Origin of the sequence: Bariatricus sp. HCP28S3_F11 (assembly GCF_052065395.1) — a bacterium.
GTDB lineage: Bacteria > Bacillota > Clostridia > Lachnospirales > Lachnospiraceae > Allocoprococcus.
Window position 1 is genome coordinate 1 of sequence record NZ_JBQHUC010000009.1, and the last position, 57,671, is coordinate 57,671.

At 44.1% G+C, this 57,671-nt stretch carries 51 protein-coding genes and 1 CRISPR repeat array (1 of these 52 running past the window's edge); of the genes, 40 read left to right on the forward strand and 11 right to left on the reverse strand.

From position 1 onward, the window contains the following. Positions 1 to 462: 462 nt before the first annotated feature. From cas3 to ACTNBR_RS06170, 10 genes are all read left to right on the forward strand, one after another. Positions 463 to 2,601: a CRISPR-associated helicase Cas3' gene (gene cas3 / locus ACTNBR_RS06125; protein ID WP_441017278.1), complete on the forward strand. Its 2,139-nt coding sequence runs from the start codon at positions 463 to 465 to the stop codon at positions 2,599 to 2,601. A gap of 236 nt (positions 2,602 to 2,837) precedes the next feature. Next, the gene (locus ACTNBR_RS06130; RefSeq protein WP_427820657.1) at positions 2,838 to 3,305 is read left to right on the forward strand and encodes a DUF3990 domain-containing protein; all 468 of its coding nucleotides are present in this window, start codon (positions 2,838 to 2,840) and stop codon (positions 3,303 to 3,305) included. Further along, positions 3,289 to 3,729, forward strand: coding sequence for a hypothetical protein (locus tag ACTNBR_RS06135; protein ID WP_427820658.1), 441 nt, complete (start codon positions 3,289 to 3,291; stop codon positions 3,727 to 3,729). Before ACTNBR_RS06130 ends, ACTNBR_RS06135 begins: the two co-directional genes overlap by 17 nt. Before the next feature lie 19 nt (positions 3,730 to 3,748). Continuing rightward, on the forward strand, positions 3,749 to 4,411 hold the full coding sequence (gene cas5c, locus ACTNBR_RS06140) for a type I-C CRISPR-associated protein Cas5c (RefSeq protein ID WP_427820659.1): 663 nt from the start codon (positions 3,749 to 3,751) through the stop codon (positions 4,409 to 4,411). After that, positions 4,408 to 6,138 carry a type I-C CRISPR-associated protein Cas8c/Csd1 gene (gene cas8c / locus ACTNBR_RS06145; protein ID WP_427820660.1) on the forward strand — a complete coding sequence of 577 codons (1,731 nt, stop codon included), beginning with the start codon at positions 4,408 to 4,410 and terminating at the stop codon, positions 6,136 to 6,138. The genes cas5c and cas8c overlap by 4 nt, the downstream gene beginning before the upstream one ends. Further along, entirely contained in the window at positions 6,139 to 7,029 is an 891-nt protein-coding gene (gene cas7c / locus ACTNBR_RS06150; protein WP_427820661.1) for a type I-C CRISPR-associated protein Cas7/Csd2, read from the forward strand. Further along, the gene (gene cas4, locus ACTNBR_RS06155; RefSeq protein ID WP_427820662.1) at positions 7,029 to 7,691 is read left to right on the forward strand and encodes a CRISPR-associated protein Cas4; all 663 of its coding nucleotides are present in this window, start codon (positions 7,029 to 7,031) and stop codon (positions 7,689 to 7,691) included. Before cas7c ends, cas4 begins: the two co-directional genes overlap by 1 nt. After that, positions 7,688 to 8,719 (forward strand): type I-C CRISPR-associated endonuclease Cas1c, encoded by a 1,032-nt coding sequence (gene cas1c / locus ACTNBR_RS06160; RefSeq protein WP_427820663.1) that lies wholly within the window; start codon positions 7,688 to 7,690, stop codon positions 8,717 to 8,719. Before cas4 ends, cas1c begins: the two co-directional genes overlap by 4 nt. Before the next feature lie 11 nt (positions 8,720 to 8,730). After that, on the forward strand, positions 8,731 to 9,021 hold the full coding sequence (cas2, locus tag ACTNBR_RS06165; RefSeq protein WP_427820664.1) for a CRISPR-associated endonuclease Cas2: 291 nt from the start codon (positions 8,731 to 8,733) through the stop codon (positions 9,019 to 9,021). A gap of 179 nt (positions 9,022 to 9,200) precedes the next feature. Beyond that, a CRISPR array of direct repeats spans positions 9,201 to 11,350; the repeat unit is 32 nt; unit sequence GTCGCTCCCCTCGCGGGAGCGTGGATTGAAAT. A 277-nt stretch (positions 11,351 to 11,627) separates the two neighbouring features. Beyond that, entirely contained in the window at positions 11,628 to 13,331 is a 1,704-nt protein-coding gene (locus tag ACTNBR_RS06170; RefSeq protein ID WP_441017275.1) for a M3 family oligoendopeptidase, read from the forward strand. 23 nt (positions 13,332 to 13,354) lie between these two features. Here ACTNBR_RS06170 and ACTNBR_RS06175 read toward each other — a convergent pair whose 3' ends face one another. Next, positions 13,355 to 14,215: an AraC family transcriptional regulator gene (locus tag ACTNBR_RS06175; RefSeq protein WP_441042682.1), complete on the reverse strand. Its 861-nt coding sequence runs from the start codon at positions 14,213 to 14,215 to the stop codon at positions 13,355 to 13,357. A gap of 202 nt (positions 14,216 to 14,417) precedes the next feature. On the opposite strand from ACTNBR_RS06175, the gene ACTNBR_RS06180 reads away from it, so the two are divergent. The 3 genes from ACTNBR_RS06180 to ACTNBR_RS06190 all read left to right on the forward strand — a co-directional run bounded on the left by ACTNBR_RS06180 (position 14,418) and on the right by ACTNBR_RS06190 (position 17,822). Further along, positions 14,418 to 15,629 (forward strand): Gfo/Idh/MocA family protein, encoded by a 1,212-nt coding sequence (locus ACTNBR_RS06180; RefSeq protein WP_441017269.1) that lies wholly within the window; start codon positions 14,418 to 14,420, stop codon positions 15,627 to 15,629. Positions 15,630 to 15,833: 204 nt separating this feature from the next. Then, a complete protein-coding gene (locus tag ACTNBR_RS06185) occupies positions 15,834 to 17,192 on the forward strand; it encodes an MATE family efflux transporter (protein WP_441017266.1) in 1,359 nt (452 codons plus the stop codon). A 105-nt stretch (positions 17,193 to 17,297) separates the two neighbouring features. Continuing rightward, positions 17,298 to 17,822 carry a spore maturation protein gene (locus ACTNBR_RS06190; RefSeq protein ID WP_441017263.1) on the forward strand — a complete coding sequence of 175 codons (525 nt, stop codon included), beginning with the start codon at positions 17,298 to 17,300 and terminating at the stop codon, positions 17,820 to 17,822. Positions 17,823 to 18,077: 255 nt separating this feature from the next. On the opposite strand, the gene ACTNBR_RS06195 is transcribed toward ACTNBR_RS06190, so the two are convergent. Then, the gene (locus ACTNBR_RS06195; RefSeq protein ID WP_441017260.1) at positions 18,078 to 19,814 is read right to left on the reverse strand and encodes a DUF885 domain-containing protein; all 1,737 of its coding nucleotides are present in this window, start codon (positions 19,812 to 19,814) and stop codon (positions 18,078 to 18,080) included. A 171-nt stretch (positions 19,815 to 19,985) separates the two neighbouring features. On the opposite strand from ACTNBR_RS06195, the gene ACTNBR_RS06200 reads away from it, so the two are divergent. Continuing rightward, positions 19,986 to 21,038 carry a PTS transporter subunit IIC gene (locus ACTNBR_RS06200; protein ID WP_441017293.1) on the forward strand — a complete coding sequence of 351 codons (1,053 nt, stop codon included), beginning with the start codon at positions 19,986 to 19,988 and terminating at the stop codon, positions 21,036 to 21,038. A gap of 77 nt (positions 21,039 to 21,115) precedes the next feature. On the opposite strand, the gene ACTNBR_RS06205 is transcribed toward ACTNBR_RS06200, so the two are convergent. Continuing rightward, the gene (locus ACTNBR_RS06205; protein WP_441017258.1) at positions 21,116 to 21,979 is read right to left on the reverse strand and encodes a LysR family transcriptional regulator; all 864 of its coding nucleotides are present in this window, start codon (positions 21,977 to 21,979) and stop codon (positions 21,116 to 21,118) included. Positions 21,980 to 22,150: 171 nt separating this feature from the next. Here ACTNBR_RS06205 and ilvD point away from each other — a divergent pair, with 171 nt between their 5' ends. The 15 genes from ilvD to ACTNBR_RS06280 all read left to right on the forward strand — a co-directional run bounded on the left by ilvD (position 22,151) and on the right by ACTNBR_RS06280 (position 41,388). Further along, complete coding sequence (ilvD, locus tag ACTNBR_RS06210; RefSeq protein WP_427805929.1) at positions 22,151 to 23,818, forward strand: dihydroxy-acid dehydratase; 1,668 nt, start codon at positions 22,151 to 22,153, stop codon at positions 23,816 to 23,818. A 23-nt stretch (positions 23,819 to 23,841) separates the two neighbouring features. Then, the gene (locus tag ACTNBR_RS06215; RefSeq protein ID WP_441017255.1) at positions 23,842 to 24,828 is read left to right on the forward strand and encodes an ornithine cyclodeaminase family protein; all 987 of its coding nucleotides are present in this window, start codon (positions 23,842 to 23,844) and stop codon (positions 24,826 to 24,828) included. 74 nt (positions 24,829 to 24,902) lie between these two features. Beyond that, entirely contained in the window at positions 24,903 to 26,021 is a 1,119-nt protein-coding gene (locus ACTNBR_RS06220; protein WP_441042683.1) for a TrkA C-terminal domain-containing protein, read from the forward strand. Positions 26,022 to 26,167: 146 nt separating this feature from the next. Continuing rightward, positions 26,168 to 27,196 (forward strand): nucleotidyltransferase domain-containing protein, encoded by a 1,029-nt coding sequence (locus tag ACTNBR_RS06225; RefSeq protein ID WP_441017249.1) that lies wholly within the window; start codon positions 26,168 to 26,170, stop codon positions 27,194 to 27,196. A 61-nt stretch (positions 27,197 to 27,257) separates the two neighbouring features. Then, positions 27,258 to 27,545, forward strand: coding sequence for a PqqD family protein (locus tag ACTNBR_RS06230; RefSeq protein WP_427805905.1), 288 nt, complete (start codon positions 27,258 to 27,260; stop codon positions 27,543 to 27,545). Next, positions 27,532 to 29,940, forward strand: coding sequence for a response regulator transcription factor (locus tag ACTNBR_RS06235; RefSeq protein WP_441017246.1), 2,409 nt, complete (start codon positions 27,532 to 27,534; stop codon positions 29,938 to 29,940). Before ACTNBR_RS06230 ends, ACTNBR_RS06235 begins: the two co-directional genes overlap by 14 nt. A gap of 279 nt (positions 29,941 to 30,219) precedes the next feature. Further along, positions 30,220 to 30,789 carry a hypothetical protein gene (locus ACTNBR_RS06240; protein WP_441017243.1) on the forward strand — a complete coding sequence of 190 codons (570 nt, stop codon included), beginning with the start codon at positions 30,220 to 30,222 and terminating at the stop codon, positions 30,787 to 30,789. 1 nt (position 30,790) lies between these two features. Beyond that, a complete protein-coding gene (locus ACTNBR_RS06245; protein WP_441017240.1) occupies positions 30,791 to 32,242 on the forward strand; it encodes a polysaccharide biosynthesis tyrosine autokinase in 1,452 nt (483 codons plus the stop codon). Between the two features lie 5 nt (positions 32,243 to 32,247). Further along, the gene (locus ACTNBR_RS06250; RefSeq protein ID WP_441017237.1) at positions 32,248 to 33,744 is read left to right on the forward strand and encodes a polysaccharide biosynthesis tyrosine autokinase; all 1,497 of its coding nucleotides are present in this window, start codon (positions 32,248 to 32,250) and stop codon (positions 33,742 to 33,744) included. A 10-nt stretch (positions 33,745 to 33,754) separates the two neighbouring features. Beyond that, positions 33,755 to 34,693 (forward strand): LCP family protein, encoded by a 939-nt coding sequence (locus ACTNBR_RS06255; RefSeq protein WP_441017234.1) that lies wholly within the window; start codon positions 33,755 to 33,757, stop codon positions 34,691 to 34,693. A 204-nt stretch (positions 34,694 to 34,897) separates the two neighbouring features. Then, positions 34,898 to 36,286: an MATE family efflux transporter gene (locus ACTNBR_RS06260; RefSeq protein ID WP_441017290.1), complete on the forward strand. Its 1,389-nt coding sequence runs from the start codon at positions 34,898 to 34,900 to the stop codon at positions 36,284 to 36,286. A 17-nt stretch (positions 36,287 to 36,303) separates the two neighbouring features. Continuing rightward, positions 36,304 to 37,509, forward strand: coding sequence for a cation:proton antiporter (locus tag ACTNBR_RS06265; protein WP_441017232.1), 1,206 nt, complete (start codon positions 36,304 to 36,306; stop codon positions 37,507 to 37,509). Positions 37,510 to 37,516: 7 nt separating this feature from the next. After that, positions 37,517 to 38,398 carry an AraC family transcriptional regulator gene (locus ACTNBR_RS06270; RefSeq protein ID WP_441017229.1) on the forward strand — a complete coding sequence of 294 codons (882 nt, stop codon included), beginning with the start codon at positions 37,517 to 37,519 and terminating at the stop codon, positions 38,396 to 38,398. A 90-nt stretch (positions 38,399 to 38,488) separates the two neighbouring features. Next, positions 38,489 to 40,717: an alpha-galactosidase gene (locus ACTNBR_RS06275; RefSeq protein ID WP_441017226.1), complete on the forward strand. Its 2,229-nt coding sequence runs from the start codon at positions 38,489 to 38,491 to the stop codon at positions 40,715 to 40,717. A 5-nt stretch (positions 40,718 to 40,722) separates the two neighbouring features. After that, on the forward strand, positions 40,723 to 41,388 hold the full coding sequence (locus ACTNBR_RS06280; RefSeq protein ID WP_441017223.1) for a YczE/YyaS/YitT family protein: 666 nt from the start codon (positions 40,723 to 40,725) through the stop codon (positions 41,386 to 41,388). A gap of 83 nt (positions 41,389 to 41,471) precedes the next feature. Here ACTNBR_RS06280 and ACTNBR_RS06285 read toward each other — a convergent pair whose 3' ends face one another. Continuing rightward, positions 41,472 to 41,828 carry a hypothetical protein gene (locus ACTNBR_RS06285; RefSeq protein WP_441042684.1) on the reverse strand — a complete coding sequence of 119 codons (357 nt, stop codon included), beginning with the start codon at positions 41,826 to 41,828 and terminating at the stop codon, positions 41,472 to 41,474. Positions 41,829 to 41,988: 160 nt separating this feature from the next. Here ACTNBR_RS06285 and ACTNBR_RS06290 point away from each other — a divergent pair, with 160 nt between their 5' ends. Further along, a complete protein-coding gene (locus ACTNBR_RS06290) occupies positions 41,989 to 42,387 on the forward strand; it encodes a DUF6483 family protein (RefSeq protein WP_441017217.1) in 399 nt (132 codons plus the stop codon). Positions 42,388 to 42,413: 26 nt separating this feature from the next. Beyond that, positions 42,414 to 42,977 carry a DUF3267 domain-containing protein gene (locus tag ACTNBR_RS06295; protein ID WP_441017214.1) on the forward strand — a complete coding sequence of 188 codons (564 nt, stop codon included), beginning with the start codon at positions 42,414 to 42,416 and terminating at the stop codon, positions 42,975 to 42,977. A gap of 55 nt (positions 42,978 to 43,032) precedes the next feature. On the opposite strand, the gene ACTNBR_RS06300 is transcribed toward ACTNBR_RS06295, so the two are convergent. The 4 genes from ACTNBR_RS06300 to ACTNBR_RS06315 form a co-directional block, all read right to left on the reverse strand. Next, positions 43,033 to 43,290, reverse strand: coding sequence for a spore coat protein (locus ACTNBR_RS06300; RefSeq protein ID WP_441017211.1), 258 nt, complete (start codon positions 43,288 to 43,290; stop codon positions 43,033 to 43,035). Between the two features lie 13 nt (positions 43,291 to 43,303). Further along, the gene (locus ACTNBR_RS06305) at positions 43,304 to 43,486 is read right to left on the reverse strand and encodes a hypothetical protein (RefSeq protein ID WP_291817183.1); all 183 of its coding nucleotides are present in this window, start codon (positions 43,484 to 43,486) and stop codon (positions 43,304 to 43,306) included. Between the two features lie 62 nt (positions 43,487 to 43,548). Beyond that, positions 43,549 to 46,095, reverse strand: a complete 2,547-nt coding sequence (locus ACTNBR_RS06310; RefSeq protein ID WP_441017208.1) for a M56 family metallopeptidase — start codon at positions 46,093 to 46,095, stop codon at positions 43,549 to 43,551. A 2-nt stretch (positions 46,096 to 46,097) separates the two neighbouring features. Beyond that, a complete protein-coding gene (locus ACTNBR_RS06315) occupies positions 46,098 to 46,457 on the reverse strand; it encodes a BlaI/MecI/CopY family transcriptional regulator (protein WP_441017205.1) in 360 nt (119 codons plus the stop codon). A 184-nt stretch (positions 46,458 to 46,641) separates the two neighbouring features. On the opposite strand from ACTNBR_RS06315, the gene ACTNBR_RS06320 reads away from it, so the two are divergent. From ACTNBR_RS06320 to metG, 5 genes are all read left to right on the forward strand, one after another. Further along, positions 46,642 to 47,124, forward strand: a complete 483-nt coding sequence (locus tag ACTNBR_RS06320; protein WP_441017202.1) for a GNAT family N-acetyltransferase — start codon at positions 46,642 to 46,644, stop codon at positions 47,122 to 47,124. 176 nt (positions 47,125 to 47,300) lie between these two features. After that, positions 47,301 to 47,726: a hypothetical protein gene (locus tag ACTNBR_RS06325; protein WP_441017199.1), complete on the forward strand. Its 426-nt coding sequence runs from the start codon at positions 47,301 to 47,303 to the stop codon at positions 47,724 to 47,726. Then, complete coding sequence (locus ACTNBR_RS06330; RefSeq protein WP_441017196.1) at positions 47,705 to 47,923, forward strand: type II toxin-antitoxin system HicA family toxin; 219 nt, start codon at positions 47,705 to 47,707, stop codon at positions 47,921 to 47,923. The genes ACTNBR_RS06325 and ACTNBR_RS06330 overlap by 22 nt, the downstream gene beginning before the upstream one ends. Positions 47,924 to 48,016: 93 nt before the next feature. Continuing rightward, complete coding sequence (locus tag ACTNBR_RS06335; RefSeq protein ID WP_441017193.1) at positions 48,017 to 48,265, forward strand: hypothetical protein; 249 nt, start codon at positions 48,017 to 48,019, stop codon at positions 48,263 to 48,265. A 58-nt stretch (positions 48,266 to 48,323) separates the two neighbouring features. Then, complete coding sequence (gene metG / locus ACTNBR_RS06340; RefSeq protein WP_427820133.1) at positions 48,324 to 50,228, forward strand: methionine--tRNA ligase; 1,905 nt, start codon at positions 48,324 to 48,326, stop codon at positions 50,226 to 50,228. 392 nt (positions 50,229 to 50,620) lie between these two features. Here the strand turns inward: metG and ACTNBR_RS06345 are convergent, their stop codons facing one another. The 3 genes from ACTNBR_RS06345 to ACTNBR_RS06355 form a co-directional block, all read right to left on the reverse strand. Then, a complete protein-coding gene (locus tag ACTNBR_RS06345) occupies positions 50,621 to 52,294 on the reverse strand; it encodes an ABC transporter permease (RefSeq protein WP_441017190.1) in 1,674 nt (557 codons plus the stop codon). A gap of 5 nt (positions 52,295 to 52,299) precedes the next feature. Next, a complete protein-coding gene (locus ACTNBR_RS06350) occupies positions 52,300 to 53,295 on the reverse strand; it encodes an ABC transporter ATP-binding protein (RefSeq protein WP_441017187.1) in 996 nt (331 codons plus the stop codon). A gap of 92 nt (positions 53,296 to 53,387) precedes the next feature. After that, entirely contained in the window at positions 53,388 to 54,473 is a 1,086-nt protein-coding gene (locus ACTNBR_RS06355) for an extracellular solute-binding protein (protein WP_441017184.1), read from the reverse strand. 271 nt (positions 54,474 to 54,744) lie between these two features. Between ACTNBR_RS06355 and ACTNBR_RS06360 the strand changes: the two genes are divergently transcribed. The 4 genes in view from ACTNBR_RS06360 to ACTNBR_RS06375 are tightly spaced (at most 28 nt apart) and all read left to right on the forward strand, a layout consistent with a single transcriptional unit that may run on beyond the window. Continuing rightward, positions 54,745 to 55,029, forward strand: a complete 285-nt coding sequence (locus tag ACTNBR_RS06360) for a hypothetical protein (protein ID WP_441017181.1) — start codon at positions 54,745 to 54,747, stop codon at positions 55,027 to 55,029. An 11-nt stretch (positions 55,030 to 55,040) separates the two neighbouring features. After that, positions 55,041 to 55,520, forward strand: a complete 480-nt coding sequence (locus ACTNBR_RS06365) for a hypothetical protein (RefSeq protein WP_441017180.1) — start codon at positions 55,041 to 55,043, stop codon at positions 55,518 to 55,520. A 28-nt stretch (positions 55,521 to 55,548) separates the two neighbouring features. Further along, complete coding sequence (locus tag ACTNBR_RS06370) at positions 55,549 to 55,836, forward strand: 4Fe-4S dicluster domain-containing protein (RefSeq protein ID WP_441042685.1); 288 nt, start codon at positions 55,549 to 55,551, stop codon at positions 55,834 to 55,836. A gap of 15 nt (positions 55,837 to 55,851) precedes the next feature. Next, a protein-coding gene (locus ACTNBR_RS06375) for a molybdopterin-containing oxidoreductase family protein (protein WP_441017174.1) crosses the window boundary here: on the forward strand, positions 55,852 to 57,671 show its 5' portion. 274 nt of this gene lie beyond the right edge of the window; the window shows 1,820 of its 2,094 coding nt (coding positions 1-1,820); it begins with the start codon at positions 55,852 to 55,854; its stop codon lies off the right edge, out of view.

The window sequence follows — 57,671 nt, forward strand, 5'->3', positions numbered from 1 at the left end:
GCGTAGCTTTTGTAACTCCGAGAATCAGATATGAAGTGAATTACTCCAAGTATCTGAAGTATCTCACAAAAATTAGAGTTTGACTATCCGGTTGATTATAAAGCGCTTACCTTGTAAAAGTGCTTCTCGCGTGTGTAAAAATGGGAATAGAGTGTGCAAATTATTTGACATAGGCAAATCCTCCTTGGTAAAAAATAATATTGTTTGTTTCATCATTAGCGGGTTATTGCCTCGAAAGGGAAGCACCGAAAATGAGATGCCTTACGGCGAGAAAAATAGCAGGTAGAATCCTGCTGTGTTTTGATAAAGTTAGAATAGCATGAGTAGATGGAAAGTGCAAGATATACAGAAAAGTAACAGCTGGAAAAATACAGCTCTCCGCATTGAGTGCTTGTGATTCTTTTTCAAGTATGTTACCATTATTTATGGAAAAATCATGAAACACTGGGGCAAGTTTAGAATATGAAATATTTAGCACATATAAATGCCAAACATGATGAGCAATTGTTAAAAGAACATTTAAAGAACACAGCAGAGCTTGCTGGGAAATTTGCAGATAATTTTGGTGCATATGAATGGGGATATTGCTGTGGACTTTTGCATGACATAGGAAAATATTCCCTAAAATTCCAGGAAAGACTTCATGGTAATGAAGAAAAGGTAGACCATTCTACGGCCGGAGCAAAAGTGTGTTGGGATAAAAAAGGAGCACATCAGTTTTTGAGTTATTGTATTGCGGGACATCACGCAGGTTTGCCTGACACGGGTGGCATTAGTGATATGAGTACACAAGGAACAATGCTGGGGAGACTTAAAAAGAGTCTGGAAGATTACCAGAGATTTACGGAAGAAATTGAAATCCCCGAATTAAAGAATTTGCCTTTTCAACCAGTTGAAGGAGAAAATCTGGATTTCTTTGCAAGTATGTTGATAAGAATGATTTATTCCTGTCTTGTTGATGCGGATTATCTTGATACAGAACGATTTATGGATGGGGAAAGTATCAGAAATAATGGGGAGCCTATAGAAAAGTTATTTGAAAAGCTGGAATCACATATTTCCGGATGGCTTGATAACGATGATTTAAACACAATAAACGGGAGAAGAACAGAAATTCTAAAGCATTGTTTAGAGATGGGGAAAGAACAAAAAGGGATTTTTCGGCTTACTGTTCCGACCGGAGGCGGGAAAACGGTTTCTTCGCTTGCGTTTGCTTTAAAGCATGCAAAAGAACATCATATGGAGCGAATCATATATGTGATTCCATATACCAGTATTATTGAGCAAAATGCAAAGATATTTGCCGATATACTGGGACAAGATAATGTATTAGAATGTCATTGTGCCGTTGATTATGAATTGAACGAGGAATTGAAACCGATGCAGCTTGCGACGGAAAATTGGGATAAGCCAGTCATAGTAACTACGAGTGTACAGTTTTTTGAGTCCTTATTTTCAAATAAGCCATCTAAGTGCAGAAAATTACATAACATGACTAACAGTGTTATTATTTTTGATGAAGCGCAAATGATTCCAAATGATTATCTGAAACCATGTATAAGTGTACTGGAACAATTATTGCGTTATTATGGCAGCAGCATTGTATTATGCACAGCAACACAGCCTGCGTTAAAAGAATTATTATCACCGGAAATAAAGATTAGGGAATTGTGTGCGCGAATGGATGAACAATTTTCTTTTTTTAAACGTGTTTCTGTGAAAAATCTCGACAAGATAACGCAAAGCGAATTGATTCAAAGACTGGAACAGGAAAATCAAGCACTCTGTATTCTAAATACAAAAAAACGTGCCCAAAATATTTATCAGCGTATAAAGAGAGAAGGCGTTTATCATCTGTCAACAGCTATGTATCCTGTTCATAGAAAGAAAGTGCTGAATGAAATCAGAGAACGGCTGCAGAAACAGGAAAAATGTATTGTGGTATCTACAAGTCTTGTGGAAGCTGGGGTGGATCTGGATTTTCAGACGGTATACAGACAGCTGGCTGGAGCAGATTCTATTATACAGGCAGCAGGCAGATGTAACCGAGAAGGTAAAAGAACGGAAACAGAATGTTTTACGTATATTTTTAAACTGGATCAACAGGAATATGTGCAAGGGCAGAGACAGCAAATGGAAGTAACAGAAGGTCTGCTTGAAGAAAACAAAAATCTGGAAGAGTTGAATACGATAGAACAGTATTTCGAAATGTTGTATCACTTCCGCGGAGATAGTCTGGATAAAAAAGGAATATTGAAAAAGTTTAGAAAAGGAAATTTTCAGTTTGCTAGTGCCGCCAGAGAATTCAAGTTGATTGAGGAAAAAACAAAATCTATTCTTGTCCCAAAAGAAGAGGCAGCGCAGATACTATTATCACAAATAAGAATCAAAGGCTTCACGAAAGAACTTGTGCGGAAAATGGGACATTATTGTGTCAATGTTTATGAAAATGATTTTAATAAGATGTACGCGTTAGGAATGCTGGGTGAAATAACAGAGGATTCCAAGACGGATTGCTATGTTTTGAATTCTCTGGGAAAATATACAGATGACATGGGGCTTACATTGGATAGTGAATATGGTGAGGCAATATTAATATGATGGAAAGGGAAGTGCAATATGCACTTCCCTTTCCATTAACAGTTAATGATAAATAAAGATATTTCAATCCACAATTGGGAAAAACCAAAAGACTCTTTCACTATATCATATGATATTAAAAAATGAAAGAACAAATAACTTGTCAAATGGTAAAATAGATATTGACAATATTTAGAATTGTATTGTAGTATTATGTTAAATTAAGATGAAAAATCGTATTAAGGAAAGGAGATATTATGATTTTATATCATGGAAGCAAAGAGGTAGTAGAATATCCAGAAATAAGGAAAGCTGTATTTAACAAGGATTTCTATTTTGGCTTTTATTGTACTGAATATAAAATGCAGGCGGAACGGTGGGCAACTAGATATGGAAACAAAGGGTACGTAAATAAGTATGATTATGTACCAAATGCGGAATTGAAATATTTAAAATTTGATACGATGACGGAAGAGTGGTTGGATTTTATTGTTGCATGTAGATTGGGAAAATCACATACCTTTGACATTGTAGAGGGACCAATGGCGGATGATGCAATTTTTAATTATGTTCAAAATTTTATTGATAAAAAAATTTCGCGAGCGGCTTTTTGGGAATTGGCAAGATTTAATCATCCGACCCACCAAATAAGTTTTCATACGATTTCAGCTTTAGATACATTAACGTTTCTTGGAAGTGAGGAAGTATATGGGCGCAAAAAATAATAATAAATTGTTTTATACATGCAGTCTGATTGAATATATAGGAAGAATTCAGAAGAAAAGGAGAGAGGAAATCCTTGACGAACTGGGGCAAAAAACTTTAGAAAGAATTTACGAATATTCAGATATATTACACTGTGAGCCAATAGAAAAGGTCGCATACGAATTTATGAATGAATGTCAGATGACATCAGGAACCTTTGATAATGTCGGAGAATGTAGGTTTCGGATACCGGATTATTGGGCGATAGGAGAAGTCTATGAAAGACTGATTGAGGACAGCTATTCAGATGAGGATATAGTTGAGGGGATCTGGGAAGTATATCATTCGTGGATTGATGAGAAAATTTCTGATTACAACACAGACTTTTATTTTCAGCCACGAGATTATATTGCGGCATGTTATAGAAAAGGGGAGATTTTATAGTAAAAGGAGATGAATGTCCATGGCAAAAGGTGTTAGAGTAAAAGTATGGGGCGACTATGCATTATTCAGTAGACCGGAGATGAAAGTGGAAAGATGTTCTTATGATGTCATGACACCTTCGGCAGCCAGAGGAATTCTGGAAGCAGTCTATTGGCATCCTGGGATGAGATGGATTATTGATAAGATTTATGTAAATAAACCAATACAATTCACAAGTGTCAGAAGGAATGAAGTAAAGAGCAAGGTATCGGCTAATAATGTATTACCAGTGTATAATGGGAGTCCTAAAAGGCTTTATCTTAGCAGTAAAGCAGAAATTGTACAAAGATCTTCCATATTGCTTCGAAATGTGGAATATGTTATTGAAGCACATTTTGAAATGACGGATAAGGCAAATATCAGTGATAATTCTGGGAAATTTAAGGACATTATTATGCGGAGATTAAGGAAAGGGGAGTGTTTTCATACGCCGTATTTTGGATGCAGAGAATTCCCGGTAAGATTTTGCTTGTGCGAAGAAGAGGAAATTCATACAGCTTATTCGGATGAGGATGAACGGGATTTGGGATTTATGCTCTATGATATGGATTATTCGAATCCAGAGAATATCCAGCCTATGTTTTTCAGGGCAATTATGAAAAAAGGAGTGATCGATTTGAAAGACTGTGAGGTGATTCGATGATTCTGCAGGCATTGGTGAATTATTATGAAGCGTTATTGGATAATAACAAAGTCGCAGCACAAGGATGGTGTCAAGCGAAAGTGTCCTATGCTTTGAATCTGGATGTAAATGGAAGAATAAAAGGAGTGATAACTCTAAAACAGGAGATGGAAAGAGGAAAAATAAAGGTACTGGTACCTGTATACAGAACGGTTCCACAGACAGTTTCCCGTTCTTCAGGGGTACTGGCTAATTTCCTTTGTGATAACTCGAAATACATTTTGGGAGTTGACACATCGGGAAATGGGAAAAGAGTGCAGGAATGTTTTGAAGCTTCTAAAGAAAAGCATTTAAAAATATTGAAATCAGTGAGCGGAGAGATGGCAGAAGCCATAAGAAATTTTTTTTGTACATGGAATCCGGAGAATGCAAAAGAGCATGACAAGCTAAAAGAAATATGGGAAGACATTACGGATGGAGGTAATTTGATTTTCGTAATGAATGAAAACGAAGCACAGGATGATGGGGCGATACATACGGCATGGGAAGATTTTCTGAATCAGGAAGAAGGAAAAATGTCGGGGACATGCCTTGTTACAGGAAAAAAAGATGAAATTGCAAGAATCCATTCGACGATAAAAGGTGTACAAGGAGCACAATCCAGTGGAGCGGCGCTGGTATCTTTTAATGCCCCTGCATTTGAATCTTATGGAAAAGAGCAGAGTTACAATGCACCGGTAGGAAGATATGCAGCATTTGCTTATACGACAGCGTTAAATTATCTTTTGGCACAAAGAGATTATGTTTTTCAATTTGGAGATACAACGGTTGTGTTTTGGGCAGAAGATGGAGAAGAGGTATATCAAGATCTGTTATGTGGATTCTTAGAACCACGAGATGATAATCAGGAAATAATAAAAAGTATTTTCAAGAATTTAAAAGAACGACGGGCAATTGATGTAAATGGAATCAAATTGAATATCAATCAAAAATTTTATGTTTTGGGATTGGCGCCTAATGCAGCCAGATTGGCAGTCCGCTTTTTTTATGAGGACAGTTTTGGAAAGATACTGGATCATCTTCAAAAGCATTACAATAGAATGAAATTGGTAAAACCGTCCTGGGAAAAACGGGAATATTTAGGTGTTGGAAGCATGTTAAATGAGACTGTTAATCAAAAAGCTAAAGAGAAAAAGCCGATACCGAATCTTCCGGGAGCGGTTTTAAGAGCAATCCTGGAAAATGGAAGGTATCCTGAAAGTCTATATAACGATATATTGATAAGGGTTAGAGCAGAGCAAGGGAGGATTACATGGGGACGAGCTTCGATTATAAAAGCATATTTAATTCAAAATAAGGCATTAGAAAAGGAGGAGGATTTTGTGGTATTGAATCAGGAGGCAAATGATACGGCATATGTGTTGGGGAGAATTTTTGCAATACTCGAATACATACAGAAGGATGCCAGCCCGGAGATTAATTCAACGATAAAAGATAGATATTTCAATTCAGCTTGTTCAAATCCGGCTTCAGTCTTTCCGATTTTGATGAAACTAAAGAACAGCCATCTTCGAAAAATAGGAAGACAAAAAGAATGGAGAAAGGCATATTTTGAAGGTGTACTGGCAGAACTGCTGGGGAAAATAACAGAATTTCCTAAAAGTCTTACACTAGAAGAACAGGGGCATTTTATTTTAGGATATTATCATCAAGTACAGAAATTATATGAAAAAAAGGAGGAAGAATAAATGAGTGAGGTAATTAAAAACAGACACGAATTTGTAATTTTATTTGATATTGAAAATGGAAATCCAAATGGAGATCCTGATGCGGGCAATATGCCGAGAATAGATCCTGAGACAGGATATGGACTGATTACGGATGTGTGCTTGAAACGTAAAATAAGAAATTATGTTGAGACAGTAAAAGAGGATGAACCAGGTTATAGTATATATATTAAAGAAGATGTTCCCCTTAACAGAAGTGATAATAAAGCTTTTGAATATCTTGGGGTAAATGAAAAGACAGTGAAAGAACTGAAGAAGAAAGATCCCGATGCCGATTTAAAAATCAGGGATTTCATGTGTCGAAATTTTTATGACATTCGAACATTTGGAGCAGTCATGACTACATTTGTAAAGGCTTCATTAAATTGTGGGCAGGTAAGGGGGCCGGTGCAACTTGGATTTGCAAGGAGTATTGATCCGATTGTAAGTCAGGAAGTTACGATAACCAGAGTGGCAATTACTACCGAAAAAGATGCTGAGAATAAAAGTACAGAAATGGGACGTAAAAATATTGTTCCGTATGCTCTGTACAGAGTAGAAGGATATATTTCGGCAAATCTTGCAAGAAAAGTGACAGGATTCTCAGAGGATGATTTAGAACTTTTGTGGGAAGCGATTATTAATATGTTTGAGAACGACCATTCCGCAGCACGGGGAAAGATGGCTGTTCGCGAATTAATTGTGTTTAAGCATAGTAAGGAACTGGGAGATTGCCCGGCATATAAATTGTTCGACTCTGTGGAAGTGAAAAGGAAGGAAGAGGTTGTATATCCGAGAAAATATCAGGATTATACGATCAATATATGCGAAGATATGATACCGGATACAGTGGAATTGATAAGGAAAATATAATGGAATACAGAGAAGATGAATATTTGATGATTTCTGGGATTCAACATTTTAGCTTCTGTAGAAGACAATGGGCCTTGATCCATATTGAACAACAATGGGCAGAAAATGAACATACAGTGATTGGAGAATTAATGCATAAAAAAGCGCATGATCCATACTTGACAGAGAAGAGAAAGGATGTGCTTATTACAAGAGCACTTCCGATTTCTTCACGTTTACTCGGAATAAGTGGAGAATGCGATGTAGTAGAATTTCACAAAAAAGAGCAGGGAGTAAAGTTGTATGGGCATAGAGGATTTTTTGAAATATATCCGATAGAATATAAAAAAGGAAAACCTAAGGAGTCCGAAGAAGATATTTTGCAATTGACGGCACAGACATTGTGTTTGGAGGAAATGTTCTCTACGGATATTTCAGAAGGCGCACTTTTTTATGGAGAAACAAGAAGAAGAGAAATTATTCAATTTACCGGCGAATTAAGGAAACATGTAAAAGATATGGTAAAAGAAATGCATCAATATTATGCAGATAAGTATACACCAAAAGTGAAATATAGTAAAAGGTGTAATTCTTGTTCATTAAAGGATATATGTATGCCCAAAATGGAGAAAGCATCTACAGTAAGTGAGTATATTGAGCAGGCATTGGGGGATTTGCAGTGAAAAAATTGTTGAATACATTGTATATTACATCAGAAGACAGTTATGTGTCTCTTGATGGGGAAAATGTAGTTGTTTCAGAGAACGGGTGTGAGAAAGGAAGAGTTCCACTGCATAACTTAGAAGGAATCGTTTCGTTTGGATATAAAGGGACAAGTCCGGCGCTGATGGGAGCATGTGCAGACAGAAATATTTCTTTATGTTATTTGTCACCTCAGGGGAAATTTTTGGCAAGAGTAAGTGGAAAAGTCAAAGGGAATGTGATTTTACGTGAACAGCAATATAGGAGTTTTCTGAATGATGAAACCAGCTTGAATGTTGCAAAGAATTGTATTATTGGGAAAATATATAATGCCAGATGGGTGTTAGAGAGAGCAACGCGGGATCATGGTTTACAGGTGGATGTTGAGAAAATGAAAAAGGCATCAGAAAATCTGAAGAATTCATTAAATGATGTACGCGATTGTGGGGCAAAGGAACAGTTACGTGGATTTGAAGGGCAGGCGGCTCAAATATATTTTGGCGTTTTTGATGAATTGATTCTTCAACAGAAAAAAGACTTTTTCTTTCAAGGAAGGACAAAGCGGCCTCCTACAGATAACGTAAATGCATTACTTTCATTTGTGTATACGTTATTGACCAATACTATTACTTCTGCATTGGAAACGGTTGGTCTTGATCCATATGTGGGATGTCTTCACACTGAACGCCCCGGACGAGTCTCGTTATCTCTGGATTTGATCGAAGAATTGCGTCCGGTTCTTGCAGACCGGTTTGTAGTATCTTTGATAAATAAAAAAATGATCTCGGGAAAAGGATTCAAGAAAAAGGAGAATGGTGCAGTTTTGATGGATGATGAAACCAGAAAAATTGTATTAGTGGAATGGCAGAATAAAAAGCGTGAGACTCTCACACATCCTTTTCTAAAGGAAAAGGTTGAGTGGGGAATGGTACCTTATGTTCAAGCTATGTTGCTGGCAAGATATTTGAGAGGAGATTTAGATGCGTATCCACCTTTTTTATGGAAGTGAGGGATTAGTTTATGCTGGTATTAATTACGTATGATGTAAACACAGAAACATCTGCGGGTAAAACTAGATTAAGAAAAGTTGCAAAGCAATGTGTGAATTATGGTAGACGTGTACAGAATTCAGTATTTGAATGTGTGCTTGATAATGCCCAATGCATCCAGTTAAAATCAGTGTTGTCGGATATTATTGATCCAGAAGTAGATAGTTTAAGGTTTTACTATTTAGGAAATAAATATAAAGCAAAAGTTGAAAGTATAGGTGTAGAACGCGGAATTGCAATAGACGATGTACTGGTTCTGTAGTTATTAGTTGGTGCGAATTATCAGTGAACAAGAAAATACTAGTTGATTCGCACTTGAAAATGATTGCAAAAAACATATAATTAAGTAGAAAAAGCTATAATTTGTAAGCGTTATTTGCAGATTTTGACAAGATTCACATAATTCCCTGAAAAAATATTGCGAATGTGTGCAATTTTGCTGTCGCTCCCCTCGCGGGAGCGTGGATTGAAATATCGAAAATATCACATATCGCAACATTTGTGCTACAGTCGCTCCCCTCGCGGGAGCGTGGATTGAAATGTGAAATGCGTGGCGATACATACCGGATTGGGATTGTCGCTCCCCTCGCGGGAGCGTGGATTGAAATAATAGTCTGATCGTATTTCGCGTCAGTAAGCGTTGGTCGCTCCCCTCGCGGGAGCGTGGATTGAAATTGGAAGAAAGCTGCAGAGAAAAGAAAGACTCCTGCGTCGCTCCCCTCGCGGGAGCGTGGATTGAAATTCATCCGCGAATTCCTCCGCTAATATTTTTGCTGTCGCTCCCCTCGCGGGAGCGTGGATTGAAATCGTGTTTGCTCTTATCTGGCTTGTGCGGGCACTCTGTCGCTCCCCTCGCGGGAGCGTGGATTGAAATATCCGTGATTCCGAGCAGGTATTTCTGAGGGCTTGTCGCTCCCCTCGCGGGAGCGTGGATTGAAATCTTTAAACCATTTGCTACTGCTCCCGGATCGCTGTCGCTCCCCTCGCGGGAGCGTGGATTGAAATAACCTCAAGGATTCGGTTAATCGCTCCGCCTTGGTCGCTCCCCTCGCGGGAGCGTGGATTGAAATTGACATGATCTTATCATACAGGTTATCCGCGGATGTCGCTCCCCTCGCGGGAGCGTGGATTGAAATTCCGTTATCTATCCGCTTTGCACGGAATAAATATCGTCGCTCCCCTCGCGGGAGCGTGGATTGAAATAACTCCACCGAACTACTAACCATGTTTTGGTATGTCGCTCCCCTCGCGGGAGCGTGGATTGAAATGAATAATCCTTATTGAATGTCTGTATTCCATTATGTCGCTCCCCTCGCGGGAGCGTGGATTGAAATAACTTTTGCAATCACGCCATCTTCTGACATGATCGTCGCTCCCCTCGCGGGAGCGTGGATTGAAATGAAATATCATCTAGTTAGAGGCGCAAAGCTTGATGTCGCTCCCCTCGCGGGAGCGTGGATTGAAATATGGTCCTGGCAGACATTCGAACAGAGCTCAGAGAGTCGCTCCCCTCGCGGGAGCGTGGATTGAAATATCACGCCGGACGCTCATGATATTCAGATAGTATGTCGCTCCCCTCGCGGGAGCGTGGATTGAAATGCTGAATGTATTAAAGATATCAACAAGCGAGGTGGTCGCTCCCCTCGCGGGAGCGTGGATTGAAATGCCCATCATAGAGACATTAGTATTCGCGTTCGAGTCGCTCCCCTCGCGGGAGCGTGGATTGAAATATAATATGATGCTGAGGATGTATGGACAAGCTGAGTCGCTCCCCTCGCGGGAGCGTGGATTGAAATTTGTTTCACGGAGGATCTGCGTTAAGTCTGCTGCGTCGCTCCCCTCGCGGGAGCGTGGATTGAAATTCTCAGAAAGATATTGATGAGTTTATCGAATTTGGTCGCTCCCCTCGCGGGAGCGTGGATTGAAATTAAAAGCGTCTGCATTTGATGTTGCGGCGATTCCGTCGCTCCCCTCGCGGGAGCGTGGATTGAAATAGCAGGTAGTGATGCAAGTTTTAGTGGTGGTGCTAGTCGCTCCCCTCGCGGGAGCGTGGATTGAAATGTTGTGTATTCTGGGAAAAAGGATGGATTGTAGATGTCGCTCCCCTCGCGGGAGCGTGGATTGAAATATTCGGTATTCGAGAATGCTCATAGCCCCCATCGGTCGCTCCCCTCGCGGGAGCGTGGATTGAAATCAGTTAAGTCAGTGTTGCTGTGACATCATGCAGAACGTCGCTCCCCTCGCGGGAGCGTGGATTGAAATTGTTTTGGATGTGAAGCAAAGGGAAATGCCCTAGTCGCTCCCCTCGCGGGAGCGTGGATTGAAATTATAAAACGATTCGTCTACAGTATCAATTCCGATGTCGCTCCCCTCGCGGGAGCGTGGATTGAAATGGAAAACCAATGGAACTTGCAAAACGAGCAAAAGGTCGCTCCCCTCGCGGGAGCGTGGATTGAAATTTATTATGGGTTGCGTAGTGTGGATTGGAACAACGTCGCTCCCCTCGCGGGAGCGTGGATTGAAATTGGAATACTTGCATCCATTTCGTCAAGGAAGAAGGTCGCTCCCCTCGCGGGAGCGTGGATTGATACAATGAAAGCGAGTACCGCTGTGGTAAGTGTGTATTGTATAATTTAACAAAGAGACATTCATTTTGTTACGATGCTTGGGTTAAAAGCCTTGTATTAAAAAAATGTATTAATTGTTTATAAACATAGCTTTTGACACCAACCCCTGCCACGACCAGCGCCCCTCGGCTTCAGAGCCGTAACTATGTACCCGTCCCCCAGTCATCCTATTGTGATTCTTATTCAAATATGTTACCATGATTTATGGAAAAATCATGAAACACTAAAGGAGATCAAAGAAATGAAGTTTTCACAAATGCCTTATGAGCGCCCGGATCTTGAGGCGGTTAAGGTGCAATTAAATGAGTTTAATGAGCGTCTGGCAAAGGCGGAAAGCTATGAAAGTGCGAAGGCTGTTTTCCTTGAGAGGGAAACGTATGAGAAGCATGTGGATACCATGGAGTCACTGGTATCCATCCGCCATTCTATTGATACCAGGGATGAATTCTATGATGACGAGATGAAGTTCTGGAATACATCGGGACCGGTTCTGGAAGAATACCGTCAGGAATGGAATAAAGCAATGCTGGAAAGCCCGTTCCGTCCACAGTTCGAAGAAGAATACGGTAATGTAATGTTTATAAAAGCAGAAATGGCTAAGAAGACATTTGCACCGGAGATCATCCCGGATCTGCAGAAGGAAAATGAGCTGGCGACGACGTATGAGAAGTTGCTTGCATCAGCGCAGATTCCGTTTGAGGGGGATGTTTATACTCTTTCGCAGATGGCACCGTTTAAAAATGATGCGGACGATGACAGACGTCTTGCAGCATGGAAAGCGGAGGGGCAGTGGTACAAGGATAATCAGAAGGAACTGGATGATCTGTATGATCAGCTTGTTCATGTGCGTGACCAGATTGGAAGGAAGTTGGGATATGACGGATATACCGAACTTGGTTATTATAGAATGCAGAGAAATTGTTATGGGAAAGAAGAGGTTGGTCGATTCCGTGAGGCGGTTGTGAAATATCTTGTGCCGGTAGCGGATGCGGTATGCAGAGAGCAGGCGAAACGTATTGGAAGGGAATATCCACTGAGTTTTGCGGATGCGGCGCTGAAGTTCCGTTCCGGTAATCCAAAGCCGTGCGGAGAGCCGGAAGATATTCTTGCACAAGGCAAGAAATTCTATGATGAACTGTCTCCGGAGACCAGCAAATTTTTCAACACCATGTTGGATCAGGAACTTCTTGATGTATTATCAACGCCTGGAAAAGAAGCCGGAGCTTACTGCTCAAGCATTGCTGACTATGGAGTGCCGTTTATTTTCGCGAACTTTAATGGTACCCAGGGAGATGTGGAAGTCGTGACACATGAGGCGGGACATGCATTTGCGGCCTGGCTGAATCGCGACCGGGTACCGTACAGCCAGATCTGGCCGGGAATGGAAGCTTGTGAAGTACATTCTATGTCTATGGAATTCTTCGCATGGCCGTGGGCTGACGGGTTTTTTGGTGAAGACACCCGTAAGTTCAAGTACAGCCATCTCGCCGGTGCACTGACATTCATTCCGTATGGAACGATGGTGGATCATTTCCAGCACATTGTGTTTGAAAAACCGGATATGACACCGAAGGAAAGGCACGGAGTATGGAAAGAACTGCTGGGAATTTACATGCCATGGATGAAACTGGACGGCGAGATTCCATTTTACAGTGAAGGAGAAGGATGGCAGAGACAGCACCATATTTATTCGCTTCCATTCTATTATATCGATTATTGTATTGCACAGACGGTGGCTCTGGAGTTCTGGGCAATGATTCAGGAAGACCAGAAGAATGCGTGGGAACACTACATGGCATATACCAGACAGGGAGGAAGCCGTGTGTTTACGGAACTTCTGGAGCATGCGGGAATGGTAAGCCCGTTTGACGAAAACTGCCTGAAGACAGTAGCGGAAGCTGCAAAGAAATGGCTGAGCGAGTTCGATTTGGGAGGGATTCAATAAAAACGGGCATTGCTTTAGCGTGTTTATTTTTGTTTTTCATTGGAGGGTATTCTGCCGGTTTCCCTTTTATAAGCGCGGGAAAAATAACTCTGGCTGTTAAAACCAAGCTTTATTGCGACAGAAGACACACTTTCTCCATCCTGAAGGAGTTCGGAAGCGGTCTTCATTTTGAGTTTGATCAAATACTTATGGACGCCGATTCCCGCAAACTTCTCAAAAATGCGTTTAATTCCTGCTTCGCTGATGTTGCAGAACCTGGCTATTTCTGATATGGACGGCTGGCGATGGATATTGCTGTTCAGGTAACTGATTGCTCTGCTGAAGCATACCGCATCCGGTGCGGAGGAAGTGGAGGATACGACTCCATTTTCGGACAAATGAAGAATCAGTTGCTGAATGTAGGTACTCACTGTCTGAAAGTAAGCGGGGGAGTGAACGAAAGACTCCAGGTAGTCAATGCCTTTAGAATTCGAAGAAGAGAGATTATCTGCCTCGGATCTCATATAAGAGAGCATCCGGCAAATAATCTCTTTTTCGGATTCGGACAGAGCAAATACTTTGTTTTTGAGAAATGAAGTAAGTGATCCTTCGGCAGAAAATGAGAAAATCAGCAGATCGGCACCGACTTCCCCATGAATAAGAAATTTATGAAATTCCATCGGTTTATGAAATACGATATTACCGCGTGTAAGGTTGTAAACACGCTCATCTCCGGAGACGCAGACTTTACCGTCTATGACGTAAAGGCATTCCCAGAAATTGTGGGTTTCCCCTTGAAAAGCATACCCATCGTTATAATGCATTTCAAATAATGAATAAAGACTATTTATTATAATTTGCTCTTCAATATGATAGGCCATCCAGACTATGTTTTCTTTTTGCATACCGATATTCTCCCGTATCTGTGTCAGATTCTGCATTTGCATGCTGCGATTTAGTGGTCCCATATTCTTTGTCTATAAAATGAGCTAAAAATACATATATATGAGCTAATGAGCCATAGATATATCTTTTTGATGGTGATATTATAGCATTGTCCAGAGAAATTGAAAAGTGATTCTTATGGAGATAAAGGAGGAGAATGATATGACGGATATCAAGATCGGATTTATTGGACTCGGAAGCAGAGGCGCGAATTTGTTGGAAGACATTGTGCTTGGACAGGGGGAACACGTGACGGCGGTTTGTGATTCTTATGCTGACCGGGCGGAAAATGGAGCGGAACTGGTGAACAAAGCGGGTCAGGACAGACCTCATGTATATACAGATGCGGAGGACGTGATCCGGGATGAAGAAGTGAATACGGTGATCATAGCATCGGCGTGGGAAAGCCATGTGGAGATCGCAATCGCTGCTATGTATGCGGGGAAAGCAGTTGCGATGGAAGTAGGGGGAGCCTATACATTGAATCAGTGCTGGGATCTGGTAAAAGCCTATGAAGAGACAAAGACACCGTTTATGTTTTTGGAAAACTGCTGTTTTGGAAGACGCGAAATGATGGTACTCAATATGGTACAGCAGGGCGTATTTGGCGAGATCGTGCACTGCGCCGGTGGATACCAGCATGATCTCAGGAAGGAAGTTACATTTGGAAAAGAGAACAGGCATTATCGCCTCAGAAATTACCTGTCAAGAAACTGTGACAACTATCCGACACATGATCTGGGACCGATTGCCAAAATATTGAATATCAATCATGGAAATCGTATGCTGACACTGACATCAACGGCTTCAAAGGCGTCCGGCCTTCGTGATTATATTTTAAAGAATAAACCTGAAGATGAATTTCTGAAGAAACAGATTTTTACACAGGGAGATATCGTGACTACTGTCATCAAATGTGCGAAGGGTGAAACGATCGTGCTGACGCTGGATACAACCTTGCCTCGATATTATACCCGCAATTTTACAGTCCGGGGAACCGCGGGAATGTATGAGGAAGTGACAGATTCTGTATTTCTGGACCGAGAAGAGGATATTGCCCATGATTTTGACTGGGGAAAGACAAATATAAACAATGCTCACCTTTATGAAGAACAGTATGAGCATCCGGTCTGGAAGGAGTATCTTGCCGAAGGAGTTCAGGGAACACATGATGGAATGGACTGGTTGGAATTTAGGACTTTCTTCCGTGCACTTCGAGAAAATGCACCTATGCCAATCGATGTTTACGATGCCGCTTCGTGGATGGCAATTACTGTACTTTCGGAAATGTCTATTGCCAGAGGCGGAGCAGTGGTGGATATTCCGGATTTCACAAATGGAAAGTGGGATAGTGAGATCCTTCCAAGGGAGTAATTGTTACCGGTTTATCATTCTTACGAAAAACAGATTGTATTTTCCTATATTTTTTGTAAAAACGTCAATTGTGCTTTGCTATTATTTTTCTTATAATTGCATTTGTGAATTTTGAAAGAAAGCGGCCGCTCTCCGATAGCACTTGAAAAGCAGGAGGGCGGTCGCTTGAACGATAGCAATATATGAGAAGGGGAGCAAAAGAGCATGGCATTACAGAAAGATATGACAACAGGAAGCCCCGGGAAGATTATTTTTGAATTTACACTCCCGGTTTTTATTGGAAATGTATTTCAACAGTTTTATAATATGGCGGATACGGTGATCGTCGGGAAGTTTGTGGGAACAGGTGCTCTGGCGGCAGTGGGAAGCACCGGAACGATCATGTTTCTGATCCTTGGTTTTGTGATGGGGATGACGGCCGGATTTACGGTGCTTACTGCACAGAAATTCGGAGCCGGTGATATGAAAGCAATGCGCCAGACAGTAGCGAGTGCGACGATACTTTCTACGTTGATGTCTGTACTTCTTACCGTGGTCAGTATGGCATTTATGAAGCCGCTCCTACGGTTTATGAAGACACCGGAGGATATATTTCAGGATGCTTATGTCTATATCATGATTATCTGTGCGGGAATTTTTGCACAGATGCTGTATAATCTGCTGTCGAGCATCTTAAGAGCGCTGGGGAACAGTAAGGTTCCGTTGTATTTCCTGATACTGGCGGCACTCCTGAATATCGTGTTGGATCTTGTGTTTATTATTGTATGTAAAATGGGAACGGCAGGGGCCGCATGGGCAACCGTGACAGCGCAGGGTATCTCGGGGGTTTTATGCCTGGTTTATATTGTGAAAAAGGTATCTGTTTTACATTTGAAACGAGATGACTTCCGGTTCAAATCATATTTGATATGGAATCAACTCAGAGTGGGTTTCCCGATGGCACTTCAGTATTCCATCACAGCGATCGGAAGTATGATGGTACAAACGTCATTGAATTTGCTGGGATCCGTGCAAGTGGCAGCATTTACCGCAGCAGGGAAAGTGGAACAAATTGCAAATCAGGCATACGTGGCGATGGGAACAACGATGGCGACCTATTCGGCGCAGAACATCGGTGCCGGAAAAGTAAAAAGAATCCATCAGGGATTTCGCTCAGTCACAATGATGGGATGCGTTTATTCGGCAGTGATTGGATTGCTCATAGCGTTCTTTGGAAAATATATGACATATGTTTTCGTTTCTGATAACGTCAATACGATTATGCAGTCGGTGGATATTTATCTGAAATGTGTGGTGATGTTTTTTGTCCCGCTTATGATCGTGAATGTATACCGAAACGGAATCCAGGGAATGGGATATGGACTCATGCCGATGATGGCAGGGGTGGCGGAACTGATCGGAAGAGGAGTAGTCGCCGTGGTCGCTGCCGGAAGAAAAAGCTATGTGGGTGTGTGCCTTGCAAGTCCTGCCGCGTGGGTATTGGCAGGAAGTCTGCTTTTGGTGATGTATTTCTACATTATGAAGCATGACATGAAGAAATTCGAACAACCTGTGTCGGAATAAATTTATCTTGAAAGAAGATAAAGACTCGGCGTACTTGAATTTTGGAAGAATGGGGAAAAACTCCGCTGAATAGACTTGTAATAAGGAATTCAAGCGGAGTTTTTTATGCAGTTTTTTCTCTATATGAGCGATTTTATTGTACCGTTTCTGATTTTGGGGATTGTGATCTATGGGATCAGTATGAATGTGGATGTTTATGATACCTTCATCAAGGGAGCCAGGAGCGGATTCCTCACGGTGATCAAGATCATGCCGACGCTCATCGGGCTCATGGTGGCGGTCGGGATTCTCAGAGCGTCCGGATTCCTGGAATACATATCCGGACTTCTGGGACGAGTGACACAGTATGTCGGATTTCCGGGAGAACTGGTGCCGCTTACGGTTGTGAAAATGTTCTCTTCTTCGGCGGCAACCGGCCTTTTGCTGGATATTTTCCGGGAATATGGAACGGATTCAAGAGTGGGTCTGATCGCTTCCATCTCGATGTCATGTACAGAAACGATTTTCTATACCATGTCCGTGTATTTCATGACGGCGAAGGTGACGAAGACCAGATACACATTTGCCGGGGCGCTCGCGGCTACGTTTGCGGGGCTGGCGGCAAGTGTGGTGTTGGCTGGGATGATGTGAGAAACGATGTCTTGCTGAAAACAGTTTTTTGAAGGAGGAATCCTGCAACCGGTACTAGTATAGCGTCCCGAAAATAACTGGACCACTCACTTGCCTCCTTCTCCGATTGCGCAGGTCAAAAAGCCTCAGCGTAGCCCGCTACGCCTACGTTTTTTGACCTGCACACTCGAAGAAGTATTCTGCGTGATTGGTCCAGTTATTTATCGGACGCTATACTAGCCTGCCGGAGGATCCTCCTTTTTTAGTTGTCTTTGTTCAATTTGAAAGTGCCTTTCTGACAGATTCATACACAATATCAAACGGTGCAGGCCCCACATCCAGTACGGCCTTATGAAATTCTTTCTGCGAGAAATCGTCGCCTTGTGTTCCCGCGATTTCTTTCTTCAGATTCAGAAATTCCAGATAACCAAGATAATATTTCAAATAGTTCGCCGGATCACCGACGATGAGTTCATAGAGATTCTGGATCGCTGCGAGGTCTGTGATCCCATAGTCTTTGAAAAACACAGCGGTATCGATCAGCGTCCACCCGTCGTAATGGATTCCGATGTCGGCAAGTGTATAGAGCCCAAGAAGAACAGAAGTATTCTTCTGGTACAGGCTGGCTTCCGGTTTGGAAATCGGTGCCATGTAGTAGGACATCATTTCTGCGTAGGTTGCCCAGCCTTCTACATAGCCGCCAAAATCGAGGAGACTGCGGATCGGATCGGCGTTCTGTGAAGAAAAATATACAGTCTGATACAGGTGACCGGGATAGCCCTCATGAGCCAGTGTGGTGTAGAGGGAAAGTCCGCCGGAAGTCTGCCCCTGATTGATGTAAATCACGTTTTCGGAAATATTATCGATTGCAGGAATCATGTAAAATGCAGGACTTAAGTAATCCTCCAGAGCGGTCGGGACATATTTGACAGAGGTCTCTACGTCCGGAATCTCTGGAAACGCACCGTTGATCTTCTGCCTCAGGTCATTTAACATCGAAGAAGGCGCCATGGAATCCAGAACCGACAGAAGCTGATCGGAATAAAGAACCTCTTCCATGGCAGTCAGGTCTTCTATGATCTGTTTTTGAGTCATTTTCTTCAGATCTTCGATGGAATCGGAGATGCCGGTTTTACTGCGGACCAGGATCTCATAATAGGTTTTCCCATCGGGTAAATAGCAAAGCCCTTTCTCATTCGTTCCGTTTCCTTTTAATGCATTTAAAGAATCGGCAAGTTCCAGATATGCAGGGAAAATCACATTCTGAAGCGCTGCGTCGTTCTGTGAAATAAGGCTGCTCCGTTCCTCATCGGAAAGCTCCAGAGAATCCAGCCGTTCTTCAAATGTTTCGTACAGATAATTATCTTCTCCCATTTCTACAAAGGAAATGCATTGGCTCGTAACAGAATCCACCTGATAATCCGGCATAAACATGCCGACGTCGATACGGGCATTTTCAAATGCAATCAAAGAATCAAAATAGTCATCGGTATCTTCCAGAAGTTCCAGATATGTTTCGGCATCTTCGACACTGTAAAACTGAAATTCCGAGAGCAGGACAGGAAGCTGGGCGTGAATGCCGGTGATTGGCGATAGAGGATCCTGGTAAAGGAGATATTCCGCCATTTGTGAGGAAGTATCCAGATAAGAGTCCAGAATTTCGTATGTCAGCCGATTCTCCTCAGAAAGAGAGGCGGGATGAAACTGATGAAGCGATGCCTGGCAGTTCTCAATCGAAGCCAGAGCAGCATCCGGATCGCTGGGAAAGCTCCCGTATGTAACGGGGCAGTCCGAAATACCGTAATCGGCTGGATTGCGAAGGGTGTAGTGAAGGCTGATCGTGTTGGAAGAAACTTCACGGCAAAAAAGATCGTGGGTGAATTTACGAAATGCTTTATCTTCATTGGTTGAAAAGCTGATCTGACTGCAGCCGTTCAGCATAGTAAGAATTATGAAAAAGGGAAGAATGAGAGAAATTCGTTTCTTCTGGGAGTGAAGAAGGTGATAGGACATAGAGACTCCATAAGATTTTTTATTAATATATGAAGAAATAGGGAAAAAAAGAAATAAAAGATATTGACGAAATGCGAAAAATGTGGATAATATTCATAGAAACGACAAGTGACAAGACAGATGACAAGTGACAAGATGACATGCCGGATGGCAATGGAAAATGGAGGGTTTATGAAAGAGTTTCTAAAGAAAAAGAACATTATTTTCTCTGCAAAGAGATATGGGATCGATGCACTCAGTGCAATGGCCCAGGGGCTGTTTGCGTCTCTTCTGATCGGTACGATCATCAGTACGATTGGAGAACAGACCGGAATTGAGATCCTTGTGATGGTGGGAGCTTATGCAAAGGGAGCAACCGGTGCTGCGATGGCGGTATCCATCGGATATGCGCTGCAGTGTCCTCCGCTGGTATTATTTTCACTGGCGGCGGTAGGTATGGCGGCAAACGAGCTGGGAGGAGCAGGCGGACCGCTTGCGGTTCTGGTCGTGACGATTTTCGCTGCTGAATTTGGAAAACTGGTTTCCAAAGAAACCAAAATTGATATTATTGTAACACCGATGGTGACGATCGGAGTCGGCGTTCTGCTCAGCCTCGGATGTGCGCCTGCAATCGGCAAGGCGGCGAGCACCGTAGGAACTGCAATCATGTGGGCGACAGAACTGCAGCCATTCTTTATGGGAATTCTGGTATCTGTGATCGTAGGAATTGCACTGACACTTCCGATCAGCAGTGCGGCAATCTGTGCGGCTCTTTCTCTGACAGGGCTTGCCGGAGGGGCGGCAGTGGCCGGATGCTGTGCCCAGATGGTCGGATTTGCGGTGATGAGTTTCAAGGAAAATAAATGGGGCGGACTCTTTGCCCAGGGAATCGGAACTTCCATGCTTCAGATGGGAAATATCGTTAAGAATCCGAAGATCTGGCTCCCGCCAATTCTGGCTTCAGCAATCACAGGCCCGATTGCCACCTGTATCTTCCGCCTTCAGATGAACGGAGCGGCGGTTGCGTCCGGAATGGGAACCTGCGGCCTTGTGGGACAGATTGGTGTGTACACCGGATGGGTGAGTGATATCGCAAACGGAGCGAAAGCCGCGATCACAGCAATGGACTGGATCGGCCTGCTCCTGATCTGCTTTATCCTGCCGGGACTTCTGTCATGGCTGATCGCGATTCCGATGCGCAAGAAAGGCTGGATCGGAGAAAACGATCTGAAACTGGATCTGTAAAAGAAGATTTAGACGAATACATATAAGAAAAACGAGTAACCAAACCGGATCGAAGAGGTTACTCGTTTTTTTACTTGTTATGAATTGCTGTGGCTTTTGACAAAATCAAGAAACCGAAGCGTTGCCGGGGCTGCGGCTGCATTTTCAGAATAAGCGACACCCAGAACACGCGTATAGTGGCTGGAAAAAGAACGGACACAGACGTCAAAAGGCGCATTGGTCAGCAAAAGACGCGGAAGTACGGTAATACCGAAACCTGCTTCCACCATTTTCAAAGTGGCAAAATCCTCGTTCAGCCGGTAGCGGATCTTAGGGGTAATGTTGTTCATGGCGAAAATATTTCCCATCTCGTAATCCAGACCATCAGAGGAAAGAATAAAGTTCTCATTATCGATATCGGCAAGAGATACTTCGGCCTGAAATGCAAGCGGGTGACCGGCGGGGGTGACCAGCATCAGCTCATCCGTTCCCACCGGAATAAAGGAAGATTCCGGGACAGAATAGCGGGAGACGAAGATACAGTCCAGTTCGCCGCTGTGGAGACGTTCTTTCAATCCGCTGAAACCATCGACCGTAAGTTCAAAGTTGATATTCGGATAGACGGAAGAGAATTCCTTCAGAATATCCGGGAGCCAGTGATAGGCGATGCTCTGGATTGTACCGATCCGGATATATCCGGTATCCAGTCCGTTCAGTCTCGCCGCAAGCCGGTTGATCTGCTGCTCTTCCCGGCAGATGATCCGAAGTGATTCAATGATCTCCTCGGTGCCAAGCAGAAGATCCATGCCGGATTTGGAACGCTTGAACAGGGGAAAACCAAGCTCTTTCTCATAACTTCGGATCGCCTGGCTGATGGCAGACTGCGTATAATTCAGTTTTTCGGCCGTTTTAGAAATACTGTGTGTCTCGCAGACATCCAGAATGATTTCATATTTATTCATGCGAACTCCTTCTATTAAAAAAAGTGATACTACCTATTAAAATAATTTGCTTTTCGAATTGCTTTTTATCTTTTATTATAAACATGGATGAATGTTTTTTGTCAAGAGGGGGACGGGTACATAGTCACCCAGTCACTGCCTCAAATGCATACTAAATAGGAGGAGAAATTTATGGGAACAGAATTCTGGAATGGAGCAGAAGCGGCACATAGACGAGTGATGATGAAAGCGGCCGGATATTCAGATAGTGATATCCGCAAGAAACCGCATATTGGTGTACCGAATTCATATATGGAGGGATCACCGGGATCCGCACATCTGCGCCAGATCGCGGCAGCAGTCAAAGAAGGAATCTGGGCAGCAGGAGGCGTGCCGGTTGAATTCGGAATTCCGGCAACATGCGGAAACATTGCAAATGGAGCGGAAGAACTGAAATACGAACAGGTAGGACGCGACATCGTGGCCATGTCGGTAGAATTTGTCAGCCGTGTCCACAATTTTGACGGACTGGTTATGGTAGCATCCTGTGATAATATTATTGCCGGCTGCTATCTGGCGGCAATGCGCCTGGATATCCCTGCCATGGTGGTGACAGGGGGATCTATGCAGCCGGGACAGTATTGCGGCAAAACAGTCGTAGAAGCGGATCTGGATGCAGCACGTTTCTCAGGCGCCGATGAGAGTGAACTGATGGAAATGGAAGACAATGTCTGCCCGTCATTTGGTGCATGTCCGTCCATGGGAACAGCGAATACGATGCAGATGCTGGGGGAAGTATTGAATCTGGTACTTCCGGGAACGTCAACGATCCCTGCAACCGATAATGCAAAACTTCGCAAAGCCCGTGAAGCAGGAAAATATGCGGTTCTGATGGCAAAAGCAGGAAGAAAACCTTCCGATCTGATCACGAAGGAAGTTCTGGAAAATGCAATCATGTTTGACATGGCGGTAGCCGGATCAACCAATGCGGTACTGCATCTGCTGTCTTATGCATACGAACTGGGAATCAAATTGACACTGGAAGACTTTGAACATTATGCCAAGGAAATCCCGTGCATCAATGCAGTCGTACCGAGCGGCCCGTATACGGTAGTAGATTTTCACTATGCCGGAGGCGTACCGAATGTCATGAAAATGCTGGAGAGCAAACTGCATACAGACGCACCGAGCATGTACGGATGTCCATGGAGCGAAGTGCTGTCCAAAGTAACCGCACAGGAAAATAAAGTAATCCATTCTCTGGACCGTCCGCTGTTCCATGAACCGGGACTTAAGATCCTTCGCGGAAATCTTTCCCCGAACGGAGCAATCGTACGTCCGACAGCGGTTTATGACGAAGTGAAGTACATGAAAGGCAAAGCAAAAGTATTTGAAAATGACCGTTCCGCATTTGAAGCAATTCAGGGTGGACAGATCGTGCCTGGCGATATCATTGTAATCCGCTATGAAGGATGCAAAGGCGCACCGGGAATGAAAGAACTGATGCTGAGTATTGATGCTCTGATCGGACTTGGATTACATAAGAGTGTAGGACTGATTACCGATGCCAGATTCTCCGGATTTAACTTCGGTGCTATTATCGGGCACGTTTCACCGGAAGCATATGACGGAGGTACGATCGCACTGGTGGAAAATGGAGATGAGATTGTGATCGATATTCCGAACGGTGAAGTATCGCTTCTGGTATCCGATGAGGAACTGGCAAAAAGACGTGAAAACTGGGTATGCCCACCGCTTAAGGAAGAGAAGGGATGCCTGAACATTTACGCAAAGATGTGCCGCCCGGCAGAAGAAGGCGGAGCGATGCAGCCGTGGGGACTGGACGCAAAATTCAAATAATAAGATTTTAGGAGAGTGAAAAGATGCTGTTATTATCAAGAGAAGATATTAAAAAAGTATTTACTATGAGGGATGCAATCGAGGCGGATAAGGAGGCGTTCCGTCTGGTTGTTGAGGGAAAATGCGATTCCCCGCTCAGAACAAATATCCAGGCGCCGAAATATGACGGATGTTTTTTGTTTATGCCGGCCTATGTAGAAGAAATGGATACCGCTGCGGTGAAGATCGTCAACATTTTTCCGCACAATATTGACCAGGGAAAGCCGTCCTCTCCGGCACAGGTTCTTCTGATTGACGGAAAGACCGGAATCGTTACGGCTGTGCTTGACGGAACCTATGTGACCCAGATCCGTACAGGTGCGGCTTCCGGCGCGGCATTCGACGTATTGGCGAAGAAAGACTGCCGGATCGGTGCACTGATCGGGACCGGAGGACAGGCAGCGACTCAGCTGGAAGCAATGCTGGAAGCAAGAAAACTGGAGGAAGTCCGGGTTTATGACCTGAATTATGAGCGTACTGCCGCATTTGCAGAAAGAATGCAGGAAGAACTGAAGGCATACGGAGCAAAGATTATTCCGGTTCATTCTTCCGATGAAGCAATCGATGACGCGGATCTTCTGATCACCGTGACACCATCTTCCAAACCGGTGTTTGACGGAACAAAGGTGAAAGCCGGAGCGACCATTAGCTGTGTCGGAGCATACCAGCACCACATGCAGGAGATGGATCCGGCAATCCTGCCGAGAGCATCCAAGATTTATTTCGATTCGAAAGAGGCGGTGCTGTCTGAATCCGGAGATATTCTGATTCCATTAGAAGAAGGAATCATCACCGAAGAAGACTTTACAGGAGATCTTGGAATGGTACTGAAAGGGGAACTCGTAGGCAGAGAAAATGATGAGGAAATCATTGTTTTCGAGACCGTAGGAGTTGCGGTTCAGGATCTGGTGGCTGCCAAGAAGATCTATGAAAAAGCGGTGGAAGCAAATGTAGGAACTGAGTGGAAATAGAATAAAATAGATTCAAAAAAACTTTCAGAAATTGTGTTCTCATTGATAAAATGCATGTATATTTTGTGGCCTTTGTGTCAGGATGGGCAGCGTTTGGAGCGTTTATCACGATCATTCCATGGGAAGCAATCTATGTCGTTGATATTCTCGGGATTCTGTTTCCACAGCTGAAAGCAGGAAAGCCGTTGTACTCGTTGGCGGGAGCGGATATCTATATCGGGCATATTGTTGTCGGGACGATTATATCCATTATCTTGTATCTGATTAACCGGAGAGGTGTGGCGACATCCGCTACACTTCAGAGGATCCTTTGCTTCGCACTGGTTGGAGCGAGAATCCTTGCCGGATTTGAGACGATTCCGCAGGGGATTGAGAGTGCAGGAGGAAATACGAAGAGTGTCGGGAAAACGGTTGTTATTACGGTAGTACTGTCCTGCGTATTTTATGCACTTTTGCTGATTCTTCTGTTTATTCCGAATCAGCCAGTATTTATGGGCGGAACGGCTGTTGGACTCTTCTTTGCGTGGATGATGACCGGCGTGTTATTATATGTCCTCGACTACAGACAGAGACAGAAATATTCCAAACTGAAAAGGGCGTCATTCCTGTTTGCAAGTATGTCCGTTTCCGATATCAGCAATCCGGCATTTATGGATCTGTTTGAAGAGGATTACAGAATCATGTCGTTTGTTGTCCCGAAAGATGCAACTTATGTCGGGCAAAATCTGATGGATCTGGGATGGGGCAAGAATCAGAGCATATTCATCGTAAAAATCGAGCATGGTACAGAGATGCTGATGCTGCCGTCCGGGAAAACAGTAGTATATGGCGGAGACCGTGTATTTGCAGTCGGACTTTCCAAATCGATACAGAAATTCATCGATTATCAGGATGTCGGAGCGAAGTATACGATCAGTACACTGAAAGATTTCATGGGATTCGGTGAGACAGAGAGACAGTCGCCACTTGTCTGCGTAGAAGTGAAAGTGACCGGAAAAGAACCGTATTGCGGGAAAGAGCTGAAAGATACCGGAATTCAGTCGGAGGAGCACTGTATGATCGTGGGTATCAAGCGTGAAGATGATACGATTATGATGCCGCATGCCACAACCGTGATCCGGCAGGGAGATGTTCTATGGGTAATGGGAGCGGAAATGAATGTTGAGCATCTGGAAGCGTTAAGTAAAGAATAAAAAATAAGCAACGAATGGTAAAGCGCCGTTTCAAGAGATAAAATACTTGAAACGGCGCTTTTTTTCATTGTTTTACAAAAGAAATGAATAAATTCGTTACAATGAAGACAGAGGGGAACAAAATCAATTAATTGGAGGGTGTAAAAATGGGAGAAAGAATCATAACGGAGGAAATCATACAATCTTTTCATCAATATTTAGTTCAGGAAGAAAAAAGTACGGCAACAATCGAGAAATATCTTCGCGATGTCCGGACCTTTTCAACGTATATCGGTTACCGGATGTCCAGTGACGAAGACATTCTGATACCTGAAGACCAATTTGACCTCTGCCACCAGGCCATGCTGGATTACGGAATGCAGCCCGCAGGCCAGGGACAAGATATTCATACAGAACACGAAGTCCCATATGGAAAGCCGGGAAGTCCACTTTACATCGAATTACATAAGTGCCTCTTTCCGCCTAAGTCCGATGCGTATGGAGATTTGAATCGCTTTTTCAAAAAAGTTCAGGATAGGGCAGTCAAGGTATCCATTGATGGAGAAGAGATAGTCACCATGGACCATACAGACCATTTATTCTATCTGATCTGCCATGCGTTTAAGCATTTCCTGCATAGTGGCTTTGGAATCCGGCAAGTCTGCGATATTGTCCTCTTTGCCAATCATTATGGAAAAGAGATTGACTGGATTCGGATCTTGCGGCAATGTCGGGAGATTCATGCGGATGTATTTACGGCAGCACTGTTCCGGATTGGGCAGAAGTATTTGACGTTTGATCCGGTATTGGCCGGTTACCCGAAGGAATGGCAGGAGATTCAGGTGGACGAGCAGCTGATGCTGGATGACCTGTTGGATGCCGGTATTTATGGAGATGGTACGATGAGTAGGAAGCATAGCAGCAACATTACCTTGAATGCGGTTTCTGCGCAAAAACAGGGAAAAAAGGCGGAGCATTCTGTTCTGAAGACGCTGTTCCCACCGGCGAAAAGTATGGAAAGACGGTACCCATACCTGAAAAAGTATCCGATGCTGTTGCCGGTTGCGTGGGTCAGCCGAATTTTAAAATATCGTAAGGAAATCAGCAAAAGCCAGAACAATGATGCGGCTCAGGCTGTGGCCATCGGGAACAGGCGTGTGGAGCTGCTGAAGCAGTATAAGATTCTTGATAAATGATAATTGCTGCAATTTTACAGAGGATTATGGATGAGTTTCGATTTACGGAGGGAGAAGCAATATGAAGTTGGAGAAAGAATTTGTTTTACGGGAAATTGCGGGTGACTATGTTATTATTCCGGTCGGGAAGACGGTGATAGAGTTTAATGGACTTATTACGGTAAATGAAGTAGGGGTATCCATTTGGAACATGCTTCAGAATGAGGTTACATTTGACCAGATCGTTCAGGGCATATTAAATGAGTATGAGGTAGAAGAAAGTGTCGCCAGAGAAGATATTCGGGAGTTTTTAGATCAATTGATTGATGGAGGAATTCTTACAGAGGATAAGGAAAATGGAGAAGAGTAGCCCATATGTAACGCTTACGGCAGAACAATTTTACATAGATAAGACGGCGATACTTGAGAGGGGAATGGAAGAATTCCCTTCTATTTATATAGAAGGAGCAGCGGCGTCGGGGAAGACAACTGCTGTCAGACTTTTGCTGAGGAAAAATCCGGATATGAAAGCGTATATTCTGGAAATGAAAGAAGAAGCAGAAGCCATCAAAAAGCTGGATGAAATAGTAAAGAGCCGGGAAGAATGGAATAGACCAGGCTGGATCATTTTTGAAGATATGCATTCGGCGCTTAGCGAGGTTACGATAAAGAAGATAGCAGACTGCATTTGGAACCTTCCGGCAGGATGGCATGCGATTCTGATCGGGCGGGATCGGCCGCATGAGGGATTTCTGGATCTTATATGGAAAAGAAAGATGCAGATCATTTCACAGGAACATCTGCATTTTACAGAAAAAGACATTCGAAAGCTGACGGATTACTTCGAGAGTGATCTTGATCCCGGGGAAATCTATGAACAGACCGGGGGATGGGCCGGATGTGTGGATATGATGCTTCGATTATCGCAAGCGGATCCACCCGCTGCCAGAAGAAATGCCCGGGAGATAAAAGCATCGTATGAGATAACGGCGTATATTAAGAAATACATTTTGGACACGCTCTCAGCAGAAGAAAATGAAATCATGCGCCGGGCTGTGATTTGCCCATGGATAAATGAAACAATGTGCAGGGAGATTTGGCAGCTTCCGTGGGCGTCAGATAGTCTGCAAGATTTATGCCGCAAAGGGCTTTTGGAATATGACAAAGAGAAAGAACGATGGAAAATAGCCCCCATGTTTCGGGATATGCATTTTCCGGAGACGAATCCGATTTTCTGGAAACATCTTGCAAACTGGTATCATCAGAACGGAAATGTAGCAGAGGCGCTTTTTTGCCTGAAAAAGTCTCATGATGAGGAAGCCTATCGCGCGTGTATGCTTCAGAATTATGCAAAAATTCCATTTCTGGAAATCCCTTATTCAGAGGTCATGGGATGGAAAGGAACCGACCCCAGACTGTGCTATCTGAGAGGCGTTTATTGTTACACAAGACAAAAACCGGACGGCATAAATCTGGAAATACAGAATCTGAACATTTCTGAGAAAGATGCACACGAGAAAAGGGAAATTTACTTAAATCTGATCTTCCTGAAACCGGATCTTGATCTGGACTTCTGGCTTGGGCTGCTGGAGCAATATAGCCGGGAGAAAGAACATTTCCATTTATATAATATCCTGGGAAATTCCCATACATATCTCTGCGGAGTGCGGGACCTGTCCAGACTTTTTGCCTGTACAAAGCGTGAAGAGAACCGGAAGGCAAAGATATGGAAGGAGCATTTGGGGAAAGAAGAGTGGAAATGTTATCAACTGGCGCGAATCGACTATTATCTTGAGACGGAACGCAAAGACACCATTCCTATGGAAGAATGGGAATTGCTTTTCGCACAGGAAGATGCAGAGAATTCCAGAAGGAGCCCGTGGCAGCAGCGCCTGGCAAAGCTGTATCTTCTATATAAATTGCAGCGTCTGGCACCGAAAGAAGACCACAAAGAACAGATTTCCAGCCTGGAAAATTCTTTGATGAAGGAAGAAAATCAGGTTTGCCTAAAAAATACAGAAGCAGTCAGCAGTTTGTTTGCTCCCGTCAGAAATGAACAGGAACGCCTTACAAGATGGCTGCTCAAGTCCGATAAAAACATGGGAATCTCTGTAAAAGAAGATAATTACGATCAGCTGTTTTGCCAGGTAAAAGGATATTTGCACTTGAACCAGTATAAACGTTCCGAAAAAATACTTCGCCATTTAATTCCGTATCTCCAGTTTTACCGGCGCAATAAATATCTGGCGGAATTACTGTTCCAACAGGCTGTTATTTTCTGGGATGAAGGCCTGCACGGTCAGGCACTTCGTAAAACGATCGAATCCTTTATGGTTTCCGGTGAAGCCCGCTATGTCGGATTTTACACGGTGTATGAAAAAAAGGGCGAAGAAGTACTGGAGGAATACATTGACTGGCTGAGCAAAAACTCCCCGGGCGGCTGGCACAGGAAGAAAAAATACAATTACGGAAATGTACTTCGCATGCCCAAAGAAGACTACATGGAAGTTGTACTCCGGTGCGCCAGACGGGAAGCGAGAATCAGTCGTTCCGCTGAAGAAGCGACAGAAGAGCATTTGACGATGATGGAAACCATTATACTCCAAGATATTAACCGCGGCCTTACCAACGCGGAGATCTGCGAAGAACTGAACCTGAAGCTCCCGACGGTAAAGAGCCATATTTATAATCTGTATAAGAAGCTGGGGGTTAACAGCAGAGTTCAGGCGATACTGAAGGGGAAAGAACAGGGGATATTGGATTAGAGGGGATTGAACCTGGTTAGCTTAAACTATAATAGGTTGGGAAAAACTATCGGAGATGTTTGGAAACATTTCCGGTAGTTTTGCATATTTAGAGGCTGTGCAAAGAGAAAACTCTGTGCTATACTAATCACACATCAAAATCTCAGACGGAGTCCGATCCGGACAAATAAAATCTATTCGTCTGAACAACCGTTATCCAAAGCGGTTCAAAATTCAAAGGCAGTTTCGCCGGATATTTCAACTTTGATGAACAAAAGAACAGAATACGGAGGTAGTAGTATGGGCCAGAGCAATGCTGCAGTGCGGCAGTGGATGGGGAATCCAAAACGATTTGCAGATTTATTTAACGCAACAGTATTTAACGGGGAGCAGGTGATCCGGGAAGGCATGTCGGCGGAGGATTGTCTGGATGGTGACTTGAGCAGTCAGATCCGGACGATTTGGGATGACAGTTATTATAGTTCCCTGACCGGAGATTATCCGGTGACTCTGCAGGTCAGCAATAGTGCCGGAGATGTGTGCCAAGTGGAAATCGAGATGACTGTTACGGAAGCAAATGACCGTGAGGAAAACGGAAAAGAGTATCCGCTTCTTTCGGATTATATTGTATACACGAAAGTAAATCAGATAATCGATCCGGAATCTTTGATTATAGGAATCGAGAAAAATGGGACAGAATATCTGTATGAAGAGGATGAAGAGTTCCTGGCCGGGACGAGGGAGGCCATTCGGATCGATTCGAAAGTGGACTATGCGAATCCCGGGGTATACACGGTAGAATACAGTTACACCGGTGAAAATGCATCGACAGCGGTTACGAAGCTATTTGTAGTTGTGGAGGAAGAGTAGAATGAGCAGAGAGGAAAGACAACGGGAAGAAATCGCGGAGGCTGTCGATACGGGAATCGACCTTTTTACTCTGGTGCAGGATCTTCTTCGTAACTGGTGGGCAATCATTCTGGGAGCGCTTGCAGGGGCGATGCTGTTTTATGTTGCGGCAAATTTAAAGTATGTTCCGGAATATACGTCGACAGCTACCTTTGTGGTCGGTTCGAAAGAAAGCAATTATTCTTACAGCAATTTAAGCGCGACTTATAATATGGCACAGGTTTTGGAGAAAACACTGAAAAGCAATGTGATGAAAAAGATCATCTGTGAAAATCTGGGGATAGAAGAGGTAGATGCGAAGATCCAGACAGACGTTATGGAAGGAACCAATCTGCTTACCTTGAGTGTGACGGCAAATAACGCAAGAGAATCCATTGATATTATCCGCACGATCATGGATCATTATACTGAAGTATCTATTTACACGGTTGGAAATGCAGTATTAAACGTTCTGGAGGAACCGAAGATGCCGTACGCGTCCGCGAACCCGCTGGATGCGCGTGCCCAGGCAAAGAAAGGGTTTCTTGCAGGTGCGGCAATCTGTACGCTGCTATTCGGGCTGTTGTCGGTGATGCACAATACGGTAAAGCAGGAAAATGAGATCGAGAAGAAACTGGATGCAAGAAGTCTTGGATCGATCAGTTTCGAATATAAATATAAGACTGTAAGAGATGTGTTAAGCCGAAAAAAAGCGGCGGCTCTGATTGATAACCCGCTTGCCGGATTTCCCTTTGTAGAAAGTTATAAAAAGGTGACTGCAAAGGTAGAATATCAAATGGCGAAAGAGGGGAGAAAAGCCCTGGTCGTGACCAGTGTGTCTGAGAATGAAGGAAAATCTACGGTGGCGGCGAATCTTGCCATCAGTCTCGCGGACCAGGGGAAGAAAGTGATCCTGATAGATGGCGATATTCGCAGACCTTCCCAGTTTCTTATTTTCAATCAGAAGGAAACAGAACAGAAAGAGCTTGGTGAGTTCTTAAAAGGTTCCAGCCATTTGTCGGATATTCTGATAACGGGAGACAGACCGCGTTTGTTTTTTCTGGGCGGAAGAAATTGCTACTCTTCTTCCACAGAACTGCTATATTCGGAGCGCTTGCCCATCCTGCTGGAAGCATGCCGCAAGAGTGCGGATTATGTGATCATTGACACTCCTCCGGCAGGACTTCTGGGAGATGCACAGGTGTGGGCGCAGTATGCGGATGCCGTGCTCATGGTGGTGAGGCAGAATTATATGCTGGCTGAAGATGTAAATGACATTTTGGATGATTTTCGTGACGGTCACGCGAAAATTCTGGGAGTTGTTCTAAACGGTGTGAAATCATTTGCCGGTGCGGCAGATAATACGATCGGGCGCTATTATGGGAAATATGGTGAGTATGGATATTACGGACACTATAATCATAGAAGGAAATAAGGTACATGGAAGAGTATAAAGAAGTATTTGAAAATGAATCAAGAAGAGAGTTGGAAAAAATTGATATTACTTCGCTTTTTGTGGATTTTTGCCAGGGGCTGCGTAAACTATGGTGGTTGATCCTTGTATTGACCGTCGTGTTTGCGATAAGAGGGTATTTTTCAACAAGTACCAGTTATGTCTCGCAATATGTGGCAGAGGCTACGGTATCGGTTACATCTTCTACAGGCAGCTCGGCAGAAGATATGGCACAGATTTTCCCATATATTCTAAGCAGTGGAGTTCTCGCGGATGTTGTGGCGGAGGATATGGGGCTTACGCAGATCCCCGGAACGGTCAGCGCGGTGGCGGATGAGGGGACGAATCTATTGACCATTTCCGTGACGTCGAGTGATCCGCAGGCGGCATATAACACCCTTCAGTCTGTCCTAAAGAACTATCCGGAGGTAGCAGAATTTGTCGTAGGAAAGACGAAACTGACCGTATTGGACGAAACGGGAATCCCGTCTGACACAAGAAGAGAAGAAGTAATCCGCGGCTCGTATAAGCGAGGGGCACTTAAGGGTGCCGGCTTCGGATTTGCGATACTGGCGTTTTATGTTCTTACAAGAAGGACTGTGAAATCAAAGAAAGAATTGAAAAATCAAATCAATCTGATGGATTGCGGAAGTATTCCGTATATTCAGGTTAAGAAGAGAAAAAAGAAGACTTTCAATAATTCTCTTTGTCTGTTAAATGAAAGAATTTCGCAGGGATATGTGGAAGCAATCCGTAAGCTTCGGATCAAGGTCATGAAAGATATGGAGGAGAATCAATTCAAATCAATCATGATTACCAGTTCCATACCGGGGGAAGGCAAAACAACACTTGCAGTCAATCTGGCAATTTCGATTGCAAATCAGGGAAAGAAAGTAGTATTGATTGATTGCGACATGAGAAATCCGTCTGTCGCCGGAGTGCTGAAAGATCAGGAAACTCATCCGGGACTGGGTGCTGTTTTGAAAAAAGAAACCGCTCTGAATGACGCATTGACCCGTGTAGAAACAGGTAAGGGAAGTCTTGAAATTCTGTACGGTGGGAATAATGATGAAAAGAACACAAAGCTGCTGGGAACAAAACGAATGGAAGCACTGATTCATACGTTGAAAAAACAGGCGGATCTTATTATACTGGATACAGCACCATCCGGTATTCTGGCCGATGCGGCGGTTCTTGCAAGGTATGTGGATGCGGCGCTCTATGTGATCCGATATGATCATACCAAGATGCAGCAGATCCGGGAAGGGATCCAGTCACTTGTAATGAGCGGTATTCACCTGATCGGTTACACCTTTAACGGGGACAACCAAAGCCGCGGTCGTGGCTACGGATATGGCTACGGCTACAAACGCTATAGTGGTTACAGTCGGTATGGCGTGAAAAAAGAATCGGACTCATACAGGCATTATGGAAATGTCCAAAAGGGTACACAGGATCAATATGGGCGAATCATTAAAGAATAGGAGGAGACAGATGAGATTTTTCAGAAGAAATAGAAAAAGAAAAATTCTTGGGTTATTGTTATTGGCAGCTATATTACTGAATGTTGGAATATATGGATCAATCGCATGGAAATATTATCAGGATGTTGTCTCGATCGTACCGGAAGATCAGGTGGACCCAACCGCAAAAAGTGTAAAAATAGCACAGGAAGATCCCAAGGATGAAGATGTTTTCAATGTACTTTTAGTTGGTACGGATTCCCGCGATCCGAATTCCGATATGGGACGTTCTGACAGTATGATGCTTGTATCGTTCAATAAGAGTAAGAATAAATCAACGGTCGTGTCTTTTCTGAGGGACTCATTAGTAGATATTGACGGATACGGGAAAAGCAGGCTGGGACACACTTATGCATATGGAGGAATCGGACTGACGATCAATACGATCAACAAGACCTATGACCTGGATATCCAGAATTATATAACCATTGATTTTGAAAATCTGGTCAGTATTATTGATGAAATCGGCGGGGTAAAAGTTTTCATTACGGAAGAAGAGGCAGAATACTACCGTCAGAACGGAATGCCGGATATACAGAGCGGCGATATGACCTTAACCGGATCACAGGCTTTGGCCCATGCACGCAATCGTACACTTGGAAGCGATTTTGAACGGACCAGACGACAGAGAAGCGTTATGTACGGAATCTACCGCCAGATTATGGCGGAGAAAGATGCTTCCGCCATCCTGCCTCTGATCAATTACTGCATGAATCATGTGAAGACAAACATGAGCGTGACGGAGATTTATGATCTGGCAAAACAAGTATTGGAGATCGACAACCTGAGGATGCAGCAGGCAAGTATGCCGACCGAAGGGGCATACCAGCCGGTTACCTATGAAGGAATGGACGTGCTGGAAATCGATATTGAAGCAAATAAAAAATATTTGAATGAATTGTTGTACTAAGTGGGAGAGCAGTCCGCAGTAAGAATTAAAAACCGCATCATTTCTGGTAAAGAATTATTGGAAATGGTGCGGTTTTTGATTTGAATCTGGCAGCAGCTTATTGACATTGCAGAAAAATTTGGTGTATCATGATTGCGCGCACAAATAAAATGTGAAAAAAAGGACGGAAATATGTAAGGAGGCAGAGTAATGGGACAGCAGTCTATGCAGAATATGGAGGATCAGTACAATCCGCTTGGCTTTGAAAAAGAGTCAAAGCTATTGGTGAATTTTGCAATTCCGTGCATTATATCCATGCTGGTCACAGCGTTATATAATATTGTGGATCAGATTTTTATTGGTCAGGGTGTAGGAATGCTTGGAAATGCGGCAACGAATATCGCCTTTCCACTATCGACGACATGCACAGCGATTTCCCTGCTGATCGGAATCGGAGGTGCAACGAATTTCTCTTTGAAACTGGGGGAAGGGGAGGAAAAGGAATCCGCCGGATATGCCGGAAATGCTATTGTTCTGATGGGTATCTTCGGAATCTGTCTGCTTGCGGTTGTCTTATTGTTTCTGACTCCGATGCTGAAGTTTTTCGGTGCGACCAGCGATGTACTGCCGTATGCGGAGGAGTACACCAGGATTGTGGCAATTGGATTTCCGTTTCTGATTGCAAATACCGGTATGAGTAAACTGATTCTGGCAGATGGCAGTCCGAATTATTCGATGATGTCCATGCTTGCCGGGGCAATTGTAAATACGATTCTGGATCCGATTTTTATTTTTGCATTCCACATGGGAATGTCAGGTGCCGCGCTCGCAACCATTATCGGACAGATCCTTTCATTTGCGATCAGCCTCCGCTATATGTTTTGTTTTAAGAATATTCGTCTGGAGAAGGGATGTTTCCGGATGAAGAAAATCCGGTGTTTGAATATTTTCAAGCTGGGAATGAGTGCATGTTTCAATCAGATTGCAATGGCAGTTGTGCAGATCGTGATGAACAATACGCTTGCATATTATGGGGCATGTTCCGTTTATGGAAGTGATATTCCGCTTGCATGTGCGGGAATCATATCGAAGGTAAATATGATCTTTATGTCGTTTATCATCGGAATCTCCCAGGGGGTACAGCCGATCATCGGTTACAATTACGGGGCGAAGAAATACAATCGTGTACGGAAGACTTATCTTCTTGCAGTGGGAACGGCAACGGTGCTTTCGGGTATTGCATTTTTCTGCTTCCAGGTGTTCCCGAGACAGATCATTTCTGTATTTGGGAAGGGAAGTGAGCTTTATTTCCAGTTTTCCGAACGGTATTTTCGTATTTTCATGTTCCTGACGCTGATCAATGGAATTCAGCCGGTTACGTCCAATTTCTTTAATTCCATCGGGAAATCAAGACTGGGTGTGTTTATGTCGCTGACAAGACAGATTCTGTTTTTGCTCCCGCTCATTATCATTTTCCCTATATTCATGGGAATCGACGGAGTCATGTATGCGGGACCGATTGCCGATGCGGCGGCTGCGATTGTGTGCGGTTTCTTTACACTGAGAGAACTGAAGGAATTGAAAATGCTGGAGCTTAAGAGGAAAGAGGAATAAGAGAGGGAGAGTTCAATATGCTTACATCATTAGCATTCATTTTTTTGGTAGGGCTTAGCCTTGCGGCAATCTGCCAGCGTATCCGGCTTCCGAGAATTATCGGAATGCTTGTTACGGGGATCCTGTTGGGACCGTATGTATTGGATCTGCTGGATGGTTCGATTCTTGGAATATCACCTGATCTGCGGAAGATGGCTCTGGTCATTATTCTCATCAAGGCCGGTCTTTCTCTGAATATCAAGGATCTGAAGAAGGTAGGACGTCCGGCTCTTATGCTTGCGTTCGTTCCGGCCAGTTTTGAGATGCTTGCGTATACGGTATTTGCACCGTTTCTTTTTGATATTACACGAATTGAGGCGGCGGTAATGGGGGCTGTGCTCAGTGCGGTCTCACCTGCTGTTGTGGTGCCGAGGATGGTCATGCTGATGGAAGAAAAATATGGAACGGATAAGAGCATTCCACAGATGATTCTTGCAGGGGCATCGCTGGATGATGTGTTCGTTATTGTGCTCTTTTCTACATTTACGGCAATGGCACAGGGTGGAAGTGCAGATGTCATGAGTTTCGTTAACATTCCGGTATCCATTCTGCTGGGTATTTTGCTGGGTGCCGTTGCGGGGATGATACTGGCATGGTTTTTCGAGACAAGTTATTCTCATGAGCATCTGGTACGAAACAGTATGAAAGTGATCATTGTGCTCGGAACCGCATTCCTTCTGCTGGCAATTGAAGAATGGGTGGAACCGGTCGTCTCTGTTTCGGGTCTTCTTGCGATTATGAGCATGGCTTGTGTTCTGGCTATGAGATGTGTTCCGGAAGTTTCCGGAAGGCTTTCGGAGAAATACGGAAAGCTCTGGATTGCGGCAGAAGTGATTCTGTTCGTGTTGGTCGGCGCTGCCGTGGATATTCGGTATACGCTTCAGGCAGGATTCGCTGCAGTCGTAATGATTGCTATTGCACTTGTGGTACGGTCCGTGGGAGTATGCATTTGTACGGCGGGTACTCGGCTAAACAGGCAGGAGAGAATATTCTGTGTGCTGGCGTATTTACCGAAGGCGACGGTGCAGGCAGCGATCGGGTCGGTGCCGCTTGCGCTTGGATTGCCTTGTGGGAACCTTGTATTGTCGGTGGCAGTACTTGCTATCCTGATCACAGCACCGCTGGGGGCACTTGGGATGGATGCAAGCTACCGGAAATTGCTTGTAAAAGCAGAAGAGGAATAAGTATACGATGGAAGATTCATATGTATTACAACTTTTAGAACCGAAGTTCAAGGAATTTCACCTTTGTTTCTGTGGTTTTGCACAGTGTGAACCCCTGCACAGTTATGGTCCTGCAAGTCGTCCGAATTATATTATTCACTATATTATGGATGGCAAAGGTATTTACCAGGTGGGAGAAAAGAAATACAAATTGTCAAAGGGACAGGGATTTCTCATCGAGCCGGAGGAACTGACCTTCTATCAGGCCGATCAGGAAGAACCCTGGAGCTATCTCTGGGTTGGAGTAGGTGGAACCGGTGCAAAAAAATTTATACAGGACATTGGACTGAACAGTCAACAGCGAATTTTCCGGTGCGCGGACGGGGAGAAGCTGAATGAAATTGTGATGGATATGATGAAGCATACCAGATCAACAGTTTCAGATCTGTATTATCTGCAGGGAAAGTTATACGAGTTGTTTTCGGTTCTGGCAGCTGATGTGGTGATAGAGGAATTAATGGAAGAGAATAAAGAGAATCGTTATATTCAAGAAGCGGTGACTTATATCCGGAATCATTACGCGGCAGGACTTACGGTAGAAGAACTGGCAGGCTATCTGGGAGTAAATCGAAGTTATCTTTATACGTTATTCAAAAATAAGCTGCAGCTGTCGCCCAAGGAGTTCCTGACAAAATTCCGGATATCCAGAGCGAGAGAACAGTTGATTCTTACGGAAGAATCGGTGGAAAATATCGCTGTTGCCTGTGGATATCACAGCACGCTGGTTTTTACAAAGAATTTTAAACAGGAGACCGGGATGACTCCGACAGAATTTCGTAAGACGAACCGGCAGGCAGCGAAAGATCGTCTGCTCATGAATCAGAAGAGCCCAGGAACCGGAAAAAACTAACATTTGATATGTTTTTGCTGACAAAAAGAACTAACGCAAGCCTTTGAGGAGCGATATACTTGTTATCAGAAATTCAAAGGAGGAACGAAGATGGCAGCAATTATTTATCATGAAAAAAGCAGAATCTTTCACTTATATAATCAGCAGATCAGTTATCTGATGTGTGTGTTGGAAAATGGCCATTTAGGACAGCTTTACTATGGGAAACGGATTCGTGACAAAGAGGATTTCTCTTATTTGATTGAAAAAGCACCCAGACCAATGGCTTCTTATATTTATGAGGGGGATCGGACCTTTTCACTGGAGCATTTGAAACAGGAGTATCCGGTGTACGGAACGACCGACTATCGCCATCCGGCGGTGGAGATTTTGCAGGAAAACGGAAGCCGTCTTTCAGATTTCCGGTATGCCGGGCATACGATCAATGGCGGAAAACCGCGCCTCGAAGGGCTTCCGGCAACGTATACGGAATCAGATGATGAGGCACAGACCCTGACGGTTATTTTGAAAGATGAATTGACCGGAGTAAAGTTAGAACTTCTTTACACGATATTCGTAAAGGACGGAGTGATCGCAAGGAGTGCACGGTTTGTAAATGAAGGAGAAGCTCCGGTTCATCTTCTCACGGCCATGAGCCTGAGTCTGGATCTGCCGGATAAGGATTATGTATGGCTGCAGCTCTCCGGAGCATGGGCGAGAGAAAGATATGTTAAGACGCGCGTGCTGGAACAGGGAATTCAGGCTGTGGACAGCAGACGTGGCAATTCATCTCATGAGCATAATCCGTTTCTTGTGCTGAAGCGCCCGCATACGACGGAGCATCAGGGGGAAGCTATCGGCTTCAGTCTGGTATACAGCGGCAATTTCCGGATGCAGGCGGAAGTGGACACGCATGATGTGACAAGAGTCACGGCGGGGATCAATCCGGCAGGGTTTGACTGGAAACTGGATATAGGGGAACATTTCCAGACACCGGAGGCAGTTATGGTTTATTCGAATGAAGGGCTGAATGGCATGAGTCAGGCATTTCACAGGCTGTACCGCTCCCGACTTGCCAGAGGATACTGGAGAGACCGGGTAAGACCGATTTTAAATAATAACTGGGAAGCGACGTATTTTGATTTTACCGAGGATAGGCTGGTGGAGATCGCTTCTAAAGCGAAAGAGTGCGGTGTGGAACTATTTGTACTCGACGACGGCTGGTTTGGAGAAAGAAGCAGTGACCGCGCAGGCCTTGGAGACTGGTACGCGAATAAGAAACGTCTTCCGAGAGGAATCAAAGGATTGGCAGAGCGGATTGAAGCGTTGGGTATGAAGTTTGGACTTTGGTTTGAACCTGAGATGGTGAACAAGGATTCCGATCTGTATCGCTTACATCCGGACTGGATTCTTCAGACGCCGGGACGCAGTGTTTCCCACGGAAGATATCAGTATGTGCTGGATTTTTCACGAAAAGAAGTAGTGGACTGCATTTACGGGATGATGGCGAAGCTGCTTGCGGAAGCGCGCATCTCTTATATCAAATGGGATATGAACCGCAGCATTACGGAGTGTTATTCGGCAGCACTTCCGGCGGACCGCCAGGGAGAAGTGTTCCATCGGTACATTCTGGGCGTGTATGACTTGTATGAGAGACTTACGAGTAACTTTCCTGAAGTTCTGTTTGAATCCTGTGCAAGCGGAGGAGGACGATTCGACCCGGGAATCCTGTATTATGCCCCGCAGGGATGGGCAAGCGATGACTCAGACGCCGTGGAACGACTGAAAATTCAGTACGGCACATCCATGTGCTACCCGATCAGCAGTATCGGCGCCCATGTTTCTGTGACTCCGAATCATCAGGTATTCCGAAATACGCCACTTCATACACGGGCAAATGTAGCATACTTTGGAACATTTGGCTACGAACTGGATCTGAACAAACTGACAGATGAAGAAATCGAGCAGGTGAAGTCGCAGATAAGTTTTATGAAGGAATACAGAGAAATCATACAGTTCGGTACCTTCTATCGCCTGAAGAGTCCGTTTGAGAACAATGAGACGATCTGGCAGGTGGTAAGCGAGGATAAGAAAACATCTCTGGTGGGATGGTATCGTGTACTTAATGGAGTCAATATGCCATATACCCGGATACAGCTCCGGGGACTGCTGGAAGATACTTTGTATGAAAATGTGGAAAACGGTACGGAGAATTATGGAGATGAGCTGATGAATCTGGGCCTTCTCACTTCCGATGTGACTGCAGGAGAAATTCTGTCCGGTGTAGAGCCATGCACAGACTTTGATTCCAGAATCTATGTGTTAAAGGCAAAGGAATAATAGAAATGAAGAAAGAAGAAGAAAAAGAAAAGGCAAAGGGCGTAACTGGAATGAGGGCTGCGTTCATGCTGCTGGGAATTCTTTTGATCGGAATATGTGTGACCTGCTATCGCCTGAGTGAATTTGGAGTAGATCCGTTTAGTGGGATGAATCTTGGGATCAGCGGTTTTATCGGATGGTCCTTTGGAAACTGGCAGCTTGTGGCGAATATATTAATTTTGGTTGTAGTATTTTTTACTGTACGCCATTTGATCGGACCGGGAACGGTTATTAATATGGTAGGCGTAGGCTATACGGCAGACTTTTTGTGCTGGGTAGTGCTGGATGTACTAAAAGTGGAAATGACACTTCCGCTTCGGATACTGGCCTTGTGTCTGGGAACGCTGTTTGCCTCACTCGGTGTGGCGCTTTATATGATCGCCGATATGGGACTCTCTCCGTATGACAGTGTGGCGCTGATTATTGAGAAGCTGACCAAAGGGAAAGTGCCTTTTCAATTTGCCAGAGTGGCTTCCGATATTACAGTCATTGTGATCGGAGTCGCATTTTGCCTGGCGGCAGGTAATAATGTGTGGCTGATCGTGGGGATTGGAACGATTGCAAATGCATTGCTGAACGGGCCGTTGATCCAGTTCTTCAGGAAGCGGATTGAGAAGGTTGTGGATTTATAGTAAATTGCTGGAAATTATAACATCATCGGTGCGGCGGGTAATTTGTCTGTGCACCGATGATGTTTTTTATTAAATAGGGCTCATTATAAGTCGAGGAGTTCTGCGATGATTTTATTGGTATCGTATTCCGGTGCATATTTTTCAGATACATCACAGATCCGTTGAATCGTTTGAATATCTTCTTCCAGCAGATCAGCAATTTCTGTAGGGGGCAGTTGCTTTTTGAGTTTTTTGCAGATTTGTGGAACAAGGATTTCCATATGACCTTCCATGCGCCCCTCTTCCTTACTGATCCGACGTGTTTCCTGAACATCATAAGCTTCAAAACTGTCAAATAACATATCAAAATCCCTCCGTGTAATCAGATCGGTAAATGCTTCTACTTCCTTGCGTGGCACATTCAGCCGATACAAGAAAACAGCGATAATTTTACCAATCAATGTTTCCAAGTGTAGAAAGTATAACATAAGGCCGCAGACCAGGCAAATTAAAAAAGTATAAAATGTAAAATACACTTGATAATACGGACACAACTGTGTATTCTTGAAAATGTAAGATATATTTTACATATAGGGTTATGCTTGAATAAAGGAGAAAAGTATGCAGTTTGAAGATGAGAAAGACTATATTATGCGGATTATCAAAGAGATGGTCGCCATTTTATCCAGTTTAGTATTAGGAAAACAGTATGTACAGGTGGAACTTGACAAGGAGAATAAATACGGAGTTACCGGAGCAAAACCGGAGAAATGGAAGCAGTTGATTGATGCCGGAAAAATCAATGAGGCGGAGAATATGCTTTTGGAAACGCTGGATTATCATGATAAGGATGAAGTGGCAGCGGCAGTATTCTTTTACGAGTATATTGCTGAAAAAGGGGATGCATTTCTGGAGAAATATAATTACTCGATGGAAGAGGCGTTGGATGGTTTGAAGCAGATTGCCCTTCACTGTGGATATAAAGATGTTGTGGAAGTATTGCTGAAGAACCAGATATAGTGTGGCAAAGAGCAGGAGGGATGGAAATGAAACTGATCTACAAAGGAAAATATAACGGAGATGTAAATACGCTTCCACATGGCGAACACAAGCCGGGCGCGGTGAAATTTAAGGAATTTGATGATGCAAAGACTTTGGGGATTGTTGCAAATGTCATAGCTCTTGTGATAACTGTGGGATTGTTTTTTTTATTTGCTGTGAGAGCAGGAGCCAGGAATTTCAGCCTGTCCGGGTGTGCAGCTTCTTTGCTGTGTCTTTTCCCTCATGAAATCCTGCATGCGATCTGCTTCAAAAAAGAAGTATATCTTTACACGAACCTGAAGCAGGGAATGTTGTTTGTGGTGGGGCCGGAAGATATGACAAAAGCCAGATTCATTTTTATGTCACTTTTGCCGAATCTGGTGTTTGGCTTTATTCCATATGTGATATTTCTGATCTTTCCGGAGCAGAGATTTCTGGGAACATTGGGGGCACTTTGTCTGGGAATGGGAGCGGGAGATTATTATAATGTTTTCAATGCGTTAACACAGATGCCGAGAGGGGCAAGAACTTATTTGTATCAGTTCAATTCTTACTGGTATATGCCGTGATCATGAAGGCAGAATGTATGGGCTGCCAGGTAGACAGCCCATGCAATTCTGAGGATTATTTCATTTGCGGCTGAGTCAGGATGGATTTAACATGTTCAACCTCTTCCTGAGTCGCTTTGGCTGCCGGAACGTAATAACTCTTCTCCCGGGCAACCTGATAAAGTTTTTCCTGAGACATTTCAGCCTGATTTCGCATCTGCTTCAGACATTGTTTCAGTTCTTTGTTTTCTGTCTGGGTAATATAATCCGCAAACATTTTCAATTCCCCGTTGACTCCTACCAGAGTATCGGTAACCATCGTCTTTTCGTCCATTTCTCTGTGCCTCCTATAAAAATTTCATCAATTCCTGCTTATTTTTCATGGCAGAATCCGCTGCATCCTGAAAAATCTTTTTTACTTCAGGATCCTGTGACTGGGATGCATAATCCGTCATTTTGCAGTGGCAGGTTTCAAAACCGCCGATCAGGTGACGCAGATTTTGTAAGTCCAGAATCGAAATATCAGACATAGTATCATCCTCCTTTTGTACATTTCGTGTTACGGACTTAGTATGGCTTAGAAATATCCTTTTTATTCTGGCTGGGGAATGATATACATTTGCCTTTCCTTGGGATAGGTACTTCCAAAGATATAGTTCGTTATATCGTCAAATGTAAGATCCGCGTCATTTGCATATACCAGATAAGTGCTGTCGGAGGCTGCGTTTGGATGGCGTCCTGTAAACAGCGCTTTATATTTATAAACGCGTCCGTCAGGTGCAAGAAATCCATCGGATCCGGAGGTGGAAGATTCTGCATCTTCCTGGGAACTGCTTTCCTTCAGTATGTACAGTTTTTCACTTTTCCCGCCTGCCAGAAGTGCTTCTTCGACGTCCGACATGGTTACAGCTTCTTCATTTGTGAGGATCTTGTAAATGTTGTCGGTTGTTTCACCATTTCGCTTTCCGATTATATATCTGGTGTATTGATACAATGTGCCGTCCGGACTTTCTGATTTTTCTCCGAAATTTGCAGCCGGTTCGTAATATTGACGTATTGCCTGTAAATATTCGGTTAAGAATATTTGCAGATCCGCCTCCGAGGAGGAAAAGCTTTTGATATCTTCTATTTGAAGAATCTGTTCCAGATTTTCGGCAGTACATCTAAACCTCCTCATTTCGGTCCCGTCCGGGGCAGGGTATGTCCACTCAACATATTCGGCATTATCGGTTAGTATCAGAAAAAGTGCGGCTTTTTTCAGCATATCGCTATAGGCGGTATACTCATTGCGGGGAGATTCTGCAAAGTTTATTGTAATACCATAGTCGGTTTCCTTAGTATTCAGCTTTAAAGTATATTCTCCAAAAGAAGAGATATTTATAAGCTGCAAAATAGTTTCATCAGCCACGACATCGCCTAAATAGGGATTTTTTGACTGATACAATTCTTTTGCACGCTCAGAAACAGAATATGCCTCCAGAAGTTCATCACTTGTTTTCCGGGAAAAAACAAGGTAGTACAGGATGTCTCCGCTGTTTTGTGAAAGGAGTTCCGTTTTCCTGGCCTTATCCATGTATTCACTGCAGGAAATAGCAGATACACCTTCGCCGTCGTCAAAATGCCATGCTGCAAGGACGATCTCCTTATCGGGAACAATATCAGCCCAAGCGGAGGTGTTCGCCAAATAATAATTCTCCGCCATTCCGAAGAAATGGATGGCATTGGAAACGCTGAAATCAGCCTGGGTATTTTCGAAATTTACGGAGAAAAGAGCATTCCGCTGGGAAGCGTCCGGGTAGTTGAAATCCCGCTTTACGGTGAAATTCCCTTTGCGCGGCAGCCCATTTTCTGTGAAGTCGGCATGCTGCAGGATCTGATATCCGGTCAATTCTCCGTCAGTATAGCATTCCTGGTAAAAAAGCATGCTTTTGATGTCAGAAGAAACACGGTATTCGTATTCAATTCCGTCAGACGAAACTGTAGCGGTGCCTGACTTATTGCGCATAGAGCTCTGATTCAGAACATTCCCACAGCCCAGCAGAGCAGTAAGAAGGCAAATTACAATACTGACGGCGATTACCGGTTTTCCCGGGGACTTAAAATTCAGTATATTTTTGATACGGCTTTTAACAGAAGTCTCGCCGAATGCCAAAGCTACGGCAGTATGGTACTTTCTGCCTGCGGCAAATCCGAGAAGCGTGCGGCTGTATGGTTCACGGAAATCCGCTTCCGTGTTCAGAAGAACATGCTCATCACAGCTCATCTCCATATCGCGGCACATGAAATAATAGGCGATCCATACCAGAGGATTGAACCAGTATACACCAAGAAGAAGGATGGCAAGCACCTTCAACTGATGATCGTGGCGGCGAATATGGTATCGCTCATGCAAAAGGATACATTGGTGCTCCGTCTCACTCAGACGGAAAGGAAGATAGATCTTCGGACGCAGGAATCCCATAACAAAAGGGACGGAAATGCTGTCACATTCATAGATATCATCTTCGTATTTTACGGCGGTGGCAACCGTCTTTTTCAGCCGTCTGACGGAAAGCGCCTGATAAGTAAGGAACAGCAGGATACCGGAAATCCAGATTCCAATCATGATATCAGTAACAGTAAAAATTCCCTGCAAAGATTCTGCTGATCTTTCGGAATCAGGCGAAGCAGCAGAAGAGGGGAAAGAACCGGCAGTTACTGTGGATCCGGCATTTGTATCGCCTGAACCGGAAGGCTGCCGGTTGGTTTCGGATTGACTTGCTGCTTTCTCTGCTGAGGTCTGCTTTGAAACATCGACTGCCTCGGAGATATCAGATGGTGTGCCTCCTGAACTCGTGTTACCCGCCGTATTGCCGTTATAGATAACATTAGGAGATTGCAGATCGTCTGTGGTGTCCCAGATCATCTGATTCCCGGAGGAGATATGCCTGCTTAACAGATCCAGACTGAACAGACTGTATCGGCTGGAAAATGAGAACGGGCAGATCAGGCGAAACGCAATGATTCCCCACAGCATATAAGAGAATATTTTCGGTGATTTCCGAAGAAGCTGTCTTGCAAGCAGTACGAGGAGAATCACAATGCCTGCTGTGAAAGACATATTGCAAATTGTAAGGAATATTTCCCGGATCAGATTCATAATCATCCCTCCTTATGTTCGTCAATCATGCGTTTGATTTCCTCCGCTTCTTTCTCCGAAATCGTCTTGCCACCCAGAAAGGCGGCAATGAACCCCGGCAGGGAACCTTCAAAAGTCCGTTCTACAAAATAATCGGACTCCACAGCCTGACATTTTTCCTTCGGAACCAGCGAGGAAACGATGGTATCTTCATTTTTTAAGAACCCTCTCTCTGCGAGCTTTTTGATGACTGTATAGGTGGTCGACTTCTTCCAGCCAAGCCGGTCATGACTGAGCTTCACCAGATCACCGGAACGTACCGGCTCAGACTCCCACACCAGAAGCATAAAACGATATTCACTGTCACATAATTTTAAATCCATTTTAAAACCCCCTTTACAAAATGGTCTATGAGAATAGACTTGCTTTTCTTTTAGTCTATAATAATAGACTTAATATGTCAATAGAGAAGAGGATTTTATGAGGAAAAACTTGTATCGCATGCGAAAAGAAGGTATTATCTTGAAGGAAGAATGTCGATCATGAAAGAGAAATGAGGTAGTATATATGAAGATCAGAAAAGCAACAATAGAAGATTTGAAAGCAATCACAGCTGTAGAAGCAGAATGTTTCCCGGCGGCGGAAGCGGCTACGGAAAAAGATTTTGAAGGAAGACTTACTGTTTACCCGGATTATTTCTGGCTTCTTTTTGACGGGGATACACTGGTGGGATTTGTTAACGGAATGGTGACCGATGAACCGGACCTGGCAGATGAGATGTATGAAAATGCATCGCTGCACAAGGAAGACGGAAAATGGCAGATGATCTTCGGAGTCAATACGATTCCGTCATATCGGAGACGGGGATGTGCCGAAAAACTTCTCAGACAGGTCATTGCAGAGGCCAGAGAACAGGGAAGAAAAGGCGTGGTGCTTACTTGTAAAGACAGGCTGATTCATTATTATGCAAAATTTGGGTTTGTAAATGAAGGAGTTTCGGAATCGGTACATGGGAATGTGGTGTGGTACCAGATGCGGTTGGAATTTTGATGGGGAAGTGCTGTTATGTGAAAGATAAATGGTTTTTCTTTTGAAGTTTGCAAATATCAGCCAAAAATAGTGGAATTTTTTTGTTTATACTTTCATATAATAAATGTACATTTTGTACAATATTGACATTGTGTACGCAAATTGTTATAATGGAGGTATATAAGGAGATGATGGATATGTTAATGGAACAGGCAACAACAGTAAGAAAAGAATGGAGTTCTGTCTGCGACAGCGTGATTCATGATAAACCGAAATTTATTAAGCGGACCAGGGATAAGATGTGGTTCTCAAATCTGGAAACGATGTCTGAAATTCTGGAAGCGTATCATTTTACTGCAGATAGATTTGTGGAAGAGGATGGCACAGTCACGTTATCCTTAAATGAAATTGATTTAATTGAAAATGGGTGCACGGAATTAGAGGCACGAGAATTGCTGGGAAAGTCTATCTTAGAGTATTCGGCAGAGTATTATGATGATTATGCGTTGTATTCACGTAGTCCAAACAGAAAAGGACATGTGCCGTATATCTTCAAAGCACTTATTATGGATGATCCCAAGAAGATAGGGGAGAGTATTGAATGCCGAGATGGAAAGAGCTAAAGAGATTTTGTGAGCGTGATAGCTGGGAATTGTATAAAGATACGGATCATTATTTTTATCGGAAGATAGACGATGACGGAAGCATCAGGATGACGAAAGTTTCTAAAGGTTTAGGAGAGATACATACAAGAATGTGGAAGGAAATATTGAAGAAACAATTAAAAGTGACACAAGAATATTTCAATGAACATATATAGTCAGAACAAGCTACAAATCCACTCGTAGTCTTGACAATTCGGCCATGAATATGATACGATTTTCAAAGACACAAAGAGAGAGTCGAACAAAATATGATAAAAGCAATGACGAAGAGAGTAAGCTTTTTGGACTTCTACAGAGAAATCCCGTATGCTGAGAGGGATGAGGAAAGATCAGCCGAACATGGCTTCCGAGCAGCGCACCGAACAGGAAGAAAGGTGATTCCATTTTCCCTGCAAGGCTGCGATGGGTTCCGCCCGTTACAGCGGATGAGTGCAGATGCACTTACAGAGACTCTGATCCGTGAGGGTGAGAGTGAAGTAGAAGTGGTAACACGGTAATAACCCGTCTTCTTATTTTTAGGAAGACGGGATTTTTTTATAAAGAGAGGGAATCAAAATGGCAGATAAACCAAAATATTACATTACAACTGCGATTGCCTACACATCCGGCAAACCGCATATTGGAAACACTTATGAAATCGTGCTTGCAGATGCTATCGCACGTTACAAGAGAAGTCAGGGATACGATGTATTCTTCCAGACAGGAACTGATGAGCATGGTCAGAAGATCGAGCTCAAAGCAGAAGAAGCCGGAATCACACCAAAAGAATACGTGGACAATGTAGCAGGAGAAATCAAGCGGATCTGGGATTTGATGAATACTTCCTATGACAAATTTATCCGTACAACCGATGATTATCATGAGAAAGAAGTACAGAAGATTTTCAAGAAACTGTACGATCAGGGCGACATTTACAAAGGATATTACGAAGGAATGTACTGTACGCCGTGTGAATCTTTCTTTACAGAGTCACAGCTTGTAGACGGCAAATGCCCGGACTGCGGACGCCCTGTACAGCCGGCAAAAGAAGAGGCATATTTCTTCAAGATGAGCAAATATGCGGATAGATTGATCGATTACATCAACACACATCCGGAGTTTATCCAGCCGGTATCCAGAAAGAATGAGATGATGAACAACTTCCTGCTTCCGGGACTTCAGGATCTTTGTGTATCCAGAACATCCTTCAAATGGGGCATTCCGGTAGACTTTGATCCGAAGCATGTCACTTATGTATGGCTGGATGCGCTGACAAACTACATCACCGGTATCGGTTATCATTGTGACGGTGAAAGCGAAGAATTATTCAACAAGAACTGGCCGGCAGACCTTCATCTGATCGGAAAGGATATCATCCGTTTCCATACCATTTACTGGCCGATATTCCTGATGGCTCTGGACCTTCCGCTTCCGAAGCAGGTATTCGGACATCCGTGGCTTCTGCAGGGCGACGGCAAGATGAGCAAATCCAAAGGAAATGTTCTGTATGCGGATGAACTGGTAGATTTCTTTGGAGTGGATGCGGTACGTTACTTTGTTCTGCATGAGATGCCGTTTGAAAATGACGGTGTAATTTCATGGGAACTGATGGTAGAACGTCTCAATTCTGACCTTGCAAATACACTTGGAAATCTGGTAAATCGTACCGTTTCCATGACAAATAAATACTTCGGCGGAACCGTAACGAATAAAGGTGTGACAGAAGAAGTGGATGCAGACCTGAAAGCAGTGACCGAAAATACACCGGTTCTGGTAGAAAAGAAGATGGATGAACTGCGTGTGGCAGATGCCATGACGGAGATTTTCAATCTCTTCAAACGCTGCAACAAATACATTGACGAAACCATGCCGTGGGCACTGGCAAAAGATGAAGCGAAGAAAGACCGTCTGGAAACTGTACTCTGGAATCTGATCCAGAGCATTTCCGCAGGCGCACGCCTTCTCGAATCCTTCATGCCGGAAACTTCTGAGAAGATCCTGGCTCAGCTCGGCGACGGACATGTAGTAGAGAAACCGGAAATTCTCTTCCAGAGACTGGACATCAATGAAGTCCTTGCCAAAGTAGAAGAACTTCATCCGCCGGTTGAAGAAGAGAAAGAAGAAGACGAAAATGTGATCGACATCGAAGCAAAACCGGAGATCACATTTGAAGATTTCGGAAAAATGCAGTTTCAGGTTGGCGAGATCATCGCCTGCGAAGAAGTAAAGAAATCCAAAAAACTTCTCTGCTCTCAGGTGAAGATCGGAAGCCAGGTAAAACAGATCGTATCCGGAATCAAAGCACATTACACCGCCGAAGAAATGGTCGGAAAGAAAGTAATGGTACTTGTAAACTTAAAACCTGCAAAACTGGCAGGCGTTCTGTCTGAAGGAATGCTGCTCTGCGCAGAAGATGCAGACGGCAATCTTGCACTGATGACACCGGAAAAACCGATGCCGGCAGGAGCGGAAATCTGCTAGTGATTTTTGGGGGACAGGTTCCTTGACTCACTTGTGAGTGAGTCAAGGAACCTGTCCTCCCTAACTCGAAAATGAAGAAATAAATCTAAGTATTATCTTGAAACCAAGAGTACTATCATTGAGTTTGGAATATGGGGAATTCCCGTTTTTATGATTTACATTGAGGAGGCATATTCAAAAAAGACTATGTTTCTTGCACTTGTTATTGAAACAATCATTATGCTTTTAGGTTTGTTGGTTGTTTATGATAAATATTATAAAAGAGCTTTGATTTCCAAGTGGAATAAGTGGAGAGGAAAATAGAGCAGTGATGGGAGACTTTGTTAATCTCCTGATCACTGCTTCATTATTATTAATGTGGCTGTGTGACTGAAAACCCGTCCCCTAGTCACCTAGAAGAACCGCTTCTTATCCAATTTAAAAATAAATCCCAGCGCCGTATAACAGATCAGGATAACAATCACGCCGTATGCCAGTGAAAGTCCCATCTTATATTCCTGCATGGCGGTCACCATGGAAATCGAGATCGGTCGGTTAAATACGCCGTAGAGCAATGCGGACATGGTGTATTCTCCCAGTGTCCGAATCAGTACCAGTACGCCACCGGCCATAATTCCGGGGGCTATATTTGGCATGATCACACGGAAAAATGTATGAACCATGTTGGCACCCAGGCTTTTTGATGCTTCTTCGAGATTTTTGTTCAGCCCCATGATTGCCACTTCGTTGGAATTAAGGAGCAGCGGGATGGAGTTGATCGTATAGGCGATCGGAACGATGTAAAACCCGCCGATCAAGGCATTCCCAAAGGCAAAGATACTTTTCTGGCTGAATGCGTTGATCAGATTGATGGCTACAACGCTTGCCGGCATGGTCCACGGGAGCATGAGCAGGACTTTGAGGAAAGCGTGGAATTTGCTTTTGTATTTTACGATCATGTATGAGCTTGGCACGGTGATGACAAGACCGGCTATGACTGCTATGGCAGACATTTTCAAGCTGTTGATCAGTGGTTTCAGTACTCGCGTTTTCTGGAAGATCATCAGGTAGTTTTCCAACGTAAATGTATGCGGGAAAATATCCTGCATGATGGAGCTTGTCGGGACGAAGGAAAGGTACACAATGGTGATGATCGGCAATAGGATCAACAGGATCTGAATAAAAATGATGATCCGGCTTATGAATGACAGCAGGCTATGCGTTCCCTTAAGCGGCGCAATCGCTGTGCTTCGGTCCGACGCATAGTTCCCATACCGTTTGCTGTAATACTGGATCGTCAGCATCACGATCATGCTGATGAGAAATAATACAACAACTTGAACAGATGCCATTTCCATATGATTGTTGGCCTTTGATTTTACGATTTGCGTGCTCAGCACCTTGAAGCTGCCTCCGATCAGATTCGGAGCGGAGAAAGAGCTGATTCCGGATGCAAATGTCACAATCACGGAGGAGAGTACAGCTGGGATGATGACCGGCCAGATTACGTCTTTGAAAATCTGGAACCAGGAGGCACCCATACTTCTTGCCGCCTCGATGCTGGAATTGTCAACATATTTCATGGCTACATAGACATTTAAGTAAAAGTAGACGTACTGTGTATACGTTACCACGAAAACGATGGCACCAAATCCCTGAAACTGAAATGGAATCTGCTCCAGGTGAAGGAGATACTGGATTCCTTTGGTCAGGATTCCACTCTCGCCGTAAAGCTGGATAAATGAGATTACGGTGATAACACCTGGAATCATCATCGGACTGAGCAGCAGAATGTGAACGAACTTTTTCCATTTACCGGCGAGAAAGGTCATATACATTGCCAGCATAATTCCGATGGTTCCGCAAGTCAGTACGGATGCGGCTCCCAGAAGAACCGTATTTCCGATAACCTTTCGCTGGTTTGGATTCTGAAAAAATTCCCGGAACACGTCAAGCCCATAACCGGAGTCCGTTTCCAGTGCCTGCATGAAGGTGTGGAAAAACGGAACGATGATATAGCCGAGTATGAGGAATCCGAGAATCAGATACCATAGATAGCGGAAAATGCTTATTTTACCCTTTTTCATATCTTCTACACCCCGCCTATATTTGCAACTTTAACAAAACAACTGTCATTTACATGCCAGATTTTGGAAATATCTCCACGATTAATCTCGATAACGCGGTATGTGTTATCCGTTGTGGTAACCGTGTATTCATAATACATGCCGGAAAATTTGACTTCTTCCACGCGGGCAGGGATTCCGTTCTGCGGATCGTGGGAAATCGCCATATGTTCTGGTCTTACAAAGAGATATGGGGCGTCAGTGTGGCTGCAAATTCCAAAGTCTTCATAAAGATTCTGGGGGACTTTGTTGGATGTACCGACAAAATTTGCCACAAATTCCTGGTTTGGATGATTGTAAATGTCTTCCGGTGCGCCCATCTGCAGGACTTTTCCGTCACGCATTACCGCAATCTGATCGGAGATGGAAAGCGCTTCCTGCTGATCATGGGTGATAAATAATGTGGTAATTCCGGTTTTTTTCTGGATGGCACGGATCTCTTCGCGCATTTTCACGCGGAGCGCTACATCCAGATTGGACATTGGCTCATCCAGAAGCAGCATCTGAGGTTCAATGACGAGAGCCCTTGCGATGGCAACCCGCTGCTGCTGACCGCCGGACAATTCATTAATACGCCGGCCTTCCAGTTCTTTCAGACCCGCAAGATCCATGTAGTAGTCGCATTTCTCTTTAATTTGGGCTTTGGACTGTCTCCGGATTTTCAGACCGTAGGATATATTTTCGTGAACGGTCATGTTTGGGAATAGTGCATAATTCTGGAAGACGATTCCCATGTTGCGTTTTTCCGGTGCCCATTCTGTGATGTCGGTATCTCCGATCAGTACCTGCCCTTCGGTTGGGCGGATAAAACCTGCCAGTATACGCAGAAGAGTGGTTTTGCCACACCCGGACGGGCCGAGAAGTGTGAAGAAATCCCCTTTCTTAATGGTGATATCTACAGAATCAAGAACTCGGGTCGTGTCAAAGCTGTGTGAAATATTTTTTAGGATAATGTCACTCATATTTTGTTCCCTCATAGAATTGAACATACAGAAATAGTGGAGCAGCGCCCCACTATTTCCAAATGTTTATGGTGTTTGCCGATTGGTATCAATTAATTGGACTGCACGGTCTTGTTGCCGTCAATATAATCGGTTTCCCATCTTTCCAGTGTTGCAGACTGGTTTGCGCTGATATCAGCCCAGTCAAGAGTCATCGGAGCATATCCGGTCTTCATCCATTCCGGAGCACCTTCCAGAGCAGCATCGAGAGCCGGCATACGGTTGAAAGAATTTGCAACCATTTCTTCACATTCCTTGCTTCCCACGAATTCTACGAAAGCGGCTGCAGCATTTGGATGTGGTGCATTTTTAATTGCTGCGATACAGTCTGTGATTGTGATTGCGCCGCTTGTTGCATCTACGATTTCAAGAGGCATGCTGTTGTTGTCTCTGTTGTCAATGATGTTGTCAAGTACTGCGATAGAGATGGCTGCTTCGCCTTTCCCGATAGCCTGGAACATCATGCTTCCGCTGTTGTAGTAATTCTTGATATTTGCATTCAGGCCTTCGATGTATTCCCATGCAGCTTCTTCGCTTTCATTTGCGGTATAGTAGCTTACGAGAGCGGCGATGGTGGAACGCATAGAAGAGGAAAGAGAATCACGCGTGATGATCTTTCCTGAATATTCCGGTTTTACCAGATCGCTCCAGTCCTTCGGAGCTTCTTCTGCTGTCATTAAGTCGGTGTTGTAGAACATCACAACCGGTGTTTTATAAGTTCCGTACCAATATCCGTCTGCATCTTTGAAATCATCCGGAAGATCACCAGCCCATTCAGGCTTTGTCGCTTCATAGCATCCTTCATCCTGAAGAAGCATATAGGTTGCAGTATCACCACCGAACATGATGTCTGCCTGCGGGTTGTCTTTTTCACTTCTGACACGGTCGGCAAGTTCACCCTTCAGGTTGATGTATTCAACCTCTACACCGGTCTTTTCGGTAAATGCGTTGCAGATTTCTTCTAACATGTCTTCTGAATGCGTAGAGTATACAACGAGGGAATCTTCCAGTTCTGCAGACTCCTCTGTCTTGGAATCTTCCTTTTGGTCTTCTGTTGTTGTGCTTTCTTTGCTTCCGCAAGCTGCCAGTGAGAATACCATCATGCCGGCAAGCAGTGCTGCAAGTAGTCTTTTCTTCATAATTGTCCTCCCAATAATTTTATATTTTGCCTCAAGGGCATGACAATTATAACGCACTATAGAAAATAATGCTAATAAATAAACATTACAGCACTATTTTATAGAAAAAAACTATATATCAGCTTCAAAATATCAAGAAACGTAATATTTAGTGGGAAAATATTGAAATTACTAATTATGTATTCAAGTTTTCAGGCTCGATTGACATTTAGAAAAAAGAAATTTACGATAGAAGCAATAGTAAAATGGAAAAAATATCGAGGAGAAAACTATGAAAGCACTAGAGAAGGAGGAACTCTTACGGGCAAAGATTCCCTGTGAAGAGACAGGCATTACGGTTAAGACCGGAATCTGCGGATTCTGTGGGGGATCATGTCTGGTGGATGCCTACTGTAAAGACGGAAAAGTGATCAAGGTAGAAGGAAATAAAGATATGCCCGGTTCGAACGGGCGAATCTGCGTGAAAGGGGCTGCGCTGAAGCAGTCACTTTATCATCCGGATCGACTGTTGTATCCGATGAAACGTCTCTGGAACGGGAGCAGGTTGCCGTATTAGGCGCAGACACCGTGTACTATCAGGCACCGGTAGTAGAACCGATGGGAGAGGCGAGGAGCGATATGGATGTGATTACCGGATTGGCAGAAAAACTGGGAATTACAATCGGGGGAGAAGAACCGATCAGGTGCCATGAGGATTATCTGAGGAAATCTGTTTCGGCGACAGGACTCACATTGGAAGAAATCAGGCAGGCGCCAAAAGGAATCAAGGCAAGGAAAATCATGCCGGGGCGCACATCGGAACAGATTCTGCAGGTGAAGACACCGAGCGGAAAGATTGAATTTGTCTCTAGCATCATGGCATCATGTAATAAAGAAGGAAATGAGGCACTTCCGGTTTACCATGATTTCAGGGAAAAACTTCCGATGGACGAATACCCGCTGATTCTGACGACAGGCAGCAGAAAACCACAGCTCTTCCATTCCAGAACCTACCGGATGCCGTGGCTTGCAAATGAAGGCCGATGCGGTTTCACCCCGGATCTATGAGAAACGTACATCCCGGAAGAGCGGGCTTGTGAGCTATATAACCAGAAGCTGCCTTCATTGTGCGGATGCATCCTGTATGGAGCAGTGCCCGATGAAGGTGTTTGAACGGACGGAAAATGGATTTGTTGTCGCATTGCACAAAGAAAAATGTATTGGCTGCAGAACATGTGCGAGAGTCTGTCCGCATGATATTCCGAGATATGATAAAGAAGGAAAAATTGTAAAATGCGACGGCTGCGCAACCCGCGTGGCCTGTGGACTGGAACCGGCGTGTGTGAGGGCGTGCAATACGGGAGCACTTCGCCTGGCAGAATAAAGGAGGAAGGAAGAAATGAAGAAAAAAGGATTTTGCGGCATCTGTCCGGATAAATGTCCGATTGAAGCTACTGTAGAGGACGGCAGACTGATCAAAGTAGAACCCGACAGGGACTGCCCGGGAGGGCGTGTCTGTCCGCGTGGGGCATTATCTCCACAGATCGTTTATTCAGAAAAACGGATACGGAAACCACTGATCCGCAACGGAGAGAAAGGAAGCGGAGCGTTTCGGGAGGCCACTTGGGAAGAGGCTTTAGACGCAGCGGCAGCCGGATTTATGAAAATTAAAGAGCGATATGGTGCAGACGCATTGGTAAGTTATGTGGGCAGCAGCGGAAGAGAAGCAGCAACGATGCGATGCTTTAACGGAGTGAATGCATTTTTTAAAAATCTGGGATCCCATAACGATATGAGCTGTGGATGTATCTGTAATGTCTCTTCTAATATGATGACACCTGTACTGACCTATGGTGTCCCGACGCCGAAGCTTTATCAGGATATTCCGAACAGTGAAGTCGTATTTATCTGGGGGAAAAATTCAAAAACAGATTCCGGACCGCTTACTACACTGGAACTGGTAAAGGCAGCAAAAGCGCGCGGTGCAAAAATCATTGTGATTGACCCGAGAGGAGAAGGAATGGCAGAACTTGCCGATTGGTGGATTCCGGTGATTCCGGGAGCAGACGGAGCACTCGCGGTTGCGATGCTGAAGATTATTGTGGAAGAAGAACGATATGACAAAGTATTTGTTAATGAATATACAAAAGGGTTCGATGAATTTGCAGGATATCTGAGAACGGTTTCCCTGGAAGAAATGTCAGAGTGCTGCGGTATTTCCATGGAAGACATCCGCAAATTAACAGATATTTTCTGCAGTACGACAAAGATTTCACTGATTTCATACACAGGACTGGAATATCAGCTGAGCGGTGTACAAAATAACAGAGCCATCCAGATACTTTGGGCGATCACCGGGAAAATCGATGTTCCCGGCGGAATCTGTATTGCTTCTAAGAAGAATCCGACGATTCCTCTACGACCGATGGAAACTGTGGAAGATGCTGTCGGTGCGAAAGAATTTCCGCTTTACAGCAGGCTTACCGGAAGCGGACAGTTTGTGAAAATACCGGAGGCGGTGCTGCATGACGATCCGTATCCGGTGCGGGGAATGCTGATCTGTGCAGCCTCTCCGGCCATCACATATCCGGAACAAAGCCTGTGGCACGAGGTCTATAAAAAGTTGGATTGTCTGGTGGTTCTCGACCGGTTTATGACCGATGATGCAAAATATGCTGACGTGATTCTGCCTGCCACAACTTATTATGAAGATCAGTCGGTCGTTCCGGTTCAGGGCGGCATGCGTCTGCGTAACCGAATCATAGAACCGGTCGGAGAGGCCAAAAGTGATGTGTTTATTTTACAGGAACTGGCGGAGCGAATGGGCTTTGGAGACGCATATCCGAAGAACGATGAGGAGCTTATGCTCTGGATGTGCGGTGGCAACGAGCAACTGCTTGACCGGCTTAAGAAGAGTGAATATGGTGTGGTCAATCCACCTGAAATCCAATATGAAAAATATAAGACCGGAGAACTGCGCGAGGATGGTAAGCCGGGATTTCCGACTCCTTCCGGGAAATTTGAGATCAGTTCGACTTATATCGCAGAATGCGGTTATACACCGTATCCGAAATATGAGGATATCCGTTCTGTCAAAGAAATGGGAAGCAAAGAAGAATATCCACTCATTATGACAACAGCTGCAAGAAGTGCCCTAAGGTTTTGCTCATTTGGACCAGGATTAAAGGAAATAGCCGAAAGAGAACCACTTCCAACAAT

Bases quoted from the DNA above. Each gene is read 5' to 3' on its own strand.
- cas3 (WP_441017278.1), top strand. From the start codon at position 463: ATGAAATATTTAGCACATATAAATGCCAAACATGATGAGCAATTGTTA.
- ACTNBR_RS06130 (WP_427820657.1), top strand. From the start codon at position 2,838: ATGATTTTATATCATGGAAGCAAAGAGGTAGTAGAATATCCAGAAATA.
- ACTNBR_RS06135 (WP_427820658.1), top strand. From the start codon at position 3,289: ATGGGCGCAAAAAATAATAATAAATTGTTTTATACATGCAGTCTGATT.
- cas5c (WP_427820659.1), top strand. From the start codon at position 3,749: ATGGCAAAAGGTGTTAGAGTAAAAGTATGGGGCGACTATGCATTATTC.
- cas8c (WP_427820660.1), top strand. From the start codon at position 4,408: ATGATTCTGCAGGCATTGGTGAATTATTATGAAGCGTTATTGGATAAT.
- cas7c (WP_427820661.1), top strand. From the start codon at position 6,139: ATGAGTGAGGTAATTAAAAACAGACACGAATTTGTAATTTTATTTGAT.
- cas4 (WP_427820662.1), top strand. From the start codon at position 7,029: ATGGAATACAGAGAAGATGAATATTTGATGATTTCTGGGATTCAACAT.
- cas2 (WP_427820664.1), top strand. From the start codon at position 8,731: ATGCTGGTATTAATTACGTATGATGTAAACACAGAAACATCTGCGGGT.
- ACTNBR_RS06170 (WP_441017275.1), top strand. From the start codon at position 11,628: ATGAAGTTTTCACAAATGCCTTATGAGCGCCCGGATCTTGAGGCGGTT.
- ACTNBR_RS06175 (WP_441042682.1), bottom strand. From the start codon at position 14,215: ATGCAAAAAGAAAACATAGTCTGGATGGCCTATCATATTGAAGAGCAA.
- ACTNBR_RS06180 (WP_441017269.1), top strand. From the start codon at position 14,418: ATGACGGATATCAAGATCGGATTTATTGGACTCGGAAGCAGAGGCGCG.
- ACTNBR_RS06185 (WP_441017266.1), top strand. From the start codon at position 15,834: ATGGCATTACAGAAAGATATGACAACAGGAAGCCCCGGGAAGATTATT.
- ACTNBR_RS06190 (WP_441017263.1), top strand. From the start codon at position 17,298: ATGCAGTTTTTTCTCTATATGAGCGATTTTATTGTACCGTTTCTGATT.
- ACTNBR_RS06195 (WP_441017260.1), bottom strand. From the start codon at position 19,814: ATGTCCTATCACCTTCTTCACTCCCAGAAGAAACGAATTTCTCTCATT.
- ACTNBR_RS06200 (WP_441017293.1), top strand. From the start codon at position 19,986: ATGAAAGAGTTTCTAAAGAAAAAGAACATTATTTTCTCTGCAAAGAGA.
- ACTNBR_RS06205 (WP_441017258.1), bottom strand. From the start codon at position 21,979: ATGAATAAATATGAAATCATTCTGGATGTCTGCGAGACACACAGTATT.
- ilvD (WP_427805929.1), top strand. From the start codon at position 22,151: ATGGGAACAGAATTCTGGAATGGAGCAGAAGCGGCACATAGACGAGTG.
- ACTNBR_RS06215 (WP_441017255.1), top strand. From the start codon at position 23,842: ATGCTGTTATTATCAAGAGAAGATATTAAAAAAGTATTTACTATGAGG.
- ACTNBR_RS06225 (WP_441017249.1), top strand. From the start codon at position 26,168: ATGGGAGAAAGAATCATAACGGAGGAAATCATACAATCTTTTCATCAA.
- ACTNBR_RS06230 (WP_427805905.1), top strand. From the start codon at position 27,258: ATGAAGTTGGAGAAAGAATTTGTTTTACGGGAAATTGCGGGTGACTAT.
- ACTNBR_RS06235 (WP_441017246.1), top strand. From the start codon at position 27,532: ATGGAGAAGAGTAGCCCATATGTAACGCTTACGGCAGAACAATTTTAC.
- ACTNBR_RS06240 (WP_441017243.1), top strand. From the start codon at position 30,220: ATGGGCCAGAGCAATGCTGCAGTGCGGCAGTGGATGGGGAATCCAAAA.
- ACTNBR_RS06245 (WP_441017240.1), top strand. From the start codon at position 30,791: ATGAGCAGAGAGGAAAGACAACGGGAAGAAATCGCGGAGGCTGTCGAT.
- ACTNBR_RS06250 (WP_441017237.1), top strand. From the start codon at position 32,248: ATGGAAGAGTATAAAGAAGTATTTGAAAATGAATCAAGAAGAGAGTTG.
- ACTNBR_RS06255 (WP_441017234.1), top strand. From the start codon at position 33,755: ATGAGATTTTTCAGAAGAAATAGAAAAAGAAAAATTCTTGGGTTATTG.
- ACTNBR_RS06260 (WP_441017290.1), top strand. From the start codon at position 34,898: ATGCAGAATATGGAGGATCAGTACAATCCGCTTGGCTTTGAAAAAGAG.
- ACTNBR_RS06265 (WP_441017232.1), top strand. From the start codon at position 36,304: ATGCTTACATCATTAGCATTCATTTTTTTGGTAGGGCTTAGCCTTGCG.
- ACTNBR_RS06270 (WP_441017229.1), top strand. From the start codon at position 37,517: ATGGAAGATTCATATGTATTACAACTTTTAGAACCGAAGTTCAAGGAA.
- ACTNBR_RS06275 (WP_441017226.1), top strand. From the start codon at position 38,489: ATGGCAGCAATTATTTATCATGAAAAAAGCAGAATCTTTCACTTATAT.
- ACTNBR_RS06280 (WP_441017223.1), top strand. From the start codon at position 40,723: ATGAAGAAAGAAGAAGAAAAAGAAAAGGCAAAGGGCGTAACTGGAATG.
- ACTNBR_RS06290 (WP_441017217.1), top strand. From the start codon at position 41,989: ATGCAGTTTGAAGATGAGAAAGACTATATTATGCGGATTATCAAAGAG.
- ACTNBR_RS06295 (WP_441017214.1), top strand. From the start codon at position 42,414: ATGAAACTGATCTACAAAGGAAAATATAACGGAGATGTAAATACGCTT.
- ACTNBR_RS06300 (WP_441017211.1), bottom strand. From the start codon at position 43,290: ATGGACGAAAAGACGATGGTTACCGATACTCTGGTAGGAGTCAACGGG.
- ACTNBR_RS06305 (WP_291817183.1), bottom strand. From the start codon at position 43,486: ATGTCTGATATTTCGATTCTGGACTTACAAAATCTGCGTCACCTGATC.
- ACTNBR_RS06310 (WP_441017208.1), bottom strand. From the start codon at position 46,095: ATGAATCTGATCCGGGAAATATTCCTTACAATTTGCAATATGTCTTTC.
- ACTNBR_RS06315 (WP_441017205.1), bottom strand. From the start codon at position 46,457: ATGGATTTAAAATTATGTGACAGTGAATATCGTTTTATGCTTCTGGTG.
- ACTNBR_RS06320 (WP_441017202.1), top strand. From the start codon at position 46,642: ATGAAGATCAGAAAAGCAACAATAGAAGATTTGAAAGCAATCACAGCT.
- ACTNBR_RS06325 (WP_441017199.1), top strand. From the start codon at position 47,301: ATGTTAATGGAACAGGCAACAACAGTAAGAAAAGAATGGAGTTCTGTC.
- ACTNBR_RS06330 (WP_441017196.1), top strand. From the start codon at position 47,705: ATGCCGAGATGGAAAGAGCTAAAGAGATTTTGTGAGCGTGATAGCTGG.
- ACTNBR_RS06335 (WP_441017193.1), top strand. From the start codon at position 48,017: ATGATAAAAGCAATGACGAAGAGAGTAAGCTTTTTGGACTTCTACAGA.
- metG (WP_427820133.1), top strand. From the start codon at position 48,324: ATGGCAGATAAACCAAAATATTACATTACAACTGCGATTGCCTACACA.
- ACTNBR_RS06345 (WP_441017190.1), bottom strand. From the start codon at position 52,294: ATGAAAAAGGGTAAAATAAGCATTTTCCGCTATCTATGGTATCTGATT.
- ACTNBR_RS06350 (WP_441017187.1), bottom strand. From the start codon at position 53,295: ATGAGTGACATTATCCTAAAAAATATTTCACACAGCTTTGACACGACC.
- ACTNBR_RS06355 (WP_441017184.1), bottom strand. From the start codon at position 54,473: ATGAAGAAAAGACTACTTGCAGCACTGCTTGCCGGCATGATGGTATTC.
- ACTNBR_RS06360 (WP_441017181.1), top strand. From the start codon at position 54,745: ATGAAAGCACTAGAGAAGGAGGAACTCTTACGGGCAAAGATTCCCTGT.